This is a genomic window from Pararhodonellum marinum (assembly GCF_015354735.1).
Lineage (GTDB): Bacteria > Bacteroidota > Bacteroidia > Cytophagales > Cyclobacteriaceae > Pararhodonellum > Pararhodonellum marinum.
Genome location: NZ_JACEFJ010000006.1, coordinates 173,015 through 230,685, shown reverse-complemented (window position 1 = coordinate 230,685; position 57,671 = coordinate 173,015). Strand labels below are relative to the sequence as shown.

General features: G+C 41.5%; 47 protein-coding genes (2 of these 47 running past the window's edge). 26 read left to right on the top strand and 21 right to left on the bottom strand.

The features are described 5' to 3' along the window. A protein-coding gene (locus H1A14_RS13395; protein ID WP_194776771.1) for a response regulator crosses the window boundary here: on the top strand, nt 1–271 show its 3' end. It extends 377 nt beyond the left edge of the window; only the last 271 of its 648 coding nucleotides appear in the window; its start codon lies off the left edge, out of view; the stop codon is at nt 269–271. Between the two features lie 19 nt (nt 272–290). Here H1A14_RS13395 and H1A14_RS13390 read toward each other — a convergent pair whose 3' ends face one another. The 6 genes from H1A14_RS13390 to mltG form a co-directional block, all read right to left on the bottom strand. Next, the gene (locus H1A14_RS13390; RefSeq protein ID WP_194776770.1) at nt 291–1,013 is read right to left on the bottom strand and encodes a CBS domain-containing protein; all 723 of its coding nucleotides are present in this window, start codon (nt 1,011–1,013) and stop codon (nt 291–293) included. Nucleotides 1,014–1,118: 105 nt separating this feature from the next. Beyond that, a complete protein-coding gene (locus H1A14_RS13385) occupies nt 1,119–2,330 on the bottom strand; it encodes an acetate/propionate family kinase (RefSeq protein WP_194776769.1) in 1,212 nt (403 codons plus the stop codon). A gap of 130 nt (nt 2,331–2,460) precedes the next feature. Further along, nucleotides 2,461–4,557, bottom strand: a complete 2,097-nt coding sequence (pta, locus tag H1A14_RS13380; protein ID WP_194776768.1) for a phosphate acetyltransferase — start codon at nt 4,555–4,557, stop codon at nt 2,461–2,463. Between the two features lie 163 nt (nt 4,558–4,720). Then, nucleotides 4,721–5,674: a YihY/virulence factor BrkB family protein gene (locus H1A14_RS13375; protein ID WP_228527774.1), complete on the bottom strand. Its 954-nt coding sequence runs from the start codon at nt 5,672–5,674 to the stop codon at nt 4,721–4,723. 13 nt (nt 5,675–5,687) lie between these two features. Next, on the bottom strand, nt 5,688–6,095 hold the full coding sequence (locus tag H1A14_RS13370) for an acyl-CoA thioesterase (RefSeq protein WP_194776809.1): 408 nt from the start codon (nt 6,093–6,095) through the stop codon (nt 5,688–5,690). Further along, the gene (gene mltG / locus H1A14_RS13365; RefSeq protein ID WP_194776767.1) at nt 6,095–7,141 is read right to left on the bottom strand and encodes an endolytic transglycosylase MltG; all 1,047 of its coding nucleotides are present in this window, start codon (nt 7,139–7,141) and stop codon (nt 6,095–6,097) included. The genes H1A14_RS13370 and mltG overlap by 1 nt, the downstream gene beginning before the upstream one ends. Nucleotides 7,142–7,278: 137 nt before the next feature. Between mltG and rmuC the strand changes: the two genes are divergently transcribed. The 10 genes from rmuC (at nt 7,279) to ctlX (ending at nt 21,105) form a co-directional block, all read left to right on the top strand. After that, entirely contained in the window at nt 7,279–8,649 is a 1,371-nt protein-coding gene (gene rmuC, locus H1A14_RS13360; protein ID WP_228527773.1) for a DNA recombination protein RmuC, read from the top strand. Between the two features lie 74 nt (nt 8,650–8,723). Then, nucleotides 8,724–9,353 (top strand): L-threonylcarbamoyladenylate synthase, encoded by a 630-nt coding sequence (locus tag H1A14_RS13355; RefSeq protein ID WP_194776807.1) that lies wholly within the window; start codon nt 8,724–8,726, stop codon nt 9,351–9,353. 104 nt (nt 9,354–9,457) lie between these two features. Then, entirely contained in the window at nt 9,458–10,072 is a 615-nt protein-coding gene (locus H1A14_RS13350; protein ID WP_194776766.1) for a WbqC family protein, read from the top strand. A gap of 81 nt (nt 10,073–10,153) precedes the next feature. Then, nucleotides 10,154–12,679 (top strand): ATP-dependent Clp protease ATP-binding subunit, encoded by a 2,526-nt coding sequence (locus tag H1A14_RS13345; RefSeq protein ID WP_194776765.1) that lies wholly within the window; start codon nt 10,154–10,156, stop codon nt 12,677–12,679. A gap of 258 nt (nt 12,680–12,937) precedes the next feature. Next, nucleotides 12,938–15,763 (top strand): TonB-dependent receptor, encoded by a 2,826-nt coding sequence (locus H1A14_RS13340; protein WP_194776764.1) that lies wholly within the window; start codon nt 12,938–12,940, stop codon nt 15,761–15,763. Between the two features lie 34 nt (nt 15,764–15,797). Continuing rightward, a complete protein-coding gene (locus tag H1A14_RS13335) occupies nt 15,798–17,207 on the top strand; it encodes a hypothetical protein (RefSeq protein WP_194776763.1) in 1,410 nt (469 codons plus the stop codon). Nucleotides 17,208–17,269: 62 nt separating this feature from the next. After that, nucleotides 17,270–18,259, top strand: a complete 990-nt coding sequence (locus tag H1A14_RS13330; RefSeq protein WP_194776762.1) for a hypothetical protein — start codon at nt 17,270–17,272, stop codon at nt 18,257–18,259. Between the two features lie 5 nt (nt 18,260–18,264). Beyond that, a complete protein-coding gene (locus H1A14_RS13325; protein WP_194776761.1) occupies nt 18,265–19,056 on the top strand; it encodes a leucine-rich repeat domain-containing protein in 792 nt (263 codons plus the stop codon). A gap of 144 nt (nt 19,057–19,200) precedes the next feature. Next, a complete protein-coding gene (locus tag H1A14_RS13320; protein ID WP_194776760.1) occupies nt 19,201–20,118 on the top strand; it encodes a hypothetical protein in 918 nt (305 codons plus the stop codon). A gap of 51 nt (nt 20,119–20,169) precedes the next feature. Next, entirely contained in the window at nt 20,170–21,105 is a 936-nt protein-coding gene (ctlX, locus tag H1A14_RS13315) for a citrulline utilization hydrolase CtlX (RefSeq protein WP_194776759.1), read from the top strand. 23 nt (nt 21,106–21,128) lie between these two features. On the opposite strand, the gene H1A14_RS13310 is transcribed toward ctlX, so the two are convergent. Next, nucleotides 21,129–22,688, bottom strand: a complete 1,560-nt coding sequence (locus H1A14_RS13310) for a SulP family inorganic anion transporter (RefSeq protein ID WP_194776758.1) — start codon at nt 22,686–22,688, stop codon at nt 21,129–21,131. A gap of 694 nt (nt 22,689–23,382) precedes the next feature. After that, nucleotides 23,383–24,726 (bottom strand): adenylosuccinate lyase, encoded by a 1,344-nt coding sequence (purB, locus tag H1A14_RS13305; RefSeq protein WP_194776757.1) that lies wholly within the window; start codon nt 24,724–24,726, stop codon nt 23,383–23,385. 216 nt (nt 24,727–24,942) lie between these two features. Here purB and H1A14_RS13300 point away from each other — a divergent pair, with 216 nt between their 5' ends. Both H1A14_RS13300 and H1A14_RS13295 read left to right on the top strand, forming a co-directional pair. After that, nucleotides 24,943–26,037 carry a ferredoxin--NADP reductase gene (locus H1A14_RS13300; protein WP_194776756.1) on the top strand — a complete coding sequence of 365 codons (1,095 nt, stop codon included), beginning with the start codon at nt 24,943–24,945 and terminating at the stop codon, nt 26,035–26,037. Nucleotides 26,038–26,061: 24 nt separating this feature from the next. Continuing rightward, nucleotides 26,062–26,550 carry a hypothetical protein gene (locus H1A14_RS13295; RefSeq protein ID WP_194776755.1) on the top strand — a complete coding sequence of 163 codons (489 nt, stop codon included), beginning with the start codon at nt 26,062–26,064 and terminating at the stop codon, nt 26,548–26,550. A gap of 79 nt (nt 26,551–26,629) precedes the next feature. Here H1A14_RS13295 and H1A14_RS13290 read toward each other — a convergent pair whose 3' ends face one another. The 4 genes from H1A14_RS13290 to H1A14_RS13275 are packed head-to-tail and all read right to left on the bottom strand — an operon-like array spanning nt 26,630 to nt 29,990. Further along, nucleotides 26,630–27,568, bottom strand: coding sequence for a DUF4097 family beta strand repeat-containing protein (locus tag H1A14_RS13290; RefSeq protein ID WP_194776754.1), 939 nt, complete (start codon nt 27,566–27,568; stop codon nt 26,630–26,632). Nucleotides 27,569–27,606: 38 nt separating this feature from the next. Then, nucleotides 27,607–28,626, bottom strand: a complete 1,020-nt coding sequence (locus H1A14_RS13285; RefSeq protein ID WP_194776753.1) for a porin family protein — start codon at nt 28,624–28,626, stop codon at nt 27,607–27,609. A gap of 10 nt (nt 28,627–28,636) precedes the next feature. Then, a complete protein-coding gene (locus tag H1A14_RS13280) occupies nt 28,637–29,428 on the bottom strand; it encodes a hypothetical protein (protein WP_194776752.1) in 792 nt (263 codons plus the stop codon). Further along, nucleotides 29,421–29,990: an RNA polymerase sigma factor gene (locus H1A14_RS13275; protein WP_194776751.1), complete on the bottom strand. Its 570-nt coding sequence runs from the start codon at nt 29,988–29,990 to the stop codon at nt 29,421–29,423. Before H1A14_RS13275 ends, H1A14_RS13280 begins: the two co-directional genes overlap by 8 nt. 105 nt (nt 29,991–30,095) lie before the next feature. On the opposite strand from H1A14_RS13275, the gene H1A14_RS13270 reads away from it, so the two are divergent. The 4 genes from H1A14_RS13270 (at nt 30,096) to pheS (ending at nt 37,659) form a co-directional block, all read left to right on the top strand. Beyond that, nucleotides 30,096–31,496: an MBL fold metallo-hydrolase RNA specificity domain-containing protein gene (locus H1A14_RS13270; RefSeq protein ID WP_194776750.1), complete on the top strand. Its 1,401-nt coding sequence runs from the start codon at nt 30,096–30,098 to the stop codon at nt 31,494–31,496. 78 nt (nt 31,497–31,574) lie between these two features. Beyond that, on the top strand, nt 31,575–31,976 hold the full coding sequence (locus tag H1A14_RS13265) for a carboxypeptidase regulatory-like domain-containing protein (RefSeq protein WP_194776749.1): 402 nt from the start codon (nt 31,575–31,577) through the stop codon (nt 31,974–31,976). Between the two features lie 217 nt (nt 31,977–32,193). Further along, the gene (locus H1A14_RS13260; RefSeq protein WP_194776748.1) at nt 32,194–36,522 is read left to right on the top strand and encodes a type 2 periplasmic-binding domain-containing protein; all 4,329 of its coding nucleotides are present in this window, start codon (nt 32,194–32,196) and stop codon (nt 36,520–36,522) included. A gap of 108 nt (nt 36,523–36,630) precedes the next feature. Continuing rightward, a complete protein-coding gene (gene pheS, locus H1A14_RS13255) occupies nt 36,631–37,659 on the top strand; it encodes a phenylalanine--tRNA ligase subunit alpha (RefSeq protein WP_194776747.1) in 1,029 nt (342 codons plus the stop codon). A gap of 44 nt (nt 37,660–37,703) precedes the next feature. Here the strand turns inward: pheS and H1A14_RS13250 are convergent, their stop codons facing one another. The 6 genes from H1A14_RS13250 to H1A14_RS13225 form a co-directional block, all read right to left on the bottom strand. Beyond that, entirely contained in the window at nt 37,704–39,101 is a 1,398-nt protein-coding gene (locus tag H1A14_RS13250; protein WP_228527772.1) for a peptidylprolyl isomerase, read from the bottom strand. Continuing rightward, the gene (locus tag H1A14_RS13245; protein WP_228527771.1) at nt 39,094–39,969 is read right to left on the bottom strand and encodes a peptidylprolyl isomerase; all 876 of its coding nucleotides are present in this window, start codon (nt 39,967–39,969) and stop codon (nt 39,094–39,096) included. Before H1A14_RS13245 ends, H1A14_RS13250 begins: the two co-directional genes overlap by 8 nt. Further along, complete coding sequence (locus H1A14_RS13240; RefSeq protein WP_194776744.1) at nt 39,953–41,968, bottom strand: peptidylprolyl isomerase; 2,016 nt, start codon at nt 41,966–41,968, stop codon at nt 39,953–39,955. Before H1A14_RS13240 ends, H1A14_RS13245 begins: the two co-directional genes overlap by 17 nt. A 91-nt stretch (nt 41,969–42,059) precedes the next feature. Next, nucleotides 42,060–42,476 carry an ATP-binding protein gene (locus tag H1A14_RS13235; RefSeq protein WP_194776743.1) on the bottom strand — a complete coding sequence of 139 codons (417 nt, stop codon included), beginning with the start codon at nt 42,474–42,476 and terminating at the stop codon, nt 42,060–42,062. Next, a complete protein-coding gene (locus H1A14_RS13230; protein ID WP_194776742.1) occupies nt 42,466–42,810 on the bottom strand; it encodes an STAS domain-containing protein in 345 nt (114 codons plus the stop codon). Before H1A14_RS13230 ends, H1A14_RS13235 begins: the two co-directional genes overlap by 11 nt. A 30-nt stretch (nt 42,811–42,840) precedes the next feature. Continuing rightward, on the bottom strand, nt 42,841–44,904 hold the full coding sequence (locus H1A14_RS13225) for a GAF domain-containing SpoIIE family protein phosphatase (RefSeq protein ID WP_194776741.1): 2,064 nt from the start codon (nt 44,902–44,904) through the stop codon (nt 42,841–42,843). Between the two features lie 78 nt (nt 44,905–44,982). Here H1A14_RS13225 and H1A14_RS13220 point away from each other — a divergent pair, with 78 nt between their 5' ends. Next, nucleotides 44,983–45,714 (top strand): DUF4197 domain-containing protein, encoded by a 732-nt coding sequence (locus H1A14_RS13220; protein WP_194776740.1) that lies wholly within the window; start codon nt 44,983–44,985, stop codon nt 45,712–45,714. 4 nt (nt 45,715–45,718) lie between these two features. Here the strand turns inward: H1A14_RS13220 and H1A14_RS13215 are convergent, their stop codons facing one another. Continuing rightward, on the bottom strand, nt 45,719–46,033 hold the full coding sequence (locus H1A14_RS13215; RefSeq protein ID WP_194776739.1) for a DUF721 domain-containing protein: 315 nt from the start codon (nt 46,031–46,033) through the stop codon (nt 45,719–45,721). A 23-nt stretch (nt 46,034–46,056) separates the two neighbouring features. Then, nucleotides 46,057–47,181, bottom strand: a complete 1,125-nt coding sequence (gene hemW / locus H1A14_RS13210; protein ID WP_194776738.1) for a radical SAM family heme chaperone HemW — start codon at nt 47,179–47,181, stop codon at nt 46,057–46,059. A gap of 50 nt (nt 47,182–47,231) precedes the next feature. Between hemW and H1A14_RS23360 the strand changes: the two genes are divergently transcribed. The 8 genes from H1A14_RS23360 to porN all read left to right on the top strand — a co-directional run bounded on the left by H1A14_RS23360 (nt 47,232) and on the right by porN (nt 56,815). After that, the gene (locus H1A14_RS23360) at nt 47,232–48,947 is read left to right on the top strand and encodes a BamA/TamA family outer membrane protein (RefSeq protein WP_194776737.1); all 1,716 of its coding nucleotides are present in this window, start codon (nt 47,232–47,234) and stop codon (nt 48,945–48,947) included. 3 nt (nt 48,948–48,950) lie between these two features. Continuing rightward, nucleotides 48,951–50,060 carry a DUF4271 domain-containing protein gene (locus H1A14_RS13200; protein WP_194776736.1) on the top strand — a complete coding sequence of 370 codons (1,110 nt, stop codon included), beginning with the start codon at nt 48,951–48,953 and terminating at the stop codon, nt 50,058–50,060. A 50-nt stretch (nt 50,061–50,110) separates the two neighbouring features. Further along, nucleotides 50,111–50,884, top strand: a complete 774-nt coding sequence (locus H1A14_RS13195; RefSeq protein ID WP_194776735.1) for a uroporphyrinogen-III synthase — start codon at nt 50,111–50,113, stop codon at nt 50,882–50,884. A 381-nt stretch (nt 50,885–51,265) separates the two neighbouring features. Continuing rightward, nucleotides 51,266–52,249, top strand: coding sequence for a PorP/SprF family type IX secretion system membrane protein (locus tag H1A14_RS13190; RefSeq protein ID WP_194776734.1), 984 nt, complete (start codon nt 51,266–51,268; stop codon nt 52,247–52,249). A 120-nt stretch (nt 52,250–52,369) separates the two neighbouring features. Further along, nucleotides 52,370–53,467: a T9SS ring complex lipoprotein PorK/GldK gene (gene porK, locus H1A14_RS13185; protein WP_194776733.1), complete on the top strand. Its 1,098-nt coding sequence runs from the start codon at nt 52,370–52,372 to the stop codon at nt 53,465–53,467. Between the two features lie 94 nt (nt 53,468–53,561). After that, a complete protein-coding gene (porL, locus tag H1A14_RS13180; RefSeq protein WP_194776732.1) occupies nt 53,562–54,314 on the top strand; it encodes a type IX secretion system motor protein PorL/GldL in 753 nt (250 codons plus the stop codon). Nucleotides 54,315–54,360: 46 nt separating this feature from the next. After that, complete coding sequence (gene porM, locus H1A14_RS13175) at nt 54,361–55,962, top strand: type IX secretion system motor protein PorM/GldM (protein WP_194776731.1); 1,602 nt, start codon at nt 54,361–54,363, stop codon at nt 55,960–55,962. A gap of 37 nt (nt 55,963–55,999) precedes the next feature. Next, nucleotides 56,000–56,815 (top strand): type IX secretion system ring subunit PorN/GldN, encoded by an 816-nt coding sequence (gene porN / locus H1A14_RS13170; protein ID WP_194776730.1) that lies wholly within the window; start codon nt 56,000–56,002, stop codon nt 56,813–56,815. A gap of 27 nt (nt 56,816–56,842) precedes the next feature. Here the strand turns inward: porN and uvrC are convergent, their stop codons facing one another. Further along, nucleotides 56,843–57,671: the 3' portion of an excinuclease ABC subunit UvrC gene (gene uvrC, locus H1A14_RS13165; RefSeq protein WP_194776806.1), read on the bottom strand. The gene runs 974 nt beyond the window's last position; the window shows 829 of its 1,803 coding nt (coding positions 975–1,803); its start codon lies off the right edge, out of view; the stop codon is at nt 56,843–56,845.

Here is a 57,671-nt window from a genome sequence, read left to right as displayed (position 1 = left end):
TTTGCAGCCACAGCTAAAATCCAAGATGTTGGATCAATTGATGGGAAAAAAAACCAGGGATCCCTTTTTTCCAAAATTAACCAGGAGAGAATTGGAAGTCCTTTCGGCCATTGCTCAGGAATTGACCACGCAGGAAATAGCGGATAAGTTATTTATCAGCACAAAAACTGTTGAGACCCACCGAATGAACCTCCTGAGTAAGTTAGGGGCAAAAAACAGTGTAGGACTGATCAGGATCGCGATGGAAAAAGGCTTGATTGGTGAAGGCTAAAATTTGGTAAACCTTAACACTATTTTCTCAATTCCCCGATTATTTTTTCCAGGTCTTCACTTAAGGTAATAATACCAATAGGGGATTCATCCCTTCTGCCGTTTTCAGTGATAATCAAGGCAATCACTATATTCGGCGTGCCCAAACTATCCACAAAACATTCTCTCGCGGTCACAAAATCCGTGTCTTTTTTGATGACCCGAAAATTTTTGAGCCGGGAGATGCTGCCCAATAAGTTTGCGATGGTGGAAGATTCCAGGTCAGGTGTTACTATTTCTTCCTGATGAATGGCTCCCACCCAACGGGCGATGGCTTCAAAATCCATCAAGCCAATGATAAAATCCTCTTTGAGTATGGGGGCTTGACTGTAGTCTTTCTCGATCATGGTCTGTAGGACATCGAGTACCTTGTCCTCAGGAGTGATACTGAAGACCGGACTTAAAAAATACTCACTGACCAGTGGAGGTTCAAGCAACATCTTGGCGATTTTCTCTATTTCCCTGACCACATCTTCCCTTGGATCTGCCACGGGTCGGCCTTCTTTTCTCTCCGAATGGATGATGGCATTGCGCAGGTTACCAAACAACCTCAATTCATCCCGATATTGCCGGATCATCGGATCCTGATAGCTGGCATCATCCACCATGGTAAAAAAACTCAGGTAGGTCTTGGAATCCTTGTTCCGGCGAAGGTGGTTTTCAATTTGGTTAAAAGCCTGGATAAAACGCTCTGCTTGGTTCATGGTGTATTGATTTTTTTAAAAATACAAAACTCATTATGGTTCACAACTTGGGTCATCTGTCTTCCGTCTGGAGGTACAAGGAAAAAAGGTAATCGTATCAACAAATCAAGCCCTTTGGTTTCTAGAAACCAATTCATATACCTGCCTCCCGATTTCCAGTTCCTCGTTGGTAGGAATGACCAGGATCTTGGTTTTCGAATCTATGTGGTTTACTTCCCTTACCTGTGCATTGCTGACTTTGTTTTTTTCCGGATCGAGTTCCAAACCGTAAAAGTCCATGTCCTCGCATACCAAAGCCCGCATGTCTGCATCATTTTCGCCCACTCCTGCAGTGAAAACCAAGGCATCCAACCCATTCATCACAGCGGTGTAGGCGCCAATGTATTTTTTGATGCGATAGGCATAGAGTTCATAGGCGAGTTTGGCTGCAGCATCTCCTTGGGCCATGGCTTTTTTCACATCCCGCATGTCACTGTGGCCACATAGGCCTTGAAGACCTGACTTTTTATTGAGCAGTTCATTTACTTCTTTGGCAGAAAATCCTCTCTCCTGAATGAGATGAAAGATGATCGAAGGATCCAGGTCCCCACATCGGGTGCCCATCACCAAGCCTCCCAAAGGCCCCAAACCCATGCTGTGGTCAATCGATTTCCCGGATTGGACTGCCGTCATGCTGCAGCCGTTGCCCAGGTGGATGGTGATCATTTTGGCTTTGGGATTATCAAGGTATTTTCCCGCTATACGTGATACATATTGGTGGCTCGTACCATGAAATCCATATGCTCTGATACCCAAATTGGCATAAAGATGCTGGGGAATGGCAAAGCGGTAAGCTTTTTGGGGCATGCTTTGGTGAAATGCCGTGTCAAAAACAGCAACCTGTTTGGCCTCAGGGAAAATTCTCTGGGCTTCATTAATCCCCAACAGGTTGGGTGGATTGTGTAAAGGGGCCAAGGTGGTAAGATCTTGGATTTTTTGCTTTACCGCATCATTGATCAGGGTGGTGACAGAAAATTCCTCCCCACCATGCACTACTCTATGACCAATGGCCATTACTTCCCCCCTCGTATTTAGCACTCCCTTTTCAGGATCCAAAAGCAGTTCAGTAACAACCAACAGGGCAGCCTTGTGGTCAGGGATTGCCTGTTCTGATTGATGTTTTTTTTCGCCCGTGTCAAGGTAAGTTTTATGCACCAAGCTCGATTTTTCCAAACCGATCCGGTCTACCATTCCACTGCACAAAGGAGCCTCCTCCGGTAGATCAAACAATTGGTATTTCAGCGAACTGCTCCCCGAATTTAAGACCAGAATTTTCATTATTTAATGTTTACTTGGTTTTGAAATTGTAAAATAAGCCTTGAAAACCACACCCCCTTAATCCTAATTCCCAATTCGTAATTCCCAATTCGTAAATCGTAAATCGTACATCGTACATCGTAAATCCATATTATCCTTGAGCCTGAATCGCTGTAATGACAACCGTATTGAAAATATCATCCACTGTACAACCCCTACTCAGGTCATTGACGGGTTTGTTAAGACCCTGCAGCATGGGGCCGATGGCGATGGCCCCTGTTTCCCGTTGCACCGCCTTATAAGTATTGTTTCCTGTGTTCAGGTCCGGAAAGATCAATACGGAAGCTTGGCCTGCAACTTCTGAGTCCGGCATTTTTTGTCTTCCGGTCTCGGGATCGACAGCGGCATCGTACTGTATGGGACCTTCTACCAGGATATCCGGTCTTTTTGACTTGACCATTTCAGTGGCAAGCCTGACTTTTTCCACCTCTGCCCCGGTGCCTGAACTCCCCGAGGAATAGGACAGCATGGCCACTCTGGGTTCTATGCCAAATTTCTGACTGGTATCAGCTGAAGAGATCGCTATCTCAGACAATTCCTCCGCAGTGGGATCCACATTGATGGCACAGTCCCCGAATACCATCACCCGGTCTGCCAAACACATGAAAAATACTGAGGAAACCAAAGAGACACCCGGTTTGGTCTTGACAAATTGTAGGGCAGGCCTGATGGTATGTGCAGTCGTATGAACAGCACCGGAAACCATCCCATCAGCATGGCCTTGGTATACCATCATCGTACCGAAATAACTTACATCTGTCATCAGGTCTTTGGCTACCTGAAGGGGCACATTTTTGCCTTTTCGAAGTTCAAAAAGGGCGTTGGCATAAGCCTCAAAATGAAAAGAGTCCAGTGGATTGATGATTTGATGGTTTTCTTTGTCCAGCTGCAGCCCCAAACGGTTGATTTGCGTCTGTATCTCTTCCACATTCCCCAGAAGTGTGATTTTTACGATGCCCTGTTTGATCAGCCTTTCTGCTGCTCTTAGAATTCTTTCATCCTTTCCTTCCGGCAATACAATATGTTTCTTTTTGGTCTTGGCCCAAGTGACCAACTGGTATTGGAACATCCTTGGCGTCAGGGTCTCTGATTTGAAAGTGGCCAGTTGCTTATCTAATGCTTCCACATCCACATATTTTCTAAATGCATGGATGGCAGAATGGATTTTTTCTGGATTGTCTGGAGTGATTTTGGAATGTATATCCGCCACCTTGGTGGCAGCAAAGAAAGAACCGTCTTCCACCATCATGATAGGAACCAAAGTGTCCAATCCTTCAATGAGTTGGATGACAGACTCCGCAGGCTGAAATCCTCCTGACAGCACCAATCCGGCTATTTTGGGATAATTTTTTGAAAGATTGGCTTGGAGGGAACTCATGATGATATCTGCCCTGTCTCCAGGGGTGACGATCAGCACATTGGGCTTTAGATGGGTCAAAAAATTAGATACTTGCATGGCGCCAAAAATAAAATGATCCACCCGGTTTTTAAGAAACTCTTCTCCAAAGAGCATCTTTGCATCAAGGTGCTTTTTTACCTCCAACATGGTAGGGCTTTTAAGTTCCTGAATGGCAGGTATTATGGCAAGTAATGTATCTTTTTTTAATTGGGGCTTGAGGTTTTCCTGAACTTCCTTTACCTGGGCCGGATCCACCTTGTTCACTACCACGGCAAGCACTTTGATTTTTCTTTGCAGAAAATTTCTCAAAGTAACTATGGCATTCAGGGTGATTTGGGAAACTGTTTTGTTGTCTCCCCGGATCACAATAATGACAGGAGAGCCGAGATTTTTGGCAATGGTAAGGTTGGCATCAAACTCAAAAGCAGTACCTTCTCCTAAGAAATCACTACCCTCTATGATGGTGAAATCATACTTGGATTCTTTAGACTTGAATTTACCGATGATGGCATCAATAATCTCTTCCTGACGCCCTGTTTCCACCATCATATTGGCCTCGTCACTGGTGTAAGCATAGGTGTCTTCATAAAGCAGCGGAAGCTGAAAATGATGGATCAGCGTTTCAATATGCCCGTCTTTTTTTTGGTTTGGATGGTGCCTGATGATGGGTTTGAAATAACCGATTTTTTGGGCTTTGGACATCAACATGTCCACCAAACCAAGGGCGACTACTGATTTTCCACTGAAGGGTTCGGAGGTGGCGATGAAAATATTCTTGTTGGATTTCATTCTAAAAAGGTTGCTTCCAACAAAAATAAGGATTATTGGCTTGGCCCCTATCGTTTTAAGAAACTAATGATTGAAAGAATATGAATTTAAATCCGCCATTACATCCATGCAGATTTTCATTAGAAAAATCACTTAAGACATCCAATGTAGGATTTGCAACCTCTTAAATCTCTGTTTGTAACTTGGTGACAAGCTTTCTGTCGGCAGCTTTATCCAAGCTTACGTTAATTTCGAAGCAAATGAGGATGATATAAGAGGTGATCAAAAGCCATAGCATGACTGCAATCATGGCACCGATGGAGCCATATAATCTATTGTAGGTGGCAAAATTGTTCAAGTAATAGCTGAATCCGTAAAAAGCCAGTGTGATAAGCAACCCGGCGGTAACAGAGCCTACAGAGAAGAATCTCCACTTGTCGTGCACAGCGGGAGCAAACCTGAAAATAAATGCTGTAGCAATCATAAACAGTAAAAGCAAAGCAAAAAACCGAAGGAAAGCCACCAGAAAATAGGAGAAATTATTGGGAACAAGGCCCAAATCGGTAAAGTAAACCAGAAATCTCCCTCCAAAAATCATGACCAATACCGCCGCACAAATGCTTAAGACCAATATTAAAATCAAGCCAACGGCAATCAAACGGGTAATGAAGAAACTTCTGTTTTCTTTGGTCTTATATACTGCATTGAATGAGGACATCAAAGAAACTATGCCATTGGTTGCAAGGAATAAGGCCAAAAAGAAACCAAAGGAAAGTAGCCCCTGTCTGGGTTTACCCACAATATCCTCAATGGTGGCCTCCGCTTCCTCATAGATGCTTTTAGGGATAAATTGTTCGATGAACATCAAGATGTTTTCGGTAGTCAATTCCGGAAAAAAAAATTCGATGTAGGGTATGGTGTTCAATAAAAACAGAATCAAGGGAAAAAGCGCAACGGTAAAATTGAAAGCCACAGCACTGGCTCGCTCACTGATTTCATCCTTTTTGATTTGTTGTATGAAGATTTTGGTTACATCATAGACATTCTGGTCAGGATTGCCAAAATGAATGTGGCGGAGCGCAATTTGGGCTTTTTTATCCCAAATTTTAACTTGCTTTTTGATTCTTTCTCTTACCAAAATGAATTCATTTTTAGTTGAAATAAGGTTGAAGCAAGGCTATCAAATAAGCCGGAGGCCGGCTGGGTTTATGGGTCTCTTTTTTGAGGAAGGTCAGGGTAGTTGTTCCTGTTGTAATCAAGTCATTGGTTTCATTGAAAACTTCATAGGAAAACTTGATGCGGATGCCTGGCATTTCATTAATCTGTGTTTTGATGGTCAACAGTTCATCGTATTTCCCGGGCTTTAGGTATTTGATATTGGATTCCAATACTGGCATGATGATGCCTTCTTCTTCCATTTGCCTGTAGGAATAGCCGGCACTTCTAAGCGCTTCAACCCTAGCGACTTCAAAATACATGGCATAGTGTCCATAATAGACATATCCCATCTGATCGGTTTCCGCATAACGTACCCTTAGACTGGTGCTTGCCTGAAACATCATTTATAAACTTTAGCAGTGTTCAAAGCCTGCTGATAGCGCCTGGCATTATTCAGGTGATCAGTCAGGTTCGTGGCAAAGTTGTGGTATCCGGAGAAATCCTCTCTTGCACAGAAATAAAGATAATTATGTTCCTGGTAATTCAAAACCGCATCCAATGCCGAAATTTCAGGCAAATTGATGGGTCCCGGAGGCAATCCGGTAAACCGGTAGGTATTGTAAGGACTGTCAACCTCTTTATGGACATTCAGCACCCGCTTGATGCTAAAATCGCCCAAGGCAAACACCAATGTGGGATCTGCTTGGAGGGGCATGTTTTTTTGTAGCCGGTTCAGGTAAACACCCGCGACCAAAGGCCTTTCATCCGACTTATTGGTTTCTGCCTGTACAATGGAGGCAAGGGTAGCGACTTCGGTTTGTGACATGCCCAATCTGCCTGCCAGGATCTTCCGATCATCGGTCCAAAATTTTTGATATTCAGAATGCATCCGGTCAAAAAGCGCTTCAGGACTCGTGGTCCAATATACCTGATACGTATTGGGAATGAACATGCTCATCACCGTCTCAGGCTCAAAACCAAATTTCATGATGTACACACTGTCCTGAAGTAGGGTAAGAAACTGTTCCTGAGAAATTTCCAGATTTTTGGTGATTTTGTCGGCCAAGTCTTCCTTGGTGCGCACATTGTTAAAAGTAATGTTGAGGGGCGTTTGGATTCCCGACCGGAGCACTTTGACAAGCTCTCGGTTGGTCAGCCTCGGTTGGATAGTATATAGCCCGGGTTTCACATTTTCCTGATAATCCATCAATTTAGCCACAAAGCTGAAACTCACTACATCCCCAATGATGTCTTGTTTGATCAAGAGATCAGTCACCTGCTGGAAAGTGGAATGACTGGGGATTTTGAGTAATACAGGTTCTTCCTTGTCAGTCAATACATTGGGGCTGAAAATTACCTGATAAATGTAAAAGGAAAATGAGGTCAATAATACTGAGGCAGCCACTACTGCAACCAGGTATCTTTTTTTATTTTTTGTTGTAATCATGCGTGCTTGTCCTCTGCATAAGAAGTTGGTGCAAAAATAGGTAAATTTGTGGAAATTATTTTCCGGACACTTAGTGTCAATGATTTTCAACTCCAAAGTTTTTACCCTACTTTGCCTAAAACAACAACGCAAAAAGCATGGAATTGATTTTGGCAGCCGTGATTACAGGACTGATTCTTTTATTCTTGGCAGGAATATGGATCAATTTTCAGCGCAGGGAAAGACGACTTACTGCTTCCTTAAAAATTGCGCAAGATGAGCTCAATGCCTTCAAGATGGGTAAGGCGATGGCTGAACAAAAAGCCCAATCGGCTGAAAACAGGGGCAAAGAGTTGGCTTTTGAGTTCCAGAAGTTTCAGGAAATGATGGAAAAGGAAAGGGATGACCATTTTGAAACCAAGCATCAGCTGACATCGATCAGGATCGAAAAGCAATTTTTACAGGAGAAACTTGAAAAGCAAACTAGAGATTTGGAGGAACTTGGATCCAAATTCAAACAGGAGTTCAAATTATTGGCAACAGAGATATTGGAGGAAAAGTCTTCCCGATTTACCAAACAGAACAAGGAAAACCTGGACAACTTGCTTAGCCCGATCAAAGCCCAATTTCTTGAATTCAAAAAGACGGTGGAAGAAACCTATGATAAGGAATCCAAAGAGCGTTTTTCACTTCAGGACAAAGTAAAGGAATTGGTCATCCTCAATCAGCAGATTTCAGAAGAGGCCAAAAACCTCACCAAGGCCCTGAAAGGCAATACAAAAACCCAAGGAAATTGGGGTGAAGCCATTCTAGAAACCATTCTGCAAAATTCAGGATTGGAAAAAGGGCAACATTACGAAGTGCAAGCTTTTCTTAAGGATGGAACAGGCCAATTTATTCTTGGTCCGGATGGGAAGAAAATGCAGCCGGACGTGATCATTCACTATCCTGATGACCGGAAAGTGATCATTGATGCCAAGGTGTCTTTGATGGCCTATGAGCAGTATTTCAATAGCGAGGGGGAAATCGAAAGACAGACAAGTATAGCAGCACACCTCAAATCCATCAAAAACCATGTGGACAACCTTGCATCCAAGCAATATGAAGGTTATGCCAAGGTTTTGGATTTTGTGATCATGTTTGTACCGGTGGAAGCCGCCTACATCGCAGCAGTCCAATCGGATCCCTATCTTTGGGAATATGCCTACAAGAAGAGGGTCTTATTGATCAGCAGCAGCAACCTGATCGCTGCACTTAAGATGATCAAAGACCTTTGGGTGAGGGGAGATCAGGAAAAAAATGCCTTGGAGATAGCGGAAAGAGGCGGAAAACTTTATGATAAGTTTGTAGGTTTCTTAGGAAGCCTGGAAGACATTGGCAAGCACCTTCAACATTCCCGTAACAGTTATGATAATGCCATGGGACTCTTGAAGGATGGCAGTGGCAACCTAATCGGACAGGTACAAAAGCTACAGAAACTCGGGGCAAATGCCAGAAAATCCATTCCTGAGAAATTTTTGAATGAATAGGCAGCGGTTCTTTTCATGGCATTCATTTAAAATTGACTACTTTTATAGCAGTCAAAACCAAATCTTTTGCTTCAATGCCTGCCGAGTTTATCCGTATTTATCCTGAAAACCCTGATCTTCGAAGAATTCTCCGTGTGGTAGAAGTCCTGAGAAATGGAGGAGTGATCATCTATCCCACTGATACGGTGTATGGGATGGGGTGTGACATTTACAACCAGAAATCTGTAGAACGCATTTGTCAGATCAAGGGCATCAAACCTCAAAAACACAATTTTTCTTTTATCTGCTATGACTTAAGCAACATATCAGATTACACAAGGGTGATCAGCACCCCGGTTTTCAAAGTGATGAAAAAGGCCTTACCGGGTCCTTATACCTTTATCCTGAATGCAAACAACAATGTACCCAAAATTCTTAACAGTAAAAAGAAGACCATAGGCATTAGGGTTCCTGATCACAGCATACCAAGGACCCTAGTGAAAGAACTAGGAAGACCCATCCTGACTACTTCCATCAACGATGAAGACGAGGTGATTGAGTACAGTACAGATCCTGAATTGATTTATGAGAAATTCAAAGACTTGGTGGATGTGGTCATCGACGGTGGTTACGGAAATAATGTTGCTTCAACGGTTTTGGATTGTACCGGAGATGAGATAGAGGTAATTAGACAGGGTTTAGGAGAATTTGAAGAACTGTTATAAATGTAATGAAAGAGACACTTTTTTAGAATTATTTAAAGAGTACCTCGTTTTTTTTATCATCTACTTGTTCGTAAAGATAAATATCTATAATTTACCTCAATAAGATGATTGTTGACCTTTTCTATTTGCCACCATTGGAATTTTTTGTGGCCATTATGGACCAGAAATTGATCTATGTGGAAGCCTGTGATAGGTACGATAGGCAGAGTTTTAGGAATAGGACCCGAATATTGATGGCCAACAAGGTAGAGACTTTGAGTATTCCAGTCTCAGGAGGAAGAAAAAAGTTGTCTTATAAAGACATTAAAATAGATAATCACCAAAAATGGCTGAATAACCACCTGAGGGGAATTCAGAGCGCTTACGGTAAATCACCTTTTTTTGAGTATTATTTTCCCTATTTTGAGAAAATATATTTGTCAAAAAAGGCATTTCTTTTTGACTTTAACCTTGACTTGCTGACAGTTTGTCTGAAATTGTTGGGCATGAGTGTCAAAATTAGAGAAACAGTGGTGTTAGAACCCAAAAAGACCCAAGATGACCTTCGTGGAATGATTCATGTTAAGGAAGGATTTGAACAAAGAACTATCTACAGTCCGACATCGTATATGCAAATGTTTGGCGCAGACTTTGTACCTAATCTGAGCGTGATCGATCTTTTGTTTTGTGAAGGACCCAATTCCGCTGACATATTGGTTCAATCAAAAAAAAATGATTGAACAAACATCAAAAGGATTGTGTTTTTAAAACAAATTCGGTAACATTAGTAGTAGAAATGAAATATTTAAGAAAGGTTATAAATGGAAGCGAAATTTTCAAATAGAGTTAAAGAGGTGATCTCACTCAGCCGTGAAGAAGCTTTGCGACTGGGCCATGATTACATTGGCACAGAACATCTCTTGCTGGGAATGATCAGAGAAGGGGAGGGAGTTGCTGTTTCCATATTGAAGAAATTGGGCGTACCACTGGACGAGTTGAGAAATTCAGTGGAAAGGGCTGTCAAAGGCACCGCCAACCACAATGTAAAAAATCTGGCCAATATTCCTTTGACCAGGCAATCTGAAAAGGTGTTAAAAATCACCTATCTCGAAGCAAAAATTTTCAAAAGCCAACTTATCGGTACTGAGCATCTTTTGCTTTCCATCCTTAGAGATGAAGACAATATCGCCACACAGATTTTGAATAAGTTTGACACCAATTACGATTCTGTAAAAGAAATGCTAGAATTTCAAACTGACCAGACCCCACGTTCAGGTCCTGAGGCAGATGATGCGGATGAAGAAGGTTCCAAATTGTTTGGGTCTTCAGGAAGTTCCGGTTCTGCTTCTAAAACCACTCCAGAAAAATCGAGGACTCCTGTTTTGGATAATTTCGGAAGGGATCTTACCAGAATGGCTGAGGACGACAAACTTGATCCCATCATAGGTAGAGAAAAAGAAATTGAGCGTGTGGCGCAAATTCTTTCCAGAAGAAAGAAAAACAATCCAATATTGATAGGTGAGCCAGGGGTAGGTAAAACTGCTATTGCAGAAGGCCTTGCTTTGAGGATCATCCAGAAGAAAGTTTCCAGAGTACTCTTCAACAAAAGGGTAGTTACCTTGGATCTTGCTTCGCTGGTTGCCGGAACAAAGTATAGGGGACAGTTTGAGGAAAGAATGAAAGCTGTCATGAATGAATTGGAGAAATCACCCAATGTGATTCTTTTCATTGATGAGTTGCATACCATTGTGGGGGCCGGAGGGGCCAGTGGTTCCCTGGATGCTTCAAACATGTTCAAACCTGCTTTGGCAAGGGGTGAAATTCAATGTATTGGAGCCACCACTTTAGATGAATACAGACAATACATAGAAAAAGATGGTGCCTTAGCCAGAAGGTTTCAGATGGTCATGGTGGATGCCACTTCCCCTGAAGAAACCATTCAAATTCTCAACAACATCAAAGACAAATACGAAGACCATCACAATGTCATCTATACGGATGAGGCCATAGATGCCTGTGTGAAATTGTCAGACCGTTATATATCGGATCGCTTCCTTCCCGACAAAGCCATCGATATCCTTGATGAAGCCGGAGCAAGGGTACACATCAATAATATCCACGTTCCGGATGAAATCCTGAAGTTGGAAGAGGAAGTGGAAGAAATCAAACTGGAGAAGAATAGGGTGGTCAAAAGCCAAAAATATGAAGAGGCTGCCCAACTTCGTGACCGGGAGAAAAAATTGCTGGAGCAACTGGAAAATGCCAAAACCAAGTGGGAAGAGGACAGCAAGACCAAACGCTACACCGTAGAGGAAGACAATGTCGCCGAAGTGATTGCCATGATGACTGGCATACCTGCAAGAAGGGTTGCTCAAAATGAAGGGGTAAAGCTCCTCAACATGAGCGAAGAGCTCAGAGGTAGTGTAGTCGGACAGGATGAGGCCATCAAAAAATTGACAAAAGCCATACAAAGGACGAGAGTAGGTCTAAAAGATCCCAAAAAGCCCATAGGTTCCTTCATTTTCCTTGGTCCTACCGGTGTGGGGAAAACTGAATTGGCCAAAAAATTGGCTTCTTACTTATTTGATAAAGATGATGCCCTGATTAGGATCGACATGTCTGAGTACATGGAAAAATTCAGCGTCTCCCGACTTGTAGGGGCACCTCCAGGCTATGTAGGTTATGAAGAAGGTGGACAGCTTACTGAAAAAGTTAGGAGAAAGCCGTATTCAGTGGTATTGTTGGATGAGATAGAAAAGGCACATCCAGACGTTTTCAATATCTTATTGCAGGTATTGGATGACGGAATCCTGACCGATGGATTGGGTAGAAGAGTCGATTTCAGAAATACAATCATCATCATGACTTCCAATATTGGAGTAAGAGACCTCAAGGACTTCGGTGCAGGTATTGGATTTGCAGCCAAAGCCAAGCAGGACAACATGGATGAAGTGATGAAGTCTACCATTCAAAGCGCTTTGAAAAAAGCCTTTAGTCCGGAATTCCTCAACAGATTGGATGATGTGGTGGTCTTTAATTCTCTACACAAAGAACACATCCATCAAATCATTGACATCAGTTTGAAAAAACTGTTCAGCAGAATCACGGATTTGGGATATCAAATAGAGTTGACCAAAAAAGCCAAAGATTTCTTATCCGAAAAAGGGTACGATCAGCAATATGGAGCAAGACCTCTTAATAGGGCCATCCAGAAATATTTGGAAGATGCTGTTGCAGAAGAAATCCTAAAAGGAGAACTTTCTGATGGCGATGTGATCAAAGCGGATTATCCTGGTGAAGGGGATGAATTGATCATTACCGTAGATAAAAAAGAAAAAGCAGACTGATAGCACTCAGTTGTCGTACAGAAAAAGCGGTCTTTTTGACCGCTTTTTTTTTGATTTTGGAGACAAATAGATACCTAAGTAAACCTTAAAATATAATTGTATTTTATTTGTTAAAATTGATTTTTGCCCCTAAAATATTGAAAATCAAGTGATTTATAAAATGAAAATGGGTTTTGAAATATTGTTTTTAGGCTGAGGGTAACATTTGGATAACTTTGAGACAGGTCATGATAACCTAAAGTAAACATCTCCGTAATCATGGGGCAACATGCTTTCCTCACCTTTGCGGATATGAAAGCATGGCTATTATCGATTACCCTGTTTGCTGTGGCTAGTCTTTCAACTCAGGCTGCTAATATCACTGGTTTGGTTCTTGACAAGGATACCAATGAGCCTTTAGTAGGCGCCACTGTCATAATCAAAGGGACTGACAAATACGCAGTAGTTGGACTGGACGGATCATATCAAATAAGGAATGTTCCAAACGGAAATTTTACTGTAGAAATATCCTATGTTGGATATCTCAAAGTCAATGAATCTATCTCCGTCAACGGCTCTGAAAGAATTCGCAAGGATTTCTTTTTAGGAATAGATACCGGAGATTTATCGGAATTTGTGGTTACGGGAGATGGACTGCGTGGTTCGGATGTCCATGCCAGACAATTGGAAAAGAATTCTTCCAGTGTGCTTAATGTGATTTCATCCAAGCAAATTCAGCTTTCCCCAGATATCACCGTCGCCAATGTCATTCAACGTGTTTCCGGTCTTTCTATTGAGAGAAATGCCAGCGGGGATCCCCAATATGCAATCGTAAGGGGAATGGACAAAAGGTACAACAACACCCTAGTGAATGGCATTAAAATCCCCTCTCCGGACAATGAAAACCGGTATGTTCCGCTCGATATTTTCCCTGCCATTTTACTGGAGCGGTTAGAAGTGTACAAATCCCTTACCGCAAACATGGAGGCGGATGCTATTGGTGGTACTGTAAATATGGTGATGAAAAGTGCACCCAATAAGCTTTTAATAGATGGTGATCTCCAAATCGGGTACAACCAAATGAACCTCACAAGGCCATTTGCTACCTATGACCGATCTGGAGTTAACATGAGATCTCCAAGAGAACTGTATGGGGAAACGTACAGGGCCACTCCAGCTGATTTTCCTGCCGAAAATATGACCATCAAAGAGATCACCCCTCTTCCAGATATTTTTGCAAATCTCACCTTTGGGAATCGTTATTTAAATGAAAAATTGGGTGTGATGCTCGGAGGAAGTTTTCAAAATTCCTACAGACCCGTATCAAATTACCTCTATGACCCAACGGTGAGTTTTGAACCTGGAAATCCCCTGATCATGCGGGATTTGATCGATAGGGAAACAAGTTCCCAGCTCCAAAGAATGGCTTTTCACGGAAAATTGGATTACAGGTTAAATTCCAATCACACGGTCAGCTTTTATGCGGGTAAGTATATTTTGAATGAGTTCAGGGTTAGAGATCAAGTTAGAAGGGAAAGTTTTGTTGCCGTTACAGATTATGCGGTTTATCCCATCACTAGATTCAGTAACATCATGCAGGACATCACCACGTTTGATTTGCGTGGAGACCATAGGTTAACCGATAATCTGAAAGCAGAATGGATGGCCATATATTCTACAGCATTGAATGAAAGGCCAGACGATGGAGTATTTTCCAGAGCAGGACAATTTATTTCAGCGCAGAATGCCATTACCAATGAATCTGTTTATTTCCAAGGCACGAGAAATTCTCGGGCATGGGAAAGAAACAGAGACAATGACGTTTCTGTATACTTGAATTTCAAATACAATCCCTATTTGTTCAATGACAAAACGGAGATCTTATTCGGCGGTCTCTACAGGGATAAAGTGAGAGACAACTATTTTAATTTTTACAATTATGCCCAAATTTTCGGACAGTTCAGAGGGGTAGATTGGGATGATTTCGGTGACGTTGCCTTTACAGCAATGGCCAATCCACTTGGAAGCGGAGACAGAAGTAATTTAGTCTATGATGCCTATGAATCCATCTACGCAGGTTATGTAAATACAAGTTTGACCTTTAACAAGACCAATTTTCAGGTAGGGGTAAGGGCAGAACAAACACTTCAAGGGTATGAAATCAATTCTCTTGCTGCTGCCGGCAGTGATACTGAATTGAGCCAAGAGCAGGATTACCTGAACTTGTTCCCCTCAGCCAGTGTCAAGCACCAATTGAACAATTCAACAAACCTTAGGGCAACCTATTTTAAAGGGATTAGTCGTCCGGGCTTCTATGAAATTGTACCTACCATAAGAAGCGCGGGAGGTGGAGATTCATTTTACAGTGAAAGAGGAAATGCCGACTTGAGACCATCTATTGGACATAGTGCTGACCTCAGGTATGAGTTTTTCCCATCAGGACCAGACCAGATTCTCATTGGTGTATTTTACAAAAAAATCATAGATCCTATTGAATATGGGTTTCCTCAAGTGGAAGGGCCGGAATCTGCACCCAATACAAGCAGGATTTTGCCGCAAAATTTTGATGATGCCACCAATTTTGGAATAGAAGCAGATTACCTGAAATATTTCAAAAACTTCGGAATCAGGTTCAACTATACCTACACGATTTCTGAGATTTCAACCAATAAAGTGGTCATCAATGAAGACCGTTCCAGATCGGTCATCAATCAAACCAGACCCTTACAAGGTCAGTCTGATCATGTGGGAAATTTAAGTTTGCTCTACAAAAACCAAAGAAACTTACTCGATGTCCAATTGGTCTCCAATTACACGGGTGAAAGAATTGCCTTTGTCTCACCGTTTTTTGGTGCTGACCATTACATGAAGCCCATGACCCAACTTGATTTTTCAATTGAAAAGGGATTTCAAAATGGATGGGTCATCTTTATCAAAGCCAATAACCTACTCAATACTCCTTATCAATTGTATGTCAAGAAACCGCTTGCGGTTCCAACTGACCCCTATCCTCATCAAACAGACCCCTTCAATGTCGGATTCGTCAGAAGGGATACTTACGGACAGTCCTACAGATTGGGAGTAAGGTACAACCTGATGAGGTAATGAAATCGTTAACCACAACTAAATTAAATCAAATATGAAAACACCAAAATTGTTATTGCTAGCAGGGTTTTTCGTCTCCCTTGCATTCGCTTGTTCAGACGACAATGGCATTTCGCCTAACCCCAATCCAGATCCTGATCCGATTGCTCCTATTGAAGATGGCATTGCAGGTGACATGACTGAAATTGAATTCGATGCAGGAGAAACCTACAAAGTAATAGGAGATTTAATTGTTCCTGAAGGAGAATCAGTAACTATTCCAGCAGGAGTGACCCTTGAATTTCAAGAAGGCCCAAATGGAGAAGGTTGGTTTATTGATGTATTTGGTTCATTGTATATCCTTGGAGAGGAAAACAATAGAGTCGTTTTGACTGCCTCTGATGAGTTGATTAATTCCTCCAAAAACAATGGCATAGGCCAATTATGGGGTGGAGTGATAGGGACCAACGTAGCTGGGGACTTGGTAATTCAGTATACGGACATCCTTCACACTGGTGCGGCTGCAAGAGAAGAAAATGCAATGGCACTTCCTGCCACAGGTGGTGGAGGTGAGTTGAATGCAGGGGATGCTAGTTATGCGCTGTATTTTATTCGTCAAGCTGATATGAGGCAAGATGGAATTTTTGTTTTGCAACATTCCAGAATCGCCTTTTGTCCAGATGATGCGATCAGAATCAATGGTGGCAAAACCTTGATGACCCACAATGTTTTTGAAGTAACTGGTGGTACCGGTGGTGATGCAGTCAACATTAAAGCGGCAACCTCTGGAGACTTTGCCTATAACCTTTTTTACAATCTAGCTACCAACGGCCTTAAGTCGGCAGATACCGGTCCAGGTGAGAGAGGCAGATGTCATACCAATTTCTATAACAATACCATCTTGAATTCCGGTTACAGAAGATCTGAACCAGGAAGAGGTGCAGGTCTGAACTATGAGTCTGATGCTTTTGGAGACGTGTATAATAACCTACTTGTCAACAATAGATTTGGATTACGACTTGTGGCGGGGGAATCGCAGCCAAATGTAGATAGGATCAATTACGGATACAACTGGAATTATGGCAGTGTTCAGACCATAGTTGATGAGTTTTATCCTACTGATGCCACTGCTTCTGTAGGTTTGATCGGCAATGATCCAAGAACTCCAATTCCATCAACTGACGTAGCTGATGGCCCTGGGGACAATGACCCAATGTTTGTGAACTATGACCCTTCAGGTTTTACTTTCAGCGGAAATTCCTCCATTAGTACCGATCCTTTAGCCAGAAATATAGATCCAATTCCTGCCGGAGCAGACTTCCATTTACAAGCTGATTCTCCTGCATTGACTGGTGGCATTTTGGATTTTGATTTTGTACATACGAGCTATCAAAGTTTGGATGGGGCCTTGAATTTCTCCCCACCAGCTCCAAGTGAGTTCTTTGGTGCCTTCGGAACAAATTAATCCTAAATTTTAAAATCTTAAAGCGGACCTGTTTTGCAGGTCCGCTTTTAAAAAACAGCTTGATGCAGGTAAAACTCAATTGTCTTCTAGGCATATGTATTCTAACGTCCCTTTTTGCCTGTTCAATCGATGATGACAGTGGGATCAATCCAAGTCCGGAAGATGCTTATCAGTGGGACTTGCATGAACCTTTCGAAACAGATTACAATACCTTTACCATGCCCGTCACGGATCAATTTAAACCGATACCTGATGAAATGGGCCCAGTAAAAATCTCAGAAGCCTCAGGACTGGCTTGGAGTTACAGAAATCCGGGTATGATCTGGACACACAATGACTCGGGAAATACCAATATGCTTTTCCTGTTGAATGCAGAGACTGGTGAAATTGTAACCACCTATCGAATAGGTGGGACGGTTAACATCGATTGGGAAGACATCGAAGTATCCTACGGCCCCATGGAAGGAGAAACCTACATTTACTTGGCTGATACTGGCGATAACAACAAAAGAAGGCCAGAATATACTATTTATAGGTTTCCGGAACCTGTTTTCGATACCGCTCATGAAGGTGAAATAGTGACCTTAAATGAGTTGGAGATAGACAGAATCATCTTCCGTTTTCCAGACGGAAGCCATGATACGGAAGGCATGCTTGTCGATCCCTTTACCAAGGACATCTTTTTGGCGACCAAAAGAGATGTGGTTTCCATGCTATATGTGGCTCCTTATCCACAGACGGTGGAAGAAAGATTCACATTATACAAAGCAGGTGAATTTTCTTTCAGAGAAACTTCAGCTGCTACTTGTTCACTATCGGGAGAAAAAGTACTGATAAAAAACAGACAGGAGATATTCTATTGGGAAAGAAATGATGGCGAATCCATGGTAGAAATGTTGGCAAGAACGCCGATTAGAGCACCCTATATCGGTGAACCACAGGGAGAAGCGATTTGCTTTGATCCAGATTACAATTATTTCACACTAAGTGAGGCTTTGAACAGCTCCAATGATCCTATACTATATAAATATTATTACCAACCCTTAAATTAAAAGAAATGAAAACTAATTTTAACAAATTTTCCGTAATGGTGATTGCGGCTTTTGGCTTCGCAACAGTTTTTAGCTGTTCCAGCGACGACGAACCCACCATCATTACTCCTGAAGAGCCTGAGGTAGTTAACGTACCTGATGCCAGACTGGAGCAACAGATTAAAATCGCGCTTGGTTTAGATGATGATGAAGACATCACTGAAGAAAATATCCTGGAACTAGAGACTTTGACCATTGATGGTGGAAGCGACATTACTGGTGAAATAGAGCAGATCGAAGATTTGACAGGTTTGGAGTTCGCAGAGAACCTCACTTATCTGCATTTGGGAGGAACCAGCGTCACAGATCTTACGCCTATAGCAGGTCTTGAGAAAATGGATTACCTCAGGTTGAACAACACTGGGGTTACAGATTTATCTCCAATTTCAAATTACACCACGCTGACCTATTTCAATATCAATACCACGACTGGCATCACAGACATTTCTCCACTGGAAAACAATACCAATCTTGGGACGATCATTGCCCGAAATGTCCCTTTTGGAAATGAAGGTATGGAAACCATAGCTAAATTGACCAATCTGTGGAGACTCAATATGAGAAATTCAGGAGTTACTGATCTGAGCGTTTTGGCTACTCTGATGGAAGGCGGCGCCCTTCAAAACAGCGCTTCCCCTGATGGAGCCGCTATTCTGGATTTGAGAGAGCTAGAAGTTGAAGATTTCTGTGTGATTTATCCTTATTTGGATGAAATCGGGGATTTGAGCGGCGGAAATTTTGATGATTGTGGCGAATAATAATAGTTAAACTTTTGCCATGCCCTGCCGATTGATTTCGGCAGGGATTTTTTTTATCTCACCTCCATTCCATCCTTTAACATTTCTTAATATCTTAATGAATTGAATAGTAAGCTATGGCCTTATATTTGGTATTTTCGCGGTATGGATAATTTATCAAATTGGCTATTGAAAGCCCTGTTCCTCATTACCCTGCTTCCGTTTATGCTCTCAGAGCATTTGCAACAAAATACAGCTTTAAATTTCAATCGATATAGCCAGGATTCTGTTTTCTCAAAGGGTGTCAAAATCGCTGAGTTGGAAAACAAGGAAATCGATGAAGCCAGTGGTCTTGTTTTTTCCAGAAGGCATCCGAATAGGATCTATACCCACAATGATAGTGGGGGCGAGCCAGTGGTCTATGTACTGGATGAGCAAGGAAAATCGGTCAGTGAAATCCTTTTAAAGGATACCAAAAATAGGGACTGGGAAGACATTGCCATTGGACCAGGTCCATTGAAAGAAACCTCCTATGTTTATGTGGGGGAAATCGGAGACAATAATGCGCAATATGCTTCGGTCAAACTTTTCCGCTTTCCAGAACCCAAAAGTCTGGATCTAGACCAAAGTGTGGAAGTAGAGACTTGGGAACTCACCTATCCTGATGGGGCAAGAGATGCAGAAACTTTGATGGTAGATCCTTGGAATGGAGACATCTATATCCTGTCAAAGAGAGATTCCGCCAATACCCTGTATAAAATGGCAGCCGAGGATTTTGGGAAGGCCGATGTTCAGATGCAGGAGGTAATGCGCTTGCCCTTTACCATGTCCGTCGCAGGAGATATCTCAGCGAATGGAAAGCAGATTTTGATTAAAAATTACTGGACGGTTTTTTATTGGGAAAGAAATGAAGGTGAGCCAGTGGAGGAAGCCTTGAAACGCAAACCCATACAGTTGCCTTATAATCCAGAACCACAAGGCGAGGCGATTGGCTTTCATCCTGATGGTAATGCTTTTTTTACCTTATCAGAGAAGCGCTTTAACATCGAGCCAGTCCTCTATCGCTATGAGAAAAAACCCTGAAAGAGTCCTGTTTTTTAGGTATTTTTACATCTATAAATTTTAGTGATTAACATGATTCATCAGACCACTTCTTCTATATTGATGGTTCGACCGGCCAATTTTGGGTTTAATCCTGAGACAGCAGCCAATAATTTTTACCAACAAAAAGATGATCGCTCTGCAGATGAACTCAATCAGTTGGCTATTGGTGAATTTGACGCTTTTGTCTCTCTACTTGGTGGGAAGGGAGTAGAGGTGATTGTGATAGAGGATACTAAGGAGCCGGTGAAGACTGATGCCATCTTTCCAAACAATTGGTTCAGTACGCATGAAGATGGCAAAGTGATCCTCTATCCGATGTTTTCTCCCATCCGCAGACTGGAGAGGAGAAAAGACCTCATTGAATCACTAATAGCAAAAGGTTTTATGGTGAACGAAATCATCGACCTTACTTTTTTTGAAGAGGATAATCAATATTTGGAAGGTACGGGGAGTTTGATTTTGGACAGAATCAATCAACTGGCCTATGCTTGTCTGTCCGAAAGGACGCATGAAATACCATTGGACTATTTTGGGCGCATTTTGGGATATGAAACAGTCAAATTTGATGCGGTTCAAAAAATAGATGGGAAAATCACCCCCATCTACCATACCAATGTAATGATGCATCTTGGCCGTCACCTGGCTGTCATTTGTTTAGATAGCATACCCTCCGCCACCGAAAGAAAAATCCTCCAAGACAAACTTGAACAAGGTGGAAAAAAAATAATTCCAATTTCCAGCCACCAAAAGTTCAATTTTGCGGGCAATATGTTAGAAGTTCAGAATGTAAATGGACAGCCTTTTACCGTAGTATCCCAAACTGCCCTGAAATCTTTAAAAAAAGGTCAACTTCAAACCTTAGAAAAGTACACTGAAGTCATTTCACCTGCTATTCCTACCATTGAAAAATTGGGTGGCGGTAGTGTACGCTGCATGATGGCTGAGATTTTCTTACCAAGATCCTAATCAAGACAAATTTTTGCCACTGATTAGTGTAATGATCCCGTGTCCACTGTTTCAATATTGATGGTACCGACCGTAATTCCCTTTTCATGAGCACTGGTTCTGTAGTTCTCAATGACCTCCAGAACATCATAGTCAATGACCCTCGAATTGGACCCATCTATGATCACGTTTTTTCCTTTCGGGATATTTTCAAGCGCATTGATCAATGCACCCTTGTTTAAAAAACTGACTTCCTCTGCCAAAACAATATGAATGGTGTCCGTGTCATCTGTTTCTTCCTTGTAGAAATAGGAATTTTTATAATTCCGCATCAGAATAAAGAAAAACCCTACCACCATCCCAAAACCTATTCCTTTCAGCAAATCAAATACTATGATTCCCACAATGGTAACGGCGAAGGGCAAAAACTGATCCAAGCCCAATTTATATTGGGTGCGCCATAGGGAAACCCTGGCCAGTTTGTAACCGATAAGCAGTAAAATGGCGGCCAAGCTTGCCAAAGGAATGAGATTTAAGAACCTGGGAATGATCAAAACAGAGAGCAAAAGCAATATACCATGGAAAATAGCAGATGCCTTGGTACGTGATCCAGAGGTGATGTTTGCTGATGTCCTTACAATAACTGCAGTCACCGGAATACCTCCTATCAAGCCATTGCAAATATTACCGATTCCCTGTGCCCAAAGTTCTTTATTGGGGGGTGAGACCCTTTTATATGTGTCGATTTTATCCCCTGCCTCCAAGCTCAACAGCGTCTCCAAACTCGCAATAACAGCTATGGTAATGGCCACGATCCAAACATCAGGATTGATAAAACCTCCTAGATCCGGAAACATGAACTGATCAAGAAAATGATCAAGATGCTCAATTCTCGGTAAGTTGACTTTTTTGATCTCGGCAATATAAAGATTAGGGATGAAAAATTTAAAAATCTTGTTTATCCCGATGCTTATCAATACCACAACAAGCGGTCCTGGGATCAGGTTAAATACTTTTTTTGATTTAAAGTAGGGTTTTTCCCATAAGAGAAGAATTCCCAGCGAGACCAAGGTAATGATGATGGAGCCAAAACTAAAATCACTGAATAGATTCTTAAGAGAAAACAAAGAATCAAGATCATTGATAAATGGAACAAAATCTCTTATGCGTTCATCTTTTGACATTCCAATAGCATATGGAATTTGTTTGATGATTAGGGTGATGCCTATACCTGCCAGCATGCCTTTTATGACTGAGGTGGGAAAGTAATACCCAATTACCCCTGCTTTAAGGATACCCAAGACGACCTGTAAAACACCGGCAATTACGGTGGCGGTAAGAAAGAGTTCGAATGCACCCAATTCGGTAATTGCATTGAGGACAATGACAGTCAGGCCGGCGGCAGGTCCGGAAACGGCTGTCTGCGAGCCGGATAAAGAACCAATTACGATTCCACCGATCACCCCGGAGATGATACCCGAAAAAAGGGGTGCACCAGAAGCGAGCGCAATACCCAAACAAAGTGGCAAAGCAACAAGAAATACCACCAGTCCAGCTGGTAAATCTGATCCTAAATGGGCCAGTAATCCTTTTCTTTCAGGCATATGGGTTATTTATAAAAGTCACAAATCTTGCCGAATATAGACCATAGGTAAGCATTAACTTGACATATTATACAGTCGGTAAATTTCTTTATCGAGCCTTCCTTGGTATTGTAAATAAAGTTAAGGTTAATTTCAATTCAAACGATACGCTCAGCGGTCATTGAACGGAAAGAAATGGCTATGGACTTCTTTCTCGCTAAGGCGCAAAGGGTTTCTTTATTTTTTTTCACGCAAAGGCGCAGAGACGCAGAGTTTTTTATTTTTCTCGAAGGGGGAGACGCAAAGGGTTTGTTTAATTCTTTTCACGCAAAGGCGCAGAGACGCAAAGTTTTTTATTTTTCTCGAAGGGGTAGACGCAAAGGGTTTCTTTATTTTTTTCACGCAAAGGCGCAGAGACGCAGAGTTTTTTATTTTTCTCGAAGGGGGAGACGCAAAGGGTTTGTTTAATTCTTTTCACGCAAAGGCGCAGAGACGCAAAGTTTTTTATTTTTCTCGAAGGGGGAGACACAAAGGGTTTGTTTAATTTTTTTCACGCAAAGGCGCAGAGACGCAAAGTTTTTTATTTTTCTCGAAGGGGGAGACGCAAAGGGTTTGTTTTATTTTTTTCACGCAAAGGCGTAAAGACGCAAAGTTTTCTTTTGCTGCTCTTTGATGAAATCACTTTTTCATTACAAAGTCAGCAAGCAGCAAAATCCTAAATACCCGTATAATTAAAGGGACTGATGGATCTCAGTTCGGCTTTGATTTTATCAGAAACGGCCAATTGATCGATGAAATTTCGCATGGATTTGGCAGTGATTTTTTCATGGGTTCTGGTCAGGTCTTTCAAAGCTTCATAAGGTTTGGGAAATCCTTCTCTTCTCAAAATAGTTTGAATAGCCTCTGCGACTACTGCCCAGTTTTCCTCCAAGTCAGCATCTATGGCGGATTGGTTGAGTTCTAATTTGTTTATGCCTTTTTTCAATGATTCCAATGCGATGAGCATGTGCCCAAATGGCAGTCCTATTGCCCTGAGTACGGTGCTGTCCGTAAGGTCACGCTGAAGCCTGCTGATGGGTAATTTAGCGGCAAGGTGCTCCAGCAAGGCATTGGCAATCCCCAGATTTCCTTCCGCATTTTCAAAATCAATCGGGTTTACTTTATGTGGCATAGCGGAAGAGCCTATTTCACCTGCTTTAATTTTCTGATTAAAGTAATTCATGGCAACATATTGCCAGACGTCTTTAGAAAAATCAAGTAAAATCGTATTGATTCTTTTGAACCCGTCAAAAAGCGCTGCCAAGTGATCATAGTGCTCAATTTGGGTGGTGGGAAATGACCTTACCAAACCCAAATATTCACTTACAAATTGCTGGGCAAAGCTGTTCCAATCTCTTTCAGGATAAGCCACATGGTGGGCATTGAGGTTACCGGTTGCACCCCCGAATTTGGCGGCATGGGGGACTTGGTGGACTAATACCAGCTGGTTTTGGATTCTGGCCACAAAAACCTGAAACTCCTTGCCCAACCGGGTAGGTGAGGCAGGTTGGCCATGGGTTTTTGCGAGCATAGGAATGTCTTTCCAATCCTGGACACATTTTTCCAAGAGAAGAAGCACCTCATCTAAGGCTGGAAAAATGACTTGGTTCAAACCATCTCGCAACATCATTGGTGTAGCCGTGTTGTTGATGTCCTGAGAAGTGAGTCCAAAATGGATGAACTCTTTTTGGTTGGAAAGGCCGAGTAAGTCGAATTTATCCTTTAGAAAATACTCCACTGCCTTCACATCGTGATTGGTAGTCAATTCTATTTCTTTAATGCTTTCTGCATCTTTTTCCGAAAAATCACTGACAATTTCCCTGATTTTAGGATAGAGGTTCCTATCGACTTCAGTAAGTTGGGGAAGGGGTAGTTCACACAGTGCTATGAAGTATTCAACTTCTACCTTGACCCGGTATTTGATCAAGGCAAATTCAGAAAAATAAGCCCTTAAAGCTTTGGTTTTTCCGGCATACCGGCCATCTACAGGTGATATTGCCGTCAGGGCATTTAAATCCATTGGTTCTATTTTTGGTTTGATCCTGCAAAGTTAAATTTTAGGAGGGAAAATCAGGCTTTACTTTAAAATTAAATGCTTATTTTAAAAGAATAATGAAACCAGATCCATACTTATTTGTTTTTAGCCAAGAGATTTATGGGATTTAAAGTCAGGTTTTAAAAATCGAGCATTAATTTTGATTCCATAAGTAGGATTCCAATTTAGCAATAAGCAGCAATGTTTAATTTATTCAAAAAGAAAAAAGAAACGCCTAAAGACAACGACAAATATTTGTCTTTAAAAATAAGAGAAATCAAAAAGGAGACACCTGATACCATCAGCCTTTATTTTGAGCAACCTGATCCTTTTTTGGATTATAAAGCGGGCCAATTCTTAACCCTTCTTCTAGACATAGAAGGTAAGCCAGTCAGAAGGTCTTACAGTATCTGCACTTCGCCCTATTTAGATCCATTTCCAGGGATTACGGTAAAGCGTGTGGCAGGTGGATTAGTGTCCAACTATCTGATTGAAAAGATGAAACCGGGAAAAACCATTGAGGTAATGAAACCCATGGGCACTTTCACCACTACTTTTCATTCCAAGAATCAAAATCATTTTATACTGATTACAGGAGGGAGTGGCATCACGCCTATCATGGGTATCATGAAGTCTGTGTTGATCAATGAACCGCTTTCTAAAGTGAGTTTACTGTATTGTAGTCGCTCTGAAGGTCAAATCATTTTTGACAAAGAATTGAAAGAATTGCAACGAGAGTATAAAGACAGATTACAGATAGTGCATAACCTTACCCAGCCAAGTCCAGAATGGAAAGGGCTTCAGGGAAGGCTAAGTAGCCAGGTCATAGAAGATCATTTGGACAAATGGACTGTAGAAACTGCATTTACCCCTAAATACTTCATCTGTGGACCACAAGGTTTGATGGAAACTGCTGAACAAACTTTGTTGAAGAGAGGGGTGTCAAAAGAGATCATTCAGAAGGAGAGTTTTTACATCACGCCAGCGGCAAATACTGAAAATGAAAGTGGAATTCCAGTGTTGACCAAAGAGGTTACTGTAATCCTGGAAGGTCACGAGTTTCATTTTGAAGTGCCGCCTGGAAAAACCATACTAGAGGCGGGATTGGATGAAGATGTGGATATGCCCTATTCCTGTCAGAGTGGCTTGTGTACTGCTTGTAGAGGAAGGCTGATTTCCGGAGAAGTGAAAATGAATGAAGATGCGGGACTGAGCGAAAGTGAAATCCAACAAGGCTACATTCTTTGTTGTTCTTCCAAACCTGCCAATGGAGTCATCAGAATCAATATCGAATAATTTCTTTAACCCAATGAGCTGAAAATGACACAGGTTGAAACCATCAAGAAGCAATACAAGATTTTAGAGCGGAATGTGTTGATTCTAATCGCCATTCCCCTTTCTCTCTTTGGTTTTGCCTATTTGTATACCAACAGTGGAAACCTGGACTGGGATTTACCGGAAATCCCTAAGGCCTTCAGCTCGTTTCTACTTGGCCTGACCACGGCCATTCTGGTTTTACAATATGTGAATTTTCACAATACGATGAAGAAAATCAGGTTTTCCCTAAATGATCTGGAACAAAAAATCCAAAGTTACAGCAAGGCGACCATTTCCCGATTTTGGCAGTTGTTTTTTGTTGGTCTGATTTGTACGGCTGGGTTGTTGGTTTTTGACAATGCCGGATTTACTATAGCTTATGCGGTTACGCTTCTGTTTATTTCCATTGGCAAACCCACCCCCCAAAGAATTATTAGACTACTCAGGCTCAAAGAAAGAGAAAAAGAGACCATACTAGAAATCAACCGATGAGCCCGATGATTCTATTGTGATGGTCCCAGTCTTCAAAAAACAAGTCCTTTCTATTTAAATTGGAGAGGACTTGTTTTTTTCAGTCCTCATTGCTGATGCTGATAAGGCCTGAGGAAATAGAACCTTTAACAGTATGTTGGGAACCATTGTCAATGTCCAAGTTCCTTCCGCCTGAAATACTTCCAACTTTAAGCATGCCACTGCTGGCTTTCATGTTGTAGTTGAAATCTTTCAGATTTGAAGGGGTTTGGATGGTAAAAGATCCAGAAGTTCCAGCTAGAGATGTCTCTGACCCAAGTCCTGCATTGTCAGCCCTGAAAGAGCCCGATGAAAGCTTCAGTGGCCCTAGCTCACCGATGTTTTTCAACCGTGCCATTCCCGAACCCATTTTGATCTCAGCTCGTCCGTCTACATTACTGGCATTCAATGAACCACTGGAGGCCGAATAAATCAAATCTCCGGAGATATTCTGGAGGGAGGCCATGCCTGAAGTGAGCGTACAATCCACAGATCCAACAACACCATCTACCTCAATATGACCCGAAGAAGACTTAGCAGAGAGATCCCCTTGTATGGCATTGGCAGTGATTTTTCCTGAGCTCACAGATAAATACGTTTTATTTCCCAGCACATTTTGGACCCTCAGCGTACCAGAACTGTTTTTGGCATTCAAAGCAATGGATTCAGGTCCAGATATTTTGATGTATCCCTTGGTATTTTCAGAACCGGACCATTTGGTGTTGTTGCTTTGATACGAAACTTTCAGTACATCCCCTATCGTGACAAAAACAATATCCAACCCACTTCTATTTGATTCAAGAAATGCATTGAGATTAATTTCTTGTATGTCAGTTCCACCGATATAGGAAACCTCCAAGGGCCCTCCATTGATTTCAATTTTGTTGATGCCTGTAAAATTCTTCTCCACATCCACTGAGGACTGTGCCAAAATGGCCTGCAAGCCTCCAAGCAAGATCAACAATTGGATGCTGAGTGTTTTTTTTATTGAAATGTGCATTTTTGGTCTCGTTTATGGCTTTAGTTAGTTTTATAAATTTAAAATACAATACCGAAGGTGATCGGGTTCAGCTCAGGACCTCTTCCATCCTGAAACAACGTATTGAGGTCGTAAGTGGAGAAGAAAGTCAGTCTTCTGATTCCGATTTCTCCCCTTAATCCATACCGGAAATTATTCAGGTAAATGCCTGTATTCTGATGGTCCTTTCTTCTTCCTGATCCCTCAAGTTCCCTGTACACAAATTTGCTTCGGCCACCCAATCTATATCCCACATAAGGCCCCGCAGCAAGATGAAAACCTTTTCTGCCATCATCCCTCATTTTTCCAAAATCTACCTTGAGTAAGGTTTGTGCTGTCAAATAGGAAGCGGAGATCTTGCTTTTGAAACCATTTACATCAGTTCTTTGGATAAAATCAATTTGGTCATCTCCACGGACAGCTTGAAAATCCCTGTTCTCAAATTTGAAATTATACCATTGTACCCCTAAACCGAAGTCCCAATAAAAACCTTTGGAGATTTTTTGGCTGGCCATCCAGTTGAGCCCGACATTCCAGCTTCCCCAGCCTCTGACGGAGTAAGGTTGATCCGAAGTCGGAAAACGTCCATTTTCCAAGTAATTGTTGATCCCAAGGTCCAAGTTGAAATAAGTTCTAAAGTTGGGTTCAGGTTTGTTTTTTTTCTTTGATTCGACCCTTACTTTGGTGTTGTGTCCCGACTCATCTACGATTACCCTTAGTCCTCCCACAGTGACTTCTGTCTCATGGCTGCCCTCGTAGACTGTCACGATTTCTTTGGTTCCCCCTTTTCCTTTGATTTCAACCACGGTAAATTCTCCGGTTTCCTCATTGAGTTGCAGATCAAGTTCCCGTATGATCTGATTGACATTCATGTTTTTCAGTTTTTCAAAATCTTCCTTGTTGTCTACGATCAATACTATTTTTCCTGATTTTCCAAACTCCACGATGATACTGTCTTTTTCGGCCAGTTGGGAGGATGTTGAGCCGAAGGCAAACTGCGCCAAGGCCAACATACAAATAAGCAGCATGTACTTTTTCATTTTGTTATGATTATTTCGTTTTTTCTTTATTGTTGGTTATGATGGAGGCAAATAGATTGTTTTTCGCATCCTGCAGGTCTGCAAATCCCTGATCCACTTTATTCAGCAATCCTCCGATTTTATCTATTTTTTCATTGATTTCTTCGGCTAAGGTTTCTTTGGGAGCTTCAGCAGCTATCCCATTGGAAACAATTCTTACCCGGTAAGTCACCTCCTCTTCCTCGGGTATGGTCGGCGAGGTTTGCTCTGCTATGGTATTTTCCTGATTCAGCTCCGGCAATTCAGGAATGATGACCTGTATCGGCTCATTGGTTTCTCTTTCGGTTTTTTCTTCTGCTTCTTTTTCTGCTAAAAGCGGATTATTCTCCTCTAAAGTTGGGACTGGCTTAGGCAGTGCTTTTTGAATATTCGGCCTTACGGCTGGATTTGGTTGCTCTTTTTTATCAGCACTTTCATCTTCTTTATTGGATTCCTTTTCTGGTTTTGGTTCAGCTTTTTCTGGAAGTTCAGCAATGTTTTCGTTTTCCGATTTTGGGTCTTCTGATTGTATTACCTCCTCCTGATTTACCAGCTGATCTGTTTGCTGAAGGTCATTTTGACCTGAATTGGTCCATATAAAAAACCCTATCGCTGCAATCAGAATCAATGAAGCGGCGATTCCAAGCGGGAAGGGGCTTCTTGATGATTTGGGCGGAGGCAGTTGGGAATCTAGTTTTTCCCAAGCCAAAGCGGAAGGATTTTCTTCATGTCCGATGAGTTTTTCCCTGAAAAGTTCATCGATATCTTGATATTTCTTAGCCATTGATTCTCCTTTCTTTTATTTGTTGATCGGCTATTTTTTGTTTCAATATTTGCCTTGCTCTACTGAGTTGTGATTTGGAGGTACTTTCTGTGATCCCCAAGAGTTTGGCGATTTCCTGATGACTGTATCCTTCTATGGCGTATAAGTTGAATACCGTTCTATAACCCACTGGAAGATGCTTGATCAAGTCCATGAGATCGCTGGTTTCCAAGTGATCTGTTTCAATTTGGATTTGGCTGTTTTCAACTTCAGGTTCAAGGTTGATTTCCATAGAAAGGTATTTGTTGTTTCTTAATGCCAGCAGGGATTGGGTGACCATCACCCTTTTCATCCAGCCTTCAAAACTTCCCTTTGCCTCATATTGAGGCAGTTTTTCAAAGATCTTCATGAATCCTTCTATCATCACATCTTCCGCCAAGTCTCTTTCTTTTACATATCGGAAACAGATCGCCAGAAACCTTGCCGAATAGGTTTCATAAAGCTGCTTCTGGGCTTTTCTTTCCCCTCGAATGCATGCTTTGATCAGGTCTGGTTCTGCTGTAAAAGTTTTTCTCCTAAACATCTTCAGTGTGTTCAATAAGGTAGATACAAAGTACTGAAAAAAGGTTGCACAGATCAGCATAAAAAAATTAAATATCCCTACCTTGAATAGTAAAACGGATCAACTATGGATGTTAAAATCAAATTTTTGGGAGCGGCAAAGTCAGTTACCGGATCTAAATTCTTATTGGATATTGATCAAGAACGGATCTTGGTGGATTGTGGGATGTTTCAGGGACTTAAAGAACTCAGAGAGCGCAATTGGCAGGAATTCCCGACTGATCCCTCCTCTATTGATATGGTTTTGCTAACCCACGCCCATATTGATCACATTGGTTACTTGCCCAAACTTGTAAAGGCAGGATTTAGAGGCCACATTTATTGTTCAGAACCTACCTTGGATCTCGTAAAGATCATGTTGGTGGATTCGGGGAAGTTACAGGAGGAAGAAGCTGCATATGCCCAAAGAAAGGGTTATTCAAAGCATGAGAAGCCTCAACCGCTTTATACTGTAAAAGACGCCGAAATGGTGTTTCCTATGTTGATTAGTTTTACTTTTGGAGAGGAGGTGAAACTTTCAGATAAAGTGACTTTAATTGCCTACAATGCAGGACATATACTTGGCGCATCCATTTTGAAGCTCAGGATTCATGGAGGCCATCAAACCAAAAGAGTTGTTTTTTCCGGAGATTTGGGAAGATACCATGATCCGTTGTTGAACCCACCCGTATTTACCCCATTGGCTGACGTGGTGATCATGGAATCTACCTATGGCAACAGAGTCAACGAAACCCAGAATACAGAAGAACAGTTCGGAAGAGCCATTCGTGAAGGATTTCGAAAAGGAGGGGTGATAATCATCCCGTCGTTTGCAGTTGGCAGAACCCAGTTGGTCCTTTATTACCTTCATCGGCTTCAGCAAAAAGGGAAGATTCCATCCATTCCTATTTATGTGGACAGTCCAATGGCGATTGATGTGACGAATCTTTATAAAAAATACGCTCATTATCATCGTTTAGGGCCCTCCTTTGAAGAACCCGATGCGAATCCATTTTTACATAAAAATCTACATTATTATCGGCATCAGGAAGAATCCATGTCTCTCAATGCCATCAGAGGGGATGCCATCATCATTTCTGCCAGTGGCATGGCTACAGGGGGGAGGATCCTTCATCACCTTTATAACCGCCTACCCAATGAGCAGGATACTGTTATATTTGTAGGCTATCAGGCGGCAGGGACCAGGGGCAGGAGATTGCTGAATGGGGAACCTTCAGTAAAAATGTACGGGGTGAATGTGCCTGTTAAAGCAAGCATACAATATATCGATGGGCTTTCTGCACATGCCGACAGGGATGAATTGATCGAATGGTCCGAAGGATTTACCCAAAGCCCCAAAATGGTTTTTTTAGTTCACGGAGAAGAAGATGCCTCCAACAGTCTGGCCCAAAATTTGAAAGATGTTTTGGGTTGGAATGTTTTGGTGCCCGATTATTTGGAATCTTTTATTTTGTTTCAAGGGATCTAGTTTAATTTTGTCATGATGAAGAAATTTCTTTTGTTGATTGTCGTTGTTCTTTTTGTTCTCGGATGCAAATCTCAAAAAATGGAAGAATCTGGTATCATAGGGAATGTATTTTGGATAGAAGGCAACCAAATGCCCATGATGCTGGACGAAAACGAGCCAGGTGAAATGGGTAGGGAAGGAAAAAACCCTATTCCCAGAACCATTTACATCCATGCATTGACACCAATATCCAAAACGCAGCAAGGTGAGGATGGTTTATTCTCAGAGGTAGGTACAGCTTTGTTGAAGGAGGTTCAAACCGATATGGAAGGTAAGTTTAAAGTGGGTCTGCCACCGGGAATGTATTCCCTGTTTACTTTGGAGGAGAAGGGTCTTTTTGCCAATGTGTTTGATAGAGACAACCATATCAATCCTGTGGAGGTAAAAAAAGGAAAATGGGCCGAATTAGACATTGTTATCAATTACAAAGCTGTTTATTGAGTATTAAAAAGGAACGCGATCAAAAAATCATTAAAATTGAAACAACCTATGTTTATAAATTTTACACGCTGCTTTTTTTCAAGCCTTGATTTACTGCCTAAGGATTTTTGAATCATTTATTTTTATGATCCTTTAACTTACCCCGGAATCTAAATATTTGGGGTCAATCGTTCCATATGAATGATATTCCGTTTATTTTGCTCACTGGATTTCTGATATGACAGAGAAAAAACAAAAAAAATTCCTTAAAAAGGTCAAAATTCCACGCTTCTGGGCTTGGTTGATGGGCCTGTTTATTTTTCTGGGGATCCTCCAGGTGGGAATTTATTTTGGATCAGATTTTCTCTTACGTAACTACCTGCAAAATAAGGTAAATGAAGCTTCTGACGGTAAATATCAGATAGACTTTGACCGTTTCAACATATCTTTGATAGAGAGGGGATTTTATTTCGAAGGATTTATTCTTGAACCCGTAGATGAAACGTTTTTTCAGAGTAGGGACCAGCCTTTCTATAAAATTGCTATCCCGGAAATGAGTTTGAAAGGCCTTGGATTTTCTTTTCGGGAGCGTATAGTCACTATTGGCAATGTAAGGTTCCAAAATCCAATGGTGCAGAGTCGACAACAGGTATCCTTGATAGAAACGGAGGGATTAAGTCCATTGGAGATTTTGGAACAGGAGATCAGAAAATCCGTAGGGGACAACCTGAAAGAAATCAAAATACAAAACCTATATATTGATCAGGCAGACCTGTTGTTGGAGAATTTCATCAGTCAGCAAAGAATCAGTGCTGAAAATACCAACCTACACATCAAAAATATTCAGACCCTTCAGGACAGGACCGAACCTACTCCTTTCAACGCCGATGGTTTTGTATTTGATTTTGAAAAATTTGAGATGTTGTTGGCTGATAGTGTACACACCGTCAGAGCGGAAAAAGTGATCGTTTCTTCCCTGGAACAGTTTATTAAAGCCAAATTTGTCAAGATAGATCCTGATGTACGTTTGCCTTCAGAAGTATATTACGATTTCGAACTGGATGATTTAGAACTGACTGATGCCGATATCAATCAGGTATTTTATACTTCAGATGTCAACGTGGGTAAATTGTTGCTGGAAGGGCCAAGGTTTTCCATTTATTCTGAATTGACTGCTGTGGATACCGTAAAAACAGATTATGATCTCTATCCTTTGGTAGAAGATATCCTCAATTCTATAAATATCTCAGAATTGACGATTGAAAAAGGCAAATATCTGCAGAGAAGTATCAAGGATCCGAATAAAAACAGGGTTGAAGCTGAGGAAATCAATTTCCATATGGAAAAAGTGTACATCGGCCCTGATCCAGAAAAGAAATTCAATCAGTTCTTTTATGCCCAAGACGCCGCCTTGGATATCTCCAAAATCAGCATAGCATTGGCAGATGGTATCCATTGGATTGAAGGAGAGCGCGTGATGCTTTCCTCTTTTGATGATGTCCTTGATCTGAAAGGGATAAGGGTCTCCCCAAGGCTTTCATTAGGTGACACCCCAAGCTTGACCCTGATAGATTTTTTTGTCCCTGAGCTTTCCATTACCAAAGCCAACCTCAAGAAAATTTATAATGAAAACATTTTGGATATCGAGGAAATGGTGATTTCCGGCCCCTCAGTGTTATTAAAGGATATCCAATCAAACAATTCCAAAAATGGAGGAAGTTCTCTTCGTGAATTGACAGAGGATTATCTAAAAGCCATCTATGTGCAAAGACTGGAGATAAAGGATGGTAATCTTGTTTTAGATAACCAAATAAAAACCCGGCAAGATAGCTTGGCTTTCGGTAAAATAAGCTTTGTTTTGGAAAACTTTGCACTGGATGAGTCCTCTGTAAAAGACCAGGAAACCAGGATTTTTTTGGCGGAGCACCTCCAATTGGAATTGGGAGATTATGCATTAAAATTGGCGGATGATCTACATATTTTTACTGCTGATAGACTTTTGTTAAACACCAGAAACAGAACCCTGGAGATCAATGGATTCCGGATCAAACCACAAGATCCAGAAAATATCCAAATGAACCTGCTCCGCTACAACAAGACCATGGCTTTGGATATTTCCATTCCGGACTTTTTTGCCTTTGGGATAGATGTGCCTAGGGCTTATTTTCAAGAGAGGTTGAGAATTGGTTTGATCAAAGTACCCGCTCCTGAGATTACCATCAACCAATACAAAGCCAAGCAGACAGAAGATAGTGAAAGTCCCAAACTCAATAGAGAGGATATCATGGAACTGCTGACCTCTTATTTTTCGGTGATCCAAGTAGACTCCATCAATGTCGAAAATGGAACACTAGTGTATGAAAACATGGTGAAGGACAAAATCAGCACGTTTGCGGAAGATAATGTGCAGATAGCCATCAAAATGTTCTATATGGATAAGGTCACAGATCCGGAGGACACACGTACTTTTTTCTCAGAGGAGTTGGATTTTAGCATAAGCAACTATGTATTCAATATTGCAGAAGGTAAATACAACATTTTTGCAAACCGTATCAGTTTCAATTCTGCCAGAGAAGAAATCGTTGCCAACCAAGTACGAATGCGTCCGAGGCGAGGCTTTCCGGGAAAAGTAGCCATAAGCGCGGATGTTCCCCAAATGGCCTTTGAAGGAGTTGATCTAGAAGGGTTTTTGTTTGAAAATGAACTTGACCTGGACAAGGTGAAACTCACTGGGGCCAACGTGAGGTTAAGTATCAATAGAAGTGAAGACGAGGAAGATGCCGGCAATGTTATTCAAGGCACAAAAAGGGAAAGGAAATTACCTAAAACCATCGATTTGGTTAAAGTTGACACCATAGCAGCAGAGAATGCCCGGCTTAACGTAGCTTATTTTTCCGATGGCGAAAGCAATGAATTGATCAATACTGGAATAAACCTGGCTTTCTATGGGTTTTTATTGGATTCAGCCAAATTGAGTCAGGGTGATATAGCTGCATTTTTCACCAACATGGATTTAGGAATCGATGAGTTTTCCCTTTCTCTCCAAGATAGTGTTCACACCATTAACTTCTCTAAGGTGCAATTGAATTCCAGTTCGGATGAAATTGTCTTTGAGGACTTTAGAGTGACTCCAATTGACCATATCGGTAAACCGGGCCAACCAGTCATTTCGGCACATATTCCCAGGGTGTCTTTGGTTACCAAATCCCTCACCAGTTTTCAACAATCAGGTGATTTCCACATAAGAATGCTCACTTTGGATCAACCTGATGTTTCCCTTTACTTAGAGTCTGAAGAAGTTAAAAAAATCAAGGGTGAAGGGAAAGAGAAGATAAGCCAAACCATTATTGAAAAATTGCATATCGATGATTTAAGGCTCTTCGGGGGGAATTTGCAGGTAAGGGAAAAAGACAATGAAGAAGATGTACAGCAATTCAGCAATCTTCGAATTATCCTTAGCGACCTGAAATTTGACCTGACCCAGTCCGGCAACTTCTCGGAAAAGGTTTTTTTGAATAAAGATTACCAATTTGAGATCAGTGATTATGAAATCAAACTTCCGGATAGTTTAAATATTGTAAGGTTTGGTGTGGTTATCTTGGATGGTAACCAATTGATCCTTAAGGATGTCTCTATGCTCCCGAGGTACGGTCGTTTTGCATATGGACGTAAATTAGGCCATCAAACTGATGTGGTCAATTTGCTTGTAGAGGAAATCAAGATTTCAGAAATGGACTTGGAGAGAATCATGGAAGACCGCTCTCTTTTTGCCGGGAAGCTTGAAATTATCCGGCCTGTGGCAGAGATATTCAGAGACAAAAGGTTGGAAGCAGAGGAGGGTAAGCAAAAGCCCATGCCTCAGGAAATCATGAAGAAATTGGGTTTTGACATCAAAGTGGACTCCTTAATTGTTCAAGATGGTAACATTACATACAAGGAATTTCCTGATTCGGGCATGTTACCCGGGGACATATCATTCGAAAAATTAAATGCGGTACTTTCTGTTTTCCAAGGAACCAAATCCCCTTCGGATTTCGGTTTGGATTCCATGAACCTACAAGCTTCTACCCTTCTGAATGGCATTTCGCCTCTCTCCTTGAAGGGCACATTTTTCTTCGAAGATCCATATCCCATGCATATGGCTGCAAAAATAGGGGAATTGGAATTGAAGGAGATCAACAGTATTTTGGAAACCAATGCATTTGTAAGAATAAGAAGTGGAGTAGTCAGAGGGGGAGAATGGTCTTTTGTGGCGGACAAGTATGATGCCAGAGGGACAATGACCCTAAGGTACAATGACCTCAACATGAGCTTATTGGAGGAACGGACCTTGGAGCAGGGAAGGGGCAGAAAAGGAGTCCTTACCTGGGTGCTGAATGCTTTTGCCGTACGTTCCAACAATCCCCGGCCCTTGTTTAAGAATCTGATTTCTTCCACCATTTACGAAACAAGGGATGAAAGCCGGTTTGTTTTTAACTATTGGTGGAGAACCACCCTCTCCGGATTCAAGGGCAGCTTAGGACTCGGACAGCCAAAAATCCCTAAAAAAAGCAAAGAAAAAGGTTGATGGCCCATTGATTTGTTAAGGAACTTATCATTTCTTCCTTTATACAACCTCAATCCATGGTCAAACCCCGAGAAAGTTTTAGCTTTGTGAGGCATCATTTAAAGAACCATGCAAATAGATAAAGTAGCTGAAATCAAGTCAGCCATAGCAACTGCGGAGGCCCGTAACCAACAAGAGCTGGAGGAATATAGACTCAAGTTCATCAGTAAAAAAAGTGTGGTAGGGGAGTTGTTTGCTGAAATGAGACACCTTCCTGCCGAAGAAAAAAAAGGATTTGGTCAGGTAATCAATGAAGTCAAGCAATTGGCGGAACAAAAATTCCAAGAATTGATTGAACAGTTGAACAATGGGCTATCCAATACTAAAAAAGAAACCCCAGACCTTACACTCCCCCCTACCCAAATACCTGTTGGAGGCATTCATCCCCTTACAGCAACGCGACAACGTATCATCGAAATCTTTGAGCGGATTGGATTTAATCTTTCTGAAGGGCCTGAAATTGAAGATGATTGGCACAATTTTACCGCCTTGAATTTTCCTGAAAATCATCCAGCCAGAGAAATGCAGGACACCTTTTTCATCGAGAAAAACCCTGATATTGCCCTGAGAACCCATACTTCTTCGGTACAGGTGCGGGTGATGGAAAATCAAAAACCACCCATTAGGACCCTGTCACCTGGAAGGGTATTCAGAAATGAGGCCATTTCAGCAAGGGCCCATTGCATTTTCCATCAGGTAGAAGGACTGTATGTAGATGAAGCAGTAAGTTTTGCTGATCTCAAGCAGACTTTATTTCACTTTGCCAAAGAAATGTTTGGAAAAACTACCAAAGTTAGGTTCAGACCCTCTTTTTTCCCTTTCACTGAACCGAGTGCTGAAATTGATATTTCATGTCTGCTCTGTGGAGGAACAGGCTGTAATGTATGCAAAGGCACTGGCTGGGTTGAAATAGGTGGTTCAGGAATGGTGGATCCCAACGTTTTGGAAAATTGCGGTATCGATTCCATCAAATACACAGGATTTGCCTTCGGAATGGGTATAGAGCGGATTGCTATGTTGAAGTACCAAATAAAAGACCTAAGACTTTTTACTGAAAATGATGTCCGCTTTTTACGGCAGTTCAGACCTATGTTGTAAGCCAAAAAAAAGGCCCCAAATTCTTGATTACTTGGGGCCTTTTTTTATTGCAAAACATTGCACCGGTCATAGGCAGGGTCAATGTCAATAAAAACCTCTTCTTTTGCGATGGCAAACCAATTGGTCAAAATTTCATTTTCCTTTTGCCTGCGTGCTGCAGCTTTCATTTTTTCATAGTCATCGTTGAGGTTGGCTCGGTGTGCAGGATATCTGGTCTTGTAATATAGAATCCTTACTGCTGTTTCAGGTCTTTGTCTTTCCGCAGACTCAAACCGCATTGGCTTGGTGATGGAGCCTGTTTTCATGGTGTCCAAGGTAAAATACAGTACAGGATCTTCAAGGGTTCTCAGCGTAAGTCTATTCGAACCACTGGAAGGGTCTGTAAAAAATCCCCCGTTGTCTGAGGTATTCCTGTCATCAGAATGGTCTTTGGCGGCCTTTGCAAATTCAATGTCACCCTTTAAAATCACCGTTCTTAAACTATCCAAAAACCTCTCGGCATCGGTGATGTCCTTCTCCGACGGTTTAGGCATCAAGAGGATATGGCGTGTATTGAAGGTATTTCCTCTTCTCTCCAACAATTGGATCATGTGAAAACCGAACATGGTTTCTATAGGATCACTGATTTCACCGGGTTGTTGGGCAAGGGCTGTCGCTTCGTATTCCGGGGCGAGTTCGCCTCGTCGGAAAAATCCCAAGTCACCTCCCTGCACAGCAGAACCGGGATCCTCAGAGTAAGTTCTGGCTAAAGTGGCAAAATCTGATTCTCCGGCAACAATTTGTCTTTTAAACTCGCGTAGTTGGTTGGCAATCTTATCTTTCTCAGCCTGACTTGGTTCTGGCTTTTTGACGATTTGACCTACCTCCACCTCGGCAGAAAAGAAAGGCAGTGAATCTGCAGGAATCCGATTGAAAAATTTACGTACATCTGCAGGAGAAAGGCTCATGCCATCTGTGATATTACCTCGCATTTTTTGGACCACAAGCTGCTCTTTGATGCTCCCTTCCAATTCAGCTTTTAACTGGTCAGCAGTCTTTCCGTACAATTCTACCAACACTTCCTCATCCCCACCGAACTGGCTCATGATCATAGAAAATCGCTGGTTGGTCTGCAATAGGACTTCTGCATCAGTTACAATCACTGAATCTATTTCAGCTTTGGCTACCATCAGCTTATTGATCATGAGTGATTCAAAAACTTCGCACCGATTAGGAACCGGGATCCCTTCCTGGGGCTGGGAAATGGATTCCAGATAGGCTTTTTGTAGATCGGATTCAAGAATAATCTCATTGTTTACCTTGGCAATGATTTTGTCCAGCACCTGTCCTGTAGGTTTTGGGGTTTCCTGCTGGGTTTCTTCGGAATTTTCCTCTTGCGCATACACGCCTTGGAAAAGAAAAAGGCAAGCTGCCAAGAGCAAGGTTAATTTCAAATTACTCATAAATTTTAAACTCATTATTTTCTAATGCTCTGTTGTAAATGTCTTTTTGGAGTTGTTCCGCTATGGCTACTTTCCGCTTGTTCAGGATGATTTTGGAAATTTCATCACTGACAAATTCAATGGGAGGAACTTGGTCCTGCAATTTATATTCCAAAATTTTAAAGTAATAGGAATAGTTGTTGTCATCCACTTTGATCATTTTATTCTGGCGTAACAACTGCACTTTGTTGTTGTGATCAGCCAAGGGTGTATTGGAGAGAATATCATCAAATTTCACCCAGGTAGAATCTTCCAAAAAATAATTATTGGCATATTTTAAGGCCAACTCTCTCAAATTGGTCTTGTTATTTTGGGTTTCTTTACTGAGCAATTGATCTGCTTGTCTGTTTTGGGAGATGCCTTTTTCCATTTTCAGGTAATTGGTCCTGACAATGATTTCTTTTAAAGAGAAATTTTCTTGGTTGGCGTTATAATAGGCCAAGATTTCCTCATTGCTGATGTTCAAATCTATATTTTCTTCAATGTAAGCTTTTTCATATTCATATACCATCAACGCATACTTGTAATCCAACAGCTTGCGGTTCAATTCAGCTTCATCGATGGGGATCTTATTGCCCGCTTCTTTGATCATCAGGTGTTTTTTGATCCAGGTTTGTACATATCTATTGGCGAGGTTTGTACTATCACTTGGAGAATCAGTTTCCTTGGTGATAGAAGCCAATTCCGAATGCCTCAAGGTAATATTCCCAACTGCTGCGACAGCTGGATCGTTGTCATCCTCTTCTTTGGATTTGAAACTGAAATAATCACAGGAGACGTTGAGCATCAGAAGGCAGGAGAAAGTCCAGTATTTAAAGTTGTGCCGCAAGGTTAAATACTTTTTCTTTTTGTTCCTCATTGATTTGGACTTCGTATTTTTCTTTCAATCGGGCGATCAGTTGTTGATCCAAATGCTCCTGGTAATCCTGAATCACCTTGCCTCTGGTATCTTCCAGTTTTTTTGGACCAGCCGGGAGTGCCTTTCCTTTCAATACCAAATGGAGCTTTCCATTTGAGTTGATCTCTCCAAATTGATCATTTCTGGGGATTTGCTGAAGAATTGGGTGCTTTTCCCATTCAAACAAACCATCCTCCATGGTGAACAACAATGGTTCCTCCTCAAGGAAAGTTGTTTCCAACCTGCCATAGAGGTCTTTCTGATAGGTTTTTCCTTGGAGAAATTGCCTGACCTTTCTGGCTTGATCTGCTTTGTCCATCTTGACGATCAGCGCAGGGACCCTCTCTTCCCATTGGTAACGCTCCAAATGCGAATTGAAGTATGCCAACTGCCCTAGGGAATCCTCAAGGGCTTTTTGCCAGACTTGCTCATTCATCAAACTAAACAAAAGGATCCCTTCTCGGTACTCTTGGACCAATAAGCGATACTCGGGATTGTTTTCATATAAGTCCTTTTCCTCTGCTGCAGCCAGTTTTGTCTCCACTAATTTGTCATACCAAGGTTCAAAATTTCTGGCATTGACCGTACGCATGACCGATTTGTCATCTTCTATAAAGGTTATCAACTCCTGAATAGTGGTAGATTCGCCCTTGATTGAAAATAAGTTGCTGTTCATTAAATTTTGCTGATTGAGAGCAGCTTTTACCTCAGTAAGTTTTTGGATGCTGTGTTCATTGATAATAGACTGGATCGTATCTACTAGGGCTTCATTTTCCTTGAATCCAAACCTTTCTTTCTGCATGGCCAATACCTGGGATTTAATCAGGCTAGATCGGCTGTCCCTTAGGATTTTGGATTTGAGGGCAGGTTCTGCTTCTTCAAAGGCGGGGACCCCTTTCCTGTCCTCCAATCGAATGATATGGTATCCGTAGGGGGTTTTTACAGGTGGAGAAATTTCGCCTATCTCCTGTAAGTCAAAGGCGGCATTTTCAAACTCAGGAATGATCGCCCCAACGCCAAACCAAGGCAATTGTCCTCCATTGTTTTTGGAGGCAGCATCTTCCGAATACATGCGGCAAACGTCCTCCCAGTTGCTTTCTTCTTTTTGCAATTCGGCATAGATTTCCACTACTTTTCTTCTGGCCAAATTATCGATATTGGCATCTTTTCCGTCAGACCTGATCAGGATATGGGAAACTTTGACTTCTCCTGGATTGGGTTTTCTATCTTCTACTCTGATGATGTGATAGCCAAAATTGGTCAGGATTGGCTCAGAAACCTCTCCAGGTTTGAGGCTGTAGGCAGCATCTTCAAAAGCATATACCATTTGAAGGGCCGAGAAATACCCCAAATTCCCTTTGTTGTTCTTGACCGAGGGGTCATCAGAATATTCAAGGGCAAGTTCATTGAAATCCTCTCCAGCCTCAGCTTTTTCTTTTAACAATTGCGCCATGGAGAATACAGCGATAGAATCTTCCTTGCTCGCATTTCCGGGAAATTGAAGCAGAATATGGCTTGCCTTGATGACCTCCAAGCTTCTGGCATACGCCTTTCTCAATTCCCCTTCCTGTAGGGAATTTTCCAAGAGAAATGGCTTTTTGAGGTCTTCTTTGAACATGGTAAATTCGCGTTCAAACTCTTCGGATTGATCCAAGCCCAAAGCTTCGGCTTCTTTTACCTTTAATTTATAATTGATAAACAAATCCAAATTTTTGTCCAATTCCTCGCGACTTGATCCATGGTCTTCCTGTTGAAAATTCTGACCTTTGGACATGATGTACATGAACTCATCTGAGGATATTTTATCTCCCCCAATCTGCAATAGAAAGGCATCCTCCAAAGGGGTTTGAGGCTGTGTATCCTGGGTGATTTTAGGGCTACAGGCAGCAGCTGAAAACAACAATAAGAAGCATAAATGCTTAATTTTCATAGATGATTGCGGCAGAAAATGACAGTGCAATGTTACAAATTTTAAAGAAGAAAAAGTCTTTGAAATTAAGAATATGTCAAAAAATTAACAATTATTTGGAATCCATAATTTTGATTAGCCGGCAGGTATTGTCTTTGCCATTGGACTCAAATTCGATTTTATCCATGATTTTTTTGACCAGCATGATACCCAGTCCACCCTTTCTTTTTTCCCGGATTACGTCTCCCAACAGAGGTGCCTGGTACTCGAGCAAATTGAAGGATTTACCGGAATCCTTGATTTCAAAAATCAGCTTATCATCAATTTCCTGCACTTGTAAGGTGATTTTATCTTTTGAATTGCAGCCATGGGAATGGATAATCAGGTTGGCACAGACCTCTTCCACGGCTAAAATCACTTCAAACTTCGTGGTATCTGAAATGGGCTTGTCCTTCAATACTCCGGAAAGAAAATTCCTGAGGTCGGCAAGTTGACTTTTGTCACAATATAAGGTTAACCTATGCTTCATAAAGCTCCTGTAAGGCGGCTACCTTGTCGGGTTTTAATTTGATCAATTGATCCAATCCCAAAATATGAAATACATGTAGCACTTTATCATTTAGGCCAAAAATGACAAATCGAATGGATTTTTCTTGGAAATCTTCCAGGTAGGACATGAAAACTCCCAATCCCGCGGAGGAAATATAATTAAGGTCAGTGGCATCAATGAGCATATGGGTATTTTGGTCCTCTACCATTCCGTTGATCGCCTCATCCAACTCCACGGAATTACTGGCATCCACTTCACCCTTAAGTACGATAAGGGCGTATTTTTCTTCATGCGAAGTTTCGATTTGTAACATATTGATTATACGCTTGCGTTTTTTTATAGTTTAACTTAGAAACTTTATCACCAATATAGAATAATCATCATCTGACAAATGGGTAGAACCCGTAAAATCAAACACCTTTTCCATGATTTTTTTCTTTATTTCCAAAGCAGCCAAATGATGGTGTTCATTCAGTGCTTTCTTCAGTTTTTCATAACCAAATTCCACCCCATCTTTGTTTTTGGCTTCTATGATCCCATCCGTATACAATACCATGACATCTGAGGGTTGGTATTGAAAGGTTTTGTCTGTGATGTATTTTTCAAACATTCGGCTTCTCACTATTCCCAAACCCATGCCGTCCACACTGAGAAATTCTGCATTTTGCTTACTGCTGTCAAAGTACAGTGTAGGACAATGGCCCGCCCTGGACAACTTGATACTGCGTTGTACTGTATCCAGATTGAAGTAGGTGGTGGTGATGAAATGGTTCCTTTCCAGGCATTTGCTTAGGGCCACATTGGCTTTGATCAAAAACTCTGAAGGTTCCAGATCCAACTGAACCAGACTATGAAACACCCCCTTCATCTGTGACATGTTAAAAGCCGCCGAGGTGCCCTTGCCCGACACATCTCCTATGATCAAGGCAAATCGATGCGCGGCAAGCTGCACAATGTCGTAATAATCTCCCCCTACTTCATCTGCGGCCTGCGAAAATCCAGCGATTTCAAAGTGTTCATCATGAACAAGTTCAGAAGGCAGAAGGCTTTGCTGAACCCTTTTGGCAATCTGAAGCTCCTCTTTGTACCGTTCATTTTTGATGGCTTCATTGAGCAATCTATAATTTTCAACCGAAATACAGGCTTGGCCCACAAAGGTGGAAATGATCCCAACCATTTCTTTGTTGAATCCATCTTTGACTTCTTTCAATAAGATCAGATTGCCAATCCACTCTTTGTTAACTACCAAAGGGTTGATCAAAACCGATTTAAAAGCAGCGTCCATCAACCGCCCGTTAATGGGTTCTTTGTTTTGACCACGCGAATCCTTGAGACTTTCTTCAAAAGCTTTCAAACCATTGATCTTCTCCCGTACCTCCTGTCTTTGTTGGTTGCTGATAAAACGTTGGTGGTGGATTGCGGGTGTGCCATCCTCAACATTCAGTTCCAACCAGGCCCCATCAGCATAGGATGCACTCATACAACTGTCCACCAAAATGTCCAATACCTGGTCTTCATTCTGCCCGGGTTGGATGGATTGGCTGAGCCTTTGGAAACTGATGGCTTCAGTAAGCTTTTGTTCAAAGACAGAAGACGTAGGTAGATTGAATAAGGTTACCAAAAATGAAAAAAGTGCATAAACAAAGACAAATCCAAAAAGGCCCAACAGGAAAAGGTTATCCGTTAAATTCACCATGATCAGACTGCTTTCGCTGTAGGATAGCAATTGAACAAACAAATAAGAAATGGCGACTAGAATGATGACTAGAAACAGTAGGGATTTCCACTTTTCCTTAAATGTCAAATAGGGTATCCATTTGAGATTCACCGAAAGGACAACACCGAAAATGAGCATGAACAACAAACCAAAAATAAAGGCGTAATCAAAGGTGTTCTGATTGAAGAAAATGAAAAACATGCTTAAAAGCAGAATAACTTCAAAGGCCTGCCATTGCTGAATGACAGTTTTGTTTTTTTGGTAAAGGATTAAATGTCTCCATATCTGTGTAGTTGAGATCAGGAATAGGGTGGTCAAAGCAAAGTTGACATGATAAAAAAGGTTTTTTAGCAAAGGATCTGTCGATAACCTGCTTTCACCCATCAAATAATAAAAACCTCCGATCAAAAGGGAAATGCCCATGGCAATCAGGCCAGTACTTGCTGCTTTCCAAATCAATTCCAGAAAATTAGATCCTTCGTTTTTTTGAATCGCGTCCCTATAAAACAAAAAAACCAAAATAAAAAAAATGATTTCCAACGCCCACGAAATTTCAGGAGCCATACCGGAATCCATTTGGTTGAGTGCACCGAACAAACGGACCAAGTCAACAAAAAGCAAGGCCATCCAGGTAAGGATGGCTACCAGTAAAGAAATTTTCCCGATATTTAAACGCGGAATTTTTAACATACGTAAAAACTAACACAATAATAACCAAAGAAAATCAATATTCCAGTCAGGAAATTGACACATAAAAAAACAAACACCATGAGAATTGAACCGAAGCAACTAGTTTCCAAAATATTATGTGCGTTTAGCCTCCTTTTTTTCTTTGCCTGTGCCGGCACTGACCTCAACAAGATTTTACAAGGGGTAGGAGAAGGAGCTTTGACAGAACAGGATGTTTCCAATGGCCTTAAAGAAGCACTCGTAAAGGGGATCAACCAAGGGGCTGACCAAGCTTCCAAAGTGGATGGTTTTTTCAAAAATGACCTGATTAGAATTCCGCTTCCGGAGGATGTAAGAAGGGTAGAGTCTACCCTAAGAAGTGCAGGTTTGGGTTCGGAGGTGGACCGGGTTTTGTTGGCCATCAACCGTGGCGCTGAAGCCGCAGCCGTAGAGGCCAAGCCTATCTTTGTCAATGCCATCAGGCAGTTGACAATTCAGGATGCATTCAATATTCTCAAAGGGGAACAGGATGCAGCCACACAATTCCTAAAAAGAACCACAAGTGCACAATTGACCGAATTGTTTATGCCGAAAATCCAGGAATCCCTCAATAGTGTGGGGGCTACTCGATACTATGGCGATTTGGCGAGCACTTATAACGCTTTCCCCTTGACCAACCGGAAAATCGATCCAGATATCAATGCCTATGTGACCGAACGGGCTATTGATGGTTTGTTTACGCTAATAGCCGAAGAGGAAAAAGCCATACGGGAGAATCCGGCCGAGCGGACCAGCAATCTTTTAAGAAGGGTTTTTGCTGCTCAGGATTGATTGATTAGCTAAATACTAAATCCAGGATAATTCCTTTTCCGTATTTTTCATCAATCAGGTGCATGACTTTGCTTTTGTTCATCATGAGTTCCTTTTTGATGGGACCGGAGGCAAGTTTGACAAAAAGTACCTTGTCCTTGATAAATAAAGAGGTGGTTCTGCTGGCAACGGTATTGCCCATCAGTTCCTTCCATTGCGCCACCACCATCCTTTCATTGTACTTGTCTTTTAATTGATAAGCCTGCAGCAATTCATCAAAGGCCTCCTTCAGGGGGGCCATTTCTTTTTTTCTGCCGGTGTGATCACGGTGTTTGGTCATACCTCAAATGTAGGTTATTTTGTTTAAAGAAACAGGGAAGAGGCGATGCTGTCTGCCAATAGTTTGCCTTTGTTGGTTAAGGTTAACTTTTGGTCTTGGTTTTGCAAAAGCCCGTCAGATTGGAGTTTATCCAGTATAGCTTCTTTTTCTGCGGTGAGATTGATCTGAAAATTAGCTTCAATCCAATTGAGATCCACACCCCAAATGGTTCTTAAACTTGTCAAAAGATATTCATTCAGCCGATCAACCCCTTCAAAAGTCTCTAAAGTAGAAGGGACAAGATCTTCCTTGATGGATTTGATGTACCGATTGTTATTGGCTACATTAAATTGCCTTGATTTGCCATCAAAAGAATGGGCACTCGGTCCTATGCCTAGGTAGGGGACAGAACGCCAATAATTGCTGTTGTGGCTGGCGTATTTACCAGGTTTGGCAAAGTTAGAAATTTCGTATTGAATGTATCCTGCACTACCCAATCGTTCCTGCATGATTTCAAACTGAACTGCTACAAATTCCTCATCAGCTTGTACGAACCGACCTTGTTTTTCCCATTTTCCCAATGCTGTTTTTGGTGAAATGGTCAGACAATAGCTGCTGATGTGATCGGGTTCTTGGAGAATGGCTATGGCAAGGTCTTTTTCCCAAATGCTGTGGTCTTGATGGGGAAATCCATACATGAGATCAATGGATAAGCGCTCGAAACCTGCTCCTTTTGCCTTTTCCAAAGCTTCCAAAGCTTCTTTGGCACTGTGGGCCCTGTTACAGAATTTAAGGATCCGCCCATCAAAACTTTGAATGCCAATGCTGAGGCGGTCAATGCCTACTTTTTTTAATTCCGCAAGCTTAGCGGCACTAAGGTCATCGGGATTGGTTTCTAAGGTGATTTCTTCCAAGTCGGTAGTGTAATTTCGCCGAATGGTTTGGGAAATGCTTTCCAAGTGAGTAAAGCTGAGCAAAGAAGGGGTTCCACCCCCAAAATACAAGGTTTTGATAACTTTGTTTTCACCTAAATATCCTTTTTGCAAAACCAATTCCTTGTTGATCATGGCCACCATTTCGTCCATCCTTTGGGCATTGGTACTGAAATGGAAATCACAATAGTGGCATGCCTGTTTACAAAATGGGATATGGATATAGATTCCTGACAATTTGATTACTTTTGGAGGACAAATATAGTGTATTCCGAGCTAACGCCTTTGTGAACAAATCCATTCCAATATTTTATTGTTTGCTGTTCTGCCTGCTTATATCAAGGCCTGCATTCGCTCAGGTGGTGTCAGTGATGCAGGTAGATGAACAAATGTATATCCAAAAACTGGAATCCGTAGAGGAATGGAAGCACCATCAACAAGAGGTATTGCAAGCTTACCACCTTCAGGGCTACCTCATGCCAACACTGCTTGAACAAAAGTTCCTTCCTGATTCGATTTACTCTACTTATAGTTCCGGTCCATTGTATGAGTGGTTGCAATTAAGGCCAGGAAACTGTCCACCGAAAATTTTACTTAAAACTAACTACGACAGCAGGGTTTTTAATCAAAAACCCTTTGATATGCTGCGGTTAAATGGGCTTTTTGAGCAGATACTTGAGGAAGCTGAGGAATCCGGTCACCCTTTTGCACAAGTCAGACTGGATAGCATTGGATTTCAAGACCAACAGATTTCAGCAAGCCTAAATTTTGATTTGGGACCTTTTATCAGTTTTGATACATTAAAAATCACAGGCAGTTCCAAGACAGATCCTATTTTTTTGGCCAGATCATTACAAATTCTTCCAGGAGCTTCCTTTTCTCAGAAAAAAATCAATCAAGCCATCCGTCAAATCAAAAACCTTCCCTATCTCAAACTGACAGGTGAACCTGAAATTTCCTTTCAAAACAGCGAGGCGACGCTCTATTTGCCAATCGATGACCGAAAAATCAATACCCTGGATGGGATCATCGGTTTTCTTCCCAATGAGATAGAACAAAACAAAATGCTGGTTACGGGACAATTTGACCTCGCCTTGTACAATGTGGGTGGCAAAGGCAGGTCCTACCAAATCAATTGGCAAAGACTCAGTCAGCTGACCCAAACATTGCTGGTAAAAGCAGTAGAGCCCATGGTTTTAGGTTCCCGGATTAATTTGGGAGGTTCTTTTTACCTGTTAAAGGAGGATTCAACTTTTCTGAACCGCGACGCCAGGATTGAATTGAATTACCCCATAAGCGCATCTTGGCAATTGGCTTTTTTCACCCGCTGGCAATCTGGGGATTTATTGTCCGTTTCTCCGCAATTGGAAATCACAGAGTTACCTGAAGTAGCGGATTTCAGATTTACCAATTATGGTTTTCATGTTATTCACAATGGGTTGGATGATTTGATCATGCCGAGACGCGGTTGGTTTTCTGATGCTGAGTTTGGGATAGGAAACAAAAAGATCCTCCAAAATACAGCTTTCCCTGAAGCCATTTATGAGGGCATTGAATTGAATACCATACAATATTACATGCGGCTTGCTTTAGAAAGACATGTGTACCTTCGGCCTCAGTTAGGTTTGTTTTTCAGACTTTCTGCTGGAGAGATGGACAACCAAAATCTGCTCCTCAATGATTTGTACCGGGTGGGAGGGTTAAAATCAATCAGAGGTTTCAATGAAAATTTCTTTTTTACAAACCGTTTTGCTTACTTTAATTTCGAACCGAGATTTTATTTTGATGCGGCATCTTATTTTATGGTGTTTGGAGATGTGGCCAGAGTAGAGAACAAGGTTTCAGGTGTTCCTGTGGATCATCCGTTTTCTTTTGGCGCAGGACTCAACTTAGATACAGGTGGAGGGTTGTTTCATTTTATTTATGCTGTGGGAAAGGCTGAAAGTCAACCCTTGGGTTTTAATTATTCTAGAATTCATTTCGGTTTTACAGGGAGATTTTAAAAGATGGCAAGACAAGCAATTACCTTTTGGATTGTATTTATCCTTTTGCTTTGGGTAGGGGAAGGATTTGCCCAGGTAATTGAAAATTACAACAGCAGCATTCAGATTCATCAGCGCAGTGCCTGGTACCATTCTCCTCAGGAAGCCGAGGTGGATATCAATATAAAGGACTTTCCTTTCAGCAAGTTCCTGATAAAAATCCCTGCTGAAACCGTGGTTTTCAGAGATGACAACCTTTGGTTTTTCACCGCAGTAGACAGTGTTTTCCTTTTCTCGACACAGGAACTATCAAACGATTTGCCTCAACAGGCCTATACCGTAAACCTCAAGTTTTTGAAAAAAGGCATAGATAGAAATCAACTGAGTGTTCAAAAGGGATTATTTCAAGAAGCTTCCATCAATACGGGTCAAACCCAAAATGAATACCTTTCCGTAAGAAAGAAAGACATTTTTAAAAGTTTTTATTTTTTTGTTTTGGTGATTGTTTTGATCCTTATAGCTATTTTTAAATTGATCTATCCACTGGTATTTGCCTACATTTTACAGGCTAGAACCATTTTTTCTTCTGAGGATTTTTCTGAAGGCACTACGTTCAATAGGGTTTTCTCTGCTGATGTCATTTTCTATTTGATTATTCTGAACATGATCATTGCTTTGTTTCTCATGCTTTGTGGCTATTATTTAGAACTTCCTTATTTTATCTACATCATTCGTGATGATTTTAATTTCCTGTTGCTCATATGGTTAAGTGGGACCCTGATTTTGTTTTTATTGGCCATTTTAAGGTTTTTATATCTGAAAGTAATGACAAACATCTACGATTTCCCTAAAATGGAATTCCCTCATTTTTTTTACATGCTTCGGATTCTATCCGTAATCATGTTTCTATTTATGTTGGTTTTTACCCTGTTTTTGGTCAATGATTTGGCTGATATGAACAATATTGTGCAATACCTGATCAAGGGGTTTTTCATCACTTATGCCCTTGGTATCATCATGCTTTTTATCTTTATGAATAGAAATATAGTTTTTAAAAGTTATCATTTATTTTCTTACCTTTGCATCGCAGAATTGGTTCCCTTTATGATCATTGTCAAATTGATCGCGGAGTAGGTTCTTAAAATTATTAAGAATTAGAGTTTCATAAGGAGAAAGTACAACAGATGACTAAATCTACAAAAGACAGGTTCAAGCCAGTAAGAAGTATTTTGGTTTCTCAACCAAAACCCCAAGATGAAAAATCACCCTATTTCCAACTCGCCGAAAAGTACAAATTGAAGATTGACTTTAGGCCCTTTATTAAGGTAGATCCTATTTCTGTCAAGGATTTCAGAAAGCAAAAAATTGATATCCTTAAGCATACCGCGATTATTTTTACCAGCCGAAATGCCATTGATCATTTTTTTACGATCTGCAAAGAACTCAAAATTGAAATGCCTGCTGATATGAAGTATTTTTGTATTTCAGAGCAGACTGCGCATTATCTACAAAAGTACATCGTAATCAGAAAGCGCAAATTGTTCGTAGGGGTGAGAACTGCAACTGATTTGTTCGATTATTTCAAAAAGCACAAAGGAGAAAAATACCTTTTCCCCTGTTCTGACATCAGAAAAGAAGAAATTCCAAATCACCTAGCCAAAAGCAACATTGAGTTTACTGAGGCGATTATCTACCACACCGTAGCTGCGGACTTATCTGATTTGAAGGACATCAAATATGATATTTTGGCTTTTTATAGTCCTTCAGGTATCAAGTCTTTGTTCCAGAATTTTCCGGATTTCAAACAAAACAATACCCGAATTGCCGCCTTTGGTCCAACTACCGCTCAGGCAGTCTTAGATCAGGATCTGATTTTGGATATTGAGGCCCCTATGCCAAACGCACCGAGTATGACAGGTGCCTTAGAACTTTACATAAAAAAGGCAAATAATTTGTAGTACTTTTTTTGCTTTATATACCGATAAATTTGTAGTATAGGGCTTTAATTGATAAAGTCTAGGTTCACAAGAAACTCAAAATTATCAATCGTTCTCTAAACCCTGATAAGAGATCGAGAGTTAAAGACAATAGGTTATCGGTCAAGGATGATCTTCTGAGAAACAGGTGTTTGCCAAATGATTATTTGATTTGCTTTTTTAGTGTTTCAAAGGTAGTTTGGCAGTTGATCAAAGTGGAAGGAGTTTCGCTTAGGGTATTTTTGGTGAATGGACATACAAATAAATTCCCCAAGCTACCTACTGATTAAGATTATGTTTTTTGGGTAAATTCTTGGACATTTCCCCTGAAGATATGATCTTTCAAAAAAAGGTTGCAAGCACATGAAAAAAACTAACATTCATCCCATTTTTACTTTTCTGGGATTATTGATGGGACTGTTTTTCAGCCATGCAGTATTTGCACAGCAGGATCCTCAGTTTACTCATTATATGTACAACGGCATGTTTTACAATCCTGCATTGGCCGGAGCAGAATCGGGTTATAACTTTTCTGCACTTCACCGCACCCAATGGTTGGGATATTCGGGGAGCAACGGAGCAGGTGGGGCACCGATCACGCAGTTATTAACAGGTTCCGGGAGATTAGATCAATACAATGCGGGTTTTGGCATTACATTTGTCAACGACGACATCGGGCCCACCAACAACCAAGAGGTGAATGTATCACTGGCCTATCATTACAGCATAGGATTGGGCGTATTGAGTATTGGAGTCTCAGGAGGTATTTTCTCCAGCACATTGAAGTATGACCAAATAGATTTGGTCAATCCTGATCCTCTGGTACCTGGCTCAGGCCGGGAGAATCAAATCAATACCAATTTCGGGGTGGGTGTCCATTATGATCGTGGAAATTATTTTGTGGGAGTCAGTAGCAGGCACCTTAACGAACCGGGATTTGATTTCGGCGTAGATGAGGGTCAATTCAGCAATCAATTGAGAAATCACAGTTATGTATTGGCTGGTTATCGCCTGAGGACTTTCGCCCTTTGGACGATAGAGCCAAGTTTGTTGGTAAAATCAGTTTCCTTCAATAATTTTTCCTATGATGTTAGCGTTATAGCCACACACAACAATAAAATCAGTGGAGGTTTGGCCTTCAGAGGAGAGGAATCCCTGTCTCTCCTATTCGGATATAGTTTATTAAGAGATAATTCTCTTCGGTTAGGATACGCGTTTGATCTGGTTATTTCCGGGGTGGAAGCCAAGGCTCCAACCAGTCACGAATTCATGTTATCCTATAGCTTACCCTCTGCCACAAGAGAAGTTCAAAAGGTCATACAGCGGACCCCGAGATTTAGATACTGAAAAAAAACTGTAAAAATATTAATGAAAAATTTTGCAGTTATCCCGTATTTTATTTTATATTTCGGTCTTTCTGCTTTAGAAAAAATAAGATTTTATTACAAAAGTAAATAAGTGTAATTTATGTACAGAAAAATGAAACCACGATTATTTTCGCTAATTGTGGCACTTTTAGCAGCAACGATTTTACAAGGTTGCAACCTTTTTGGGAGCAGGGGATCTGCTAGTGAAAAGGAAAACAGAAGAGGTGAGGTCACCGGTGTCCCTAAGCGGGCCGGGTGGCAACAATCACTGCCGTATGACATGGTGCCGGTGAAGGCCGGAACTTTTTGGATGGGTCAAGCGGATGAGGACATAGCTGTTAGTCAGTCAGCTTTCAATCGTCAGGTGACCATTTCAGAATTCTTTATGGATAAGTATGAGGTATCCAACAACAAGTACAGACAGTTTCTAGAAGCGGTCAGATCAGGCGCATTGACTCAAGGTACACCAACCACCTTGAAGGAAGAGCCCCAGTTTGAACTCGACGAGTTAATGCCTGACACTACTGTTTGGTCTACCAGTTTTACACACCACTATGGTGATCCTTTGATGGAATATTATTTTGACCACCCTGCATTCGATGACTACCCTGTGGTAGGTGTCAGTTGGGAACAAGCCAAACAATATTGCGAATGGAGGACTTATCATCAAAATGCAAACGACCGTTCTGAGTTTGACATGCCTGGTTTCAGGTTGCCATCAGAAGCTGAATGGGAATATGCAGCAAGAGGAGGTAAAGAAATCGCCAAGTATCCTTGGGGTGGCCCTTACCTGAAAAATAAAAGAGGTTGCCTAATGGCCAACTTCAAACCTGGAAGAGGCAATTACATCGATGATGGATTTGCTTACACAGCTCCAGTCGACACTTTCTATCCTAATGGTTTTGGCTTGTATAACATGGCCGGAAATGTATCGGAATGGGTAGAAGACGCTTACAACCCTGCAGCGAGTGCCTTGACTTGGGATCTAGATCCTAAATACACGGATGAAAACGAGCCTAGAAAAGTTGTAAGAGGAGGTTCTTGGAAAGATATTTCTCATTTCCTGGAGACAAGCACAAGAGCGTACGAGTATCAAGATGTTAAAACCGCGCATATCGGTTTCAGGACAAGCATGACATTTATCGGTAGATCCGGTTCCATGAATGTAGGTTCAAGCCAAAGACGCACAAACAGATAATCAATTCTATTAAACCACTTTTACTTTTAAATCAATTAAGATTATGTCTACAAACAGTAATAATTCATTCAAAAATAAATTTTACGGCTCCATCATGCCTAAGATTTATGGTATCGGTGCATCTGTCGTAATTCTAGGTGCTATGTTTAAAATATTGGACTGGCCTTTTGCAACCCTTATGATTGGGGTCGGTCTTACCACTGAGGCTTTTATCTTCTTCCTGTCTGCTTTCGAGCCGCAGCACAAAGAAATCAACTGGGCCAAAGTTTACCCTGAACTTGCAGACGAAAATGAAGCAGTAGTAGCTAAAAAAGAAGCCAAGAAAAATGACGGCGTATCTCAAAAATTTGACGATATGTTGGAAAATGCCAAGATCGGTCCTGAATTGATCGAAAGCTTAGGTAAAGGCATCAAAAATCTGGCTAGTTCAGCTGAGAAAATGGGTACCGTGGCCAATGCCGCAGTAGCTACTTCAGAGTATGCTGACAATGTAAAAGTTGCTTCCAGAACCCTGGTGGATATCAATCAGTCCTATGGCAAAACTGCCGCAGCGCTTACCGAGATGTCTTCTGCTTCTCAAGACGCCAAGCAATACCATCATCAAGTGGTTACAGTAACCAAAAACCTGTCTGCTTTGAACGCGGTGTATGAAATGGAGCTTCAGGATGCCAATAGTCACGTGAAAGTATTGAATAAGTTCTATTCTAATATCAACGCTGCTTTGGAAGGTTTAAATGAAGCCGGTAAAGAAACCGAGACCTTCAAACAAGAATTATCAAAATTGAATCACAACGTAAGTTCACTCAACAAAGTGTACGGTGGCATGCTTACAGCTATGAAAGGTTAATCCTTTCGACTTTCGAAATTTATACACATGAAATTAGTAGAAAAATATGGCTGGTAGTAAAGAAACACCAAGACAACGGATGATTGGTATGATGTACCTGGTTTTGACGGCCCTTTTGGCCCTTCAGGTCAGCAACCAAATCCTTCAGAAATTTGTCCTTCTAAATGATGGACTAGAGAGAACATCGAACAACTTTGTAGTGAAAAACCAGTTTTCACTCAATGCGATAGCTAATACGGTGGAACAACAAGGCAACAATGCCAAGGATGTTCCTAAAGTGGCCAAAGCCAATGAGATCAGAAAGTTGACGGCTGAGACCTATGCTTACTTAGAAGATTTGAAGCAGGAATTGATCGAGAAATCAAATGCCAAGGATGATCAGGGTGGATACAAGAGTGCGGCATTGAAAAATCAGGATATATCCGGTAACATTTTCAACAACAACCGCAAAGGATATGAAATGCAGGAAAGGCTGAATGCTTATCCTGAGTTGATTACCCAGGCCCTTGCAGAAGTAGGCATTGACTTGACTTTCTCTAAAATTGCCAGGGATGCCAATGAGATCGACTTATTCAAAAACAACCGCGATGTAAATTTTAAAGACTTCGTGAACCTGAATTTTGTCAAATCTCCAGTTGGAGCTGTAATGGCTATCATCAGCCAGCATCAGAATGAAGTGTTGAACATAGAAAGTGAGGCCTTGGCTGCGATTACGCAATCATTGGGTTCCTTTTATTTCAAGGCTGACATCACTGAAGCCAGAGTTGCCGCCTTGTCTAATGTAGTAGCTGCAGGGACCAAATTTGAAGCAGATATGTTTATTGCTTCCAGTTCTTCTTCTGCTCAGCCAAGAATGTTGGCGAACGGTAAAGAAATACCAGTTGAAAATGGATTTGGTAAAATCAGTTTCACAGCACCGCCTGCAGGAAGTTATGATGACAGAGGATTGGCTAAGCAGGTGCTTAAAGGTGAAATTATCACCAACATCGGAGGAGAAGATGCAGTCCTTCCTGTAGAATACGAATACTACATCGCTCAACCCATCATTAGGGTGACATCGGAAACCGTACAGCAGCTATATGCAGAATGTGCCAACGAATTGAACATTGATGTTCCAGCCTTAGGTAACAGCTATGCTCCGGAGTTTGCGGTAAACGGCGGTCAGGCTATCAAAGGAGGCAAGCCGGGTCAAGTGACCATCATTCCTGGAAGTTCCGGAAAAGTCAATATCGGTGTCAGCAGTGGTGGAAACAAAATCGGTGATGTTGCTTATGACATCCGACCAGTGCCTGCTCCTTCAATTAAAGCTTTTGACGGTAGAGGGGAAATCGATAAGCAAAATCCATATCCTTCACCAGGACCTGCTCAATTGGCGATCAAGGCTGTAGCAGAACCTACTTTCGGCAGAACCATGCCTAAAGATGCCAACTTCGAAGTGACATCAGGTGAGGTAAGACTCGTAAGGAATGATGTGCCTAGGGAGACGGTGAAAATCAGCGGTGAAAATGTGGCCATCAGAAATCTGATCCAATCCGCCAAAAGCGGTGACAGATTGGTAGTCGTGGTCAATGAAGTAACCCGTACCAATTTCAGAGGAAACAAAATCAGGACTCCTTTGAATGAGGTGATTCTTATCCCGATTAAATAAATACCTATTATTAGGACATAATTTAAATTATAAGCCAATGAAACAATTATTTAAACTGACAGGAGCGCTTACTTTACTGATGGCTTTTGTTCTTGGCGGTGAGGTCGTGGCTCAGGGAAATACCAGCATTACTCCATCCAACTTCGGTGACCGACAGTTTAGGACGGATACGGTATTCTCTTCCAGACCCATTCGTGAAGATGATAAAATGTATCAGATCGCTGTATGGAGAAGAATAGACCTCAGGGAAAAATTCAACCTCTCTTTATATGGAACTGGTGTGGCAAAACTTGATGGAATCATCAATGCGATCTACAAAGCCGTAGTCGATGAAAACGCCATTGAGGTTTTTGCTGATGAGGAATTTACCCAACCCATGTCAATAGCTGAGTTTTCCAACAAGTTTTGGATCAATGCTTTGGGGGACAGTATTTTCATCAAAGACATGTATTACCTTGATTTCAGAGAAGACTTTGTTTTTGATGGACACAGGTCTGAGGTCCTTTTTGATATCAAGTATCTGGAAATTGTCATGCCAGCAGGAACCAATGCCGGAGTTAGCCAGGAAACGGTTGCCTTTATCCGGTACAAGGATTTCTATGAGCATTTCAAAAATCATCCAAGACACTACTGGATCAATTTCCAAAACACTTCTAAGCACTTGCCTTATGATCAGGCATTTGACTTGAGGCTGTTCAAATCAGTGGTTAGGAAATTCACCAACCCCAATGATGATTTGATTGCTGACATGGTTGATCCTGAGCATCCAAATCCTGACTTACAGGCTTATCTCAATTCTTTGGCTTTTGAATACAAGCTGTTAGAATACGAGTCTAACCTATGGGAATGGTAAAAATACAACACAAAAAAAGCGGATAATTTATCCGCTTTTTTTGTTTAAGGCCTCTTTGATTACCATCGCTTTGGATTTTCCCACCAAGGTTTCCACCTCAGGAAAGGAGGCCTCCCTGAGTTTTTTTACGGATTTAAAATGCTTAAGCAACTTTTCAGCCGTGGCTGCACCAATGCCTTCTATTTCTGTAAGCTGTGTACCTACGGCCTTTTTGCTTCGGATGTCTCTGTGAAAATTGATGGCAAATCGGTGAGCTTCATCCCTAAGCCTTTGAAGCAATTTCAACGATTCTGATTTTTTGTCAATATGCAAGGGGTAGGTGTCTTCTGGAAAATAAATTTCCTCCAATCTTTTAGCAATGCCTATAATGGGCACTTGTCCATAGATGCCCAACTGATGGAGGGCCTCTGCAGCGGAGGATAGTTGACCCTTGCCCCCATCGATGACGATCAGTTGGGGAAGGGGTTTGTTTTCTTCCAACAGGCGTTTGTACCTTCTGCCCACCACTTCTGTCATGCTTGCAAAATCATTGGGTCCTTCTACGGTTTTGATGTGGTAATGCCGGTATTCTTTGTTGGCGGGTTTTCCGTTGAGGAAACAGACCATGCTTGCCACTGGATTGGTGCCTTGGATGTTGGAGTTATCAAAGCATTCGATATGCCTTGGGAGTTCTTTTAAAGAAAGGTCTTCTTGTAATTGTCGGAGCACGCGGTCCTTTTTGTCCTTGGTCTGTCCTGCCAACAGCGCTTTTTCCTTTTTGTAATAAAGGGCATTTTTAAGTGACAGTTCTACCAGTTTTCTTTTGTCTCCGATTTTGGGGACGATAATCTGGAACCCTTCCACTTCCTCTTCAATG

Coding starts and splice junctions, on each gene's coding strand:
- H1A14_RS13390 (WP_194776770.1), bottom strand. CDS start 1,013: ATGAACCAAGCAGAGCGTTTTATCCAGGCTTTTAACCAAATTGAAAAC.
- H1A14_RS13385 (WP_194776769.1), bottom strand. CDS start 2,330: ATGAAAATTCTGGTCTTAAATTCGGGGAGCAGTTCGCTGAAATACCAA.
- pta (WP_194776768.1), bottom strand. CDS start 4,557: ATGAAATCCAACAAGAATATTTTCATCGCCACCTCCGAACCCTTCAGT.
- H1A14_RS13370 (WP_194776809.1), bottom strand. CDS start 6,095: ATGTTTCAGGCAAGCACCAGTCTAAGGGTACGTTATGCGGAAACCGAT.
- mltG (WP_194776767.1), bottom strand. CDS start 7,141: ATGATTACAACAAAAAATAAAAAAAGATACCTGGTTGCAGTAGTGGCT.
- rmuC (WP_228527773.1), top strand. CDS start 7,279: ATGGAATTGATTTTGGCAGCCGTGATTACAGGACTGATTCTTTTATTC.
- H1A14_RS13355 (WP_194776807.1), top strand. CDS start 8,724: ATGCCTGCCGAGTTTATCCGTATTTATCCTGAAAACCCTGATCTTCGA.
- H1A14_RS13350 (WP_194776766.1), top strand. CDS start 9,458: ATGATTGTTGACCTTTTCTATTTGCCACCATTGGAATTTTTTGTGGCC.
- H1A14_RS13345 (WP_194776765.1), top strand. CDS start 10,154: ATGGAAGCGAAATTTTCAAATAGAGTTAAAGAGGTGATCTCACTCAGC.
- H1A14_RS13340 (WP_194776764.1), top strand. CDS start 12,938: ATGGGGCAACATGCTTTCCTCACCTTTGCGGATATGAAAGCATGGCTA.
- H1A14_RS13335 (WP_194776763.1), top strand. CDS start 15,798: ATGAAAACACCAAAATTGTTATTGCTAGCAGGGTTTTTCGTCTCCCTT.
- H1A14_RS13330 (WP_194776762.1), top strand. CDS start 17,270: ATGCAGGTAAAACTCAATTGTCTTCTAGGCATATGTATTCTAACGTCC.
- H1A14_RS13325 (WP_194776761.1), top strand. CDS start 18,265: ATGAAAACTAATTTTAACAAATTTTCCGTAATGGTGATTGCGGCTTTT.
- H1A14_RS13320 (WP_194776760.1), top strand. CDS start 19,201: ATGGATAATTTATCAAATTGGCTATTGAAAGCCCTGTTCCTCATTACC.
- ctlX (WP_194776759.1), top strand. CDS start 20,170: ATGATTCATCAGACCACTTCTTCTATATTGATGGTTCGACCGGCCAAT.
- H1A14_RS13310 (WP_194776758.1), bottom strand. CDS start 22,688: ATGCCTGAAAGAAAAGGATTACTGGCCCATTTAGGATCAGATTTACCA.
- purB (WP_194776757.1), bottom strand. CDS start 24,726: ATGGATTTAAATGCCCTGACGGCAATATCACCTGTAGATGGCCGGTAT.
- H1A14_RS13300 (WP_194776756.1), top strand. CDS start 24,943: ATGTTTAATTTATTCAAAAAGAAAAAAGAAACGCCTAAAGACAACGAC.
- H1A14_RS13295 (WP_194776755.1), top strand. CDS start 26,062: ATGACACAGGTTGAAACCATCAAGAAGCAATACAAGATTTTAGAGCGG.
- H1A14_RS13290 (WP_194776754.1), bottom strand. CDS start 27,568: ATGCACATTTCAATAAAAAAAACACTCAGCATCCAATTGTTGATCTTG.
- H1A14_RS13285 (WP_194776753.1), bottom strand. CDS start 28,626: ATGAAAAAGTACATGCTGCTTATTTGTATGTTGGCCTTGGCGCAGTTT.
- H1A14_RS13280 (WP_194776752.1), bottom strand. CDS start 29,428: ATGGCTAAGAAATATCAAGATATCGATGAACTTTTCAGGGAAAAACTC.
- H1A14_RS13275 (WP_194776751.1), bottom strand. CDS start 29,990: ATGTTTAGGAGAAAAACTTTTACAGCAGAACCAGACCTGATCAAAGCA.
- H1A14_RS13270 (WP_194776750.1), top strand. CDS start 30,096: ATGGATGTTAAAATCAAATTTTTGGGAGCGGCAAAGTCAGTTACCGGA.
- H1A14_RS13265 (WP_194776749.1), top strand. CDS start 31,575: ATGGAAGAATCTGGTATCATAGGGAATGTATTTTGGATAGAAGGCAAC.
- H1A14_RS13260 (WP_194776748.1), top strand. CDS start 32,194: ATGACAGAGAAAAAACAAAAAAAATTCCTTAAAAAGGTCAAAATTCCA.
- pheS (WP_194776747.1), top strand. CDS start 36,631: ATGCAAATAGATAAAGTAGCTGAAATCAAGTCAGCCATAGCAACTGCG.
- H1A14_RS13250 (WP_228527772.1), bottom strand. CDS start 39,101: ATGAGTAATTTGAAATTAACCTTGCTCTTGGCAGCTTGCCTTTTTCTT.
- H1A14_RS13240 (WP_194776744.1), bottom strand. CDS start 41,968: ATGAAAATTAAGCATTTATGCTTCTTATTGTTGTTTTCAGCTGCTGCC.
- H1A14_RS13235 (WP_194776743.1), bottom strand. CDS start 42,476: ATGAAGCATAGGTTAACCTTATATTGTGACAAAAGTCAACTTGCCGAC.
- H1A14_RS13230 (WP_194776742.1), bottom strand. CDS start 42,810: ATGTTACAAATCGAAACTTCGCATGAAGAAAAATACGCCCTTATCGTA.
- H1A14_RS13225 (WP_194776741.1), bottom strand. CDS start 44,904: ATGTTAAAAATTCCGCGTTTAAATATCGGGAAAATTTCTTTACTGGTA.
- H1A14_RS13220 (WP_194776740.1), top strand. CDS start 44,983: ATGAGAATTGAACCGAAGCAACTAGTTTCCAAAATATTATGTGCGTTT.
- H1A14_RS13215 (WP_194776739.1), bottom strand. CDS start 46,033: ATGACCAAACACCGTGATCACACCGGCAGAAAAAAAGAAATGGCCCCC.
- H1A14_RS13200 (WP_194776736.1), top strand. CDS start 48,951: ATGGCAAGACAAGCAATTACCTTTTGGATTGTATTTATCCTTTTGCTT.
- H1A14_RS13195 (WP_194776735.1), top strand. CDS start 50,111: ATGACTAAATCTACAAAAGACAGGTTCAAGCCAGTAAGAAGTATTTTG.
- H1A14_RS13190 (WP_194776734.1), top strand. CDS start 51,266: ATGAAAAAAACTAACATTCATCCCATTTTTACTTTTCTGGGATTATTG.
- porK (WP_194776733.1), top strand. CDS start 52,370: ATGTACAGAAAAATGAAACCACGATTATTTTCGCTAATTGTGGCACTT.
- porL (WP_194776732.1), top strand. CDS start 53,562: ATGCCTAAGATTTATGGTATCGGTGCATCTGTCGTAATTCTAGGTGCT.
- porM (WP_194776731.1), top strand. CDS start 54,361: ATGGCTGGTAGTAAAGAAACACCAAGACAACGGATGATTGGTATGATG.
- porN (WP_194776730.1), top strand. CDS start 56,000: ATGAAACAATTATTTAAACTGACAGGAGCGCTTACTTTACTGATGGCT.